The organism is Nonomuraea sp. NPDC000554 (assembly GCF_040300065.1).
Lineage (GTDB): Bacteria > Actinomycetota > Actinomycetes > Streptosporangiales > Streptosporangiaceae > Nonomuraea.
The window spans coordinates 112,613-169,050 of sequence record NZ_JBEPDC010000021.1; the positions used below are offsets into that span (position 1 = coordinate 112,613).

Annotated in this window: 54 protein-coding genes (1 of these 54 cut by a window edge); 32 read left to right on the forward strand and 22 right to left on the reverse strand. The window is 70.9% G+C overall.

The window, feature by feature from the left end:
- Both ABT294_RS33830 and yczE read right to left on the reverse strand, forming a co-directional pair.
- Window positions 1-144: the 5' portion of a glycoside hydrolase family 15 protein gene (locus ABT294_RS33830; protein ID WP_350810378.1), read on the reverse strand. 1,611 nt of this gene lie to the left of the window's left edge; 144 of the gene's 1,755 nt are visible here — the first part of the coding sequence; its start codon is at window positions 142-144; the stop codon falls past the left edge of the window.
- A 78-nt stretch (window positions 145-222) separates the two neighbouring features.
- Window positions 223-825, reverse strand: a complete 603-nt coding sequence (gene yczE / locus ABT294_RS33835) for a membrane protein YczE (RefSeq protein WP_350810379.1) — start codon at window positions 823-825, stop codon at window positions 223-225.
- A 63-nt stretch (window positions 826-888) separates the two neighbouring features.
- On the opposite strand from yczE, the gene yczR reads away from it, so the two are divergent.
- Window positions 889-2,319: a MocR-like transcription factor YczR gene (gene yczR / locus ABT294_RS33840; protein ID WP_350810380.1), complete on the forward strand. Its 1,431-nt coding sequence runs from the start codon at window positions 889-891 to the stop codon at window positions 2,317-2,319.
- Here yczR and ABT294_RS33845 read toward each other — a convergent pair.
- Window positions 2,303-2,917: a trimeric intracellular cation channel family protein gene (locus ABT294_RS33845; protein WP_350810381.1), complete on the reverse strand. Its 615-nt coding sequence runs from the start codon at window positions 2,915-2,917 to the stop codon at window positions 2,303-2,305. The genes yczR and ABT294_RS33845 overlap by 17 nt on opposite strands.
- Before the next feature lie 25 nt (window positions 2,918-2,942).
- Complete coding sequence (locus tag ABT294_RS33850) at window positions 2,943-4,430, reverse strand: peptide MFS transporter (RefSeq protein WP_350810382.1); 1,488 nt, start codon at window positions 4,428-4,430, stop codon at window positions 2,943-2,945.
- 139 nt (window positions 4,431-4,569) lie between these two features.
- On the opposite strand from ABT294_RS33850, the gene ABT294_RS33855 reads away from it, so the two are divergent.
- The 3 genes from ABT294_RS33855 (at window position 4,570) to ABT294_RS33865 (ending at window position 7,961) form a co-directional block, all read left to right on the forward strand.
- Complete coding sequence (locus ABT294_RS33855) at window positions 4,570-6,405, forward strand: AMP-dependent synthetase/ligase (protein ID WP_350810383.1); 1,836 nt, start codon at window positions 4,570-4,572, stop codon at window positions 6,403-6,405.
- 71 nt (window positions 6,406-6,476) lie between these two features.
- Entirely contained in the window at window positions 6,477-7,301 is an 825-nt protein-coding gene (locus ABT294_RS33860; RefSeq protein ID WP_350810384.1) for a hypothetical protein, read from the forward strand.
- Window positions 7,302-7,460: 159 nt separating this feature from the next.
- Window positions 7,461-7,961 (forward strand): hypothetical protein, encoded by a 501-nt coding sequence (locus ABT294_RS33865; protein WP_350810385.1) that lies wholly within the window; start codon window positions 7,461-7,463, stop codon window positions 7,959-7,961.
- A gap of 370 nt (window positions 7,962-8,331) precedes the next feature.
- Here the strand turns inward: ABT294_RS33865 and ABT294_RS33870 are convergent, their stop codons facing one another.
- Window positions 8,332-9,486: an RtcB family protein gene (locus ABT294_RS33870; RefSeq protein ID WP_350810386.1), complete on the reverse strand. Its 1,155-nt coding sequence runs from the start codon at window positions 9,484-9,486 to the stop codon at window positions 8,332-8,334.
- A 190-nt stretch (window positions 9,487-9,676) separates the two neighbouring features.
- Here ABT294_RS33870 and moaA point away from each other — a divergent pair, with 190 nt between their 5' ends.
- The gene (gene moaA, locus ABT294_RS33875; RefSeq protein WP_350810470.1) at window positions 9,677-10,666 is read left to right on the forward strand and encodes a GTP 3',8-cyclase MoaA; all 990 of its coding nucleotides are present in this window, start codon (window positions 9,677-9,679) and stop codon (window positions 10,664-10,666) included.
- 213 nt (window positions 10,667-10,879) lie between these two features.
- Window positions 10,880-11,665, forward strand: coding sequence for an NTP transferase domain-containing protein (locus ABT294_RS33880; protein WP_350810387.1), 786 nt, complete (start codon window positions 10,880-10,882; stop codon window positions 11,663-11,665).
- A 316-nt stretch (window positions 11,666-11,981) separates the two neighbouring features.
- On the opposite strand, the gene ABT294_RS33885 is transcribed toward ABT294_RS33880, so the two are convergent.
- Entirely contained in the window at window positions 11,982-12,296 is a 315-nt protein-coding gene (locus ABT294_RS33885) for a DUF3099 domain-containing protein (protein ID WP_350810388.1), read from the reverse strand.
- Window positions 12,297-12,395: 99 nt separating this feature from the next.
- Between ABT294_RS33885 and ABT294_RS33890 the strand changes: the two genes are divergently transcribed.
- Window positions 12,396-12,608 carry a dodecin gene (locus tag ABT294_RS33890; RefSeq protein WP_350810389.1) on the forward strand — a complete coding sequence of 71 codons (213 nt, stop codon included), beginning with the start codon at window positions 12,396-12,398 and terminating at the stop codon, window positions 12,606-12,608.
- Window positions 12,609-12,753: 145 nt separating this feature from the next.
- On the opposite strand, the gene ABT294_RS33895 is transcribed toward ABT294_RS33890, so the two are convergent.
- Complete coding sequence (locus tag ABT294_RS33895; protein ID WP_350810471.1) at window positions 12,754-14,109, reverse strand: metallopeptidase TldD-related protein; 1,356 nt, start codon at window positions 14,107-14,109, stop codon at window positions 12,754-12,756.
- Between the two features lie 38 nt (window positions 14,110-14,147).
- Window positions 14,148-15,641, reverse strand: a complete 1,494-nt coding sequence (locus tag ABT294_RS33900) for a TldD/PmbA family protein (RefSeq protein WP_350810390.1) — start codon at window positions 15,639-15,641, stop codon at window positions 14,148-14,150.
- 77 nt (window positions 15,642-15,718) lie between these two features.
- Here ABT294_RS33900 and fabG point away from each other — a divergent pair, with 77 nt between their 5' ends.
- Both fabG and fabI read left to right on the forward strand, forming a co-directional pair.
- Entirely contained in the window at window positions 15,719-16,414 is a 696-nt protein-coding gene (gene fabG, locus ABT294_RS33905) for a 3-oxoacyl-ACP reductase FabG (protein WP_350810391.1), read from the forward strand.
- A 1-nt stretch (window position 16,415) separates the two neighbouring features.
- Complete coding sequence (gene fabI / locus ABT294_RS33910; protein WP_350810392.1) at window positions 16,416-17,180, forward strand: enoyl-ACP reductase FabI; 765 nt, start codon at window positions 16,416-16,418, stop codon at window positions 17,178-17,180.
- Here the strand turns inward: fabI and ABT294_RS33915 are convergent, their stop codons facing one another.
- Entirely contained in the window at window positions 17,181-18,023 is an 843-nt protein-coding gene (locus ABT294_RS33915) for a hypothetical protein (protein WP_350810393.1), read from the reverse strand. It lies immediately after the preceding gene.
- Window positions 18,024-18,150: 127 nt separating this feature from the next.
- A complete protein-coding gene (locus tag ABT294_RS33920; protein ID WP_350810394.1) occupies window positions 18,151-19,098 on the reverse strand; it encodes an aldo/keto reductase in 948 nt (315 codons plus the stop codon).
- A gap of 64 nt (window positions 19,099-19,162) precedes the next feature.
- Between ABT294_RS33920 and ABT294_RS33925 the strand changes: the two genes are divergently transcribed.
- Genes ABT294_RS33925 through mshC form a run of 5 tightly spaced genes read left to right on the forward strand, consistent with a single transcriptional unit; the run spans window position 19,163 to window position 23,076 of the window.
- Window positions 19,163-19,849, forward strand: a complete 687-nt coding sequence (locus ABT294_RS33925; RefSeq protein WP_350810395.1) for an MSMEG_4193 family putative phosphomutase — start codon at window positions 19,163-19,165, stop codon at window positions 19,847-19,849.
- A gap of 9 nt (window positions 19,850-19,858) precedes the next feature.
- Complete coding sequence (locus ABT294_RS33930) at window positions 19,859-20,407, forward strand: DUF3090 domain-containing protein (RefSeq protein ID WP_350810396.1); 549 nt, start codon at window positions 19,859-19,861, stop codon at window positions 20,405-20,407.
- Window positions 20,404-21,168, forward strand: a complete 765-nt coding sequence (locus tag ABT294_RS33935; protein ID WP_350810397.1) for an SCO1664 family protein — start codon at window positions 20,404-20,406, stop codon at window positions 21,166-21,168. Before ABT294_RS33930 ends, ABT294_RS33935 begins: the two co-directional genes overlap by 4 nt.
- Before the next feature lie 23 nt (window positions 21,169-21,191).
- Window positions 21,192-21,842, forward strand: a complete 651-nt coding sequence (locus ABT294_RS33940; RefSeq protein ID WP_350810398.1) for an NRDE family protein — start codon at window positions 21,192-21,194, stop codon at window positions 21,840-21,842.
- Window positions 21,843-21,852: 10 nt separating this feature from the next.
- The gene (gene mshC / locus ABT294_RS33945; protein ID WP_350810399.1) at window positions 21,853-23,076 is read left to right on the forward strand and encodes a cysteine--1-D-myo-inosityl 2-amino-2-deoxy-alpha-D-glucopyranoside ligase; all 1,224 of its coding nucleotides are present in this window, start codon (window positions 21,853-21,855) and stop codon (window positions 23,074-23,076) included.
- A 7-nt stretch (window positions 23,077-23,083) separates the two neighbouring features.
- Here mshC and ABT294_RS33950 read toward each other — a convergent pair whose 3' ends face one another.
- Complete coding sequence (locus ABT294_RS33950; protein WP_350810400.1) at window positions 23,084-24,271, reverse strand: glycosyltransferase; 1,188 nt, start codon at window positions 24,269-24,271, stop codon at window positions 23,084-23,086.
- A gap of 496 nt (window positions 24,272-24,767) precedes the next feature.
- Between ABT294_RS33950 and ABT294_RS33955 the strand changes: the two genes are divergently transcribed.
- Both ABT294_RS33955 and ABT294_RS33960 read left to right on the forward strand, forming a co-directional pair.
- On the forward strand, window positions 24,768-25,361 hold the full coding sequence (locus tag ABT294_RS33955; protein ID WP_350810401.1) for a D-glycero-alpha-D-manno-heptose-1,7-bisphosphate 7-phosphatase: 594 nt from the start codon (window positions 24,768-24,770) through the stop codon (window positions 25,359-25,361).
- Between the two features lie 110 nt (window positions 25,362-25,471).
- Window positions 25,472-25,750 (forward strand): WhiB family transcriptional regulator, encoded by a 279-nt coding sequence (locus ABT294_RS33960; protein WP_502912189.1) that lies wholly within the window; start codon window positions 25,472-25,474, stop codon window positions 25,748-25,750.
- Here the strand turns inward: ABT294_RS33960 and def are convergent.
- Window positions 25,686-26,171, reverse strand: a complete 486-nt coding sequence (def, locus tag ABT294_RS33965; protein ID WP_350810403.1) for a peptide deformylase — start codon at window positions 26,169-26,171, stop codon at window positions 25,686-25,688. The genes ABT294_RS33960 and def overlap by 65 nt on opposite strands.
- Window positions 26,172-26,429: 258 nt before the next feature.
- On the opposite strand from def, the gene ABT294_RS33970 reads away from it, so the two are divergent.
- Window positions 26,430-27,620, forward strand: a complete 1,191-nt coding sequence (locus ABT294_RS33970; RefSeq protein ID WP_350810404.1) for a uroporphyrinogen-III synthase — start codon at window positions 26,430-26,432, stop codon at window positions 27,618-27,620.
- Window positions 27,621-27,823: 203 nt separating this feature from the next.
- A complete protein-coding gene (locus tag ABT294_RS33975) occupies window positions 27,824-28,618 on the forward strand; it encodes a sirohydrochlorin chelatase (protein ID WP_350810405.1) in 795 nt (264 codons plus the stop codon).
- A 111-nt stretch (window positions 28,619-28,729) separates the two neighbouring features.
- Here the strand turns inward: ABT294_RS33975 and ABT294_RS33980 are convergent, their stop codons facing one another.
- The 3 genes from ABT294_RS33980 to ABT294_RS33990 form a co-directional block, all read right to left on the reverse strand.
- Entirely contained in the window at window positions 28,730-29,188 is a 459-nt protein-coding gene (locus tag ABT294_RS33980) for a hypothetical protein (RefSeq protein WP_350810406.1), read from the reverse strand.
- A gap of 247 nt (window positions 29,189-29,435) precedes the next feature.
- Window positions 29,436-30,290 carry a PAC2 family protein gene (locus ABT294_RS33985; protein ID WP_350810407.1) on the reverse strand — a complete coding sequence of 285 codons (855 nt, stop codon included), beginning with the start codon at window positions 30,288-30,290 and terminating at the stop codon, window positions 29,436-29,438.
- Between the two features lie 136 nt (window positions 30,291-30,426).
- A complete protein-coding gene (locus tag ABT294_RS33990; RefSeq protein WP_350810408.1) occupies window positions 30,427-30,885 on the reverse strand; it encodes a universal stress protein in 459 nt (152 codons plus the stop codon).
- Window positions 30,886-30,961: 76 nt separating this feature from the next.
- Here ABT294_RS33990 and metH point away from each other — a divergent pair, with 76 nt between their 5' ends.
- The 8 genes from metH (at window position 30,962) to ABT294_RS34030 (ending at window position 42,010) form a co-directional block, all read left to right on the forward strand.
- Entirely contained in the window at window positions 30,962-34,426 is a 3,465-nt protein-coding gene (metH, locus tag ABT294_RS33995) for a methionine synthase (RefSeq protein WP_350810409.1), read from the forward strand.
- Between the two features lie 74 nt (window positions 34,427-34,500).
- Window positions 34,501-35,142: an HAD family hydrolase gene (locus ABT294_RS34000; RefSeq protein ID WP_350810410.1), complete on the forward strand. Its 642-nt coding sequence runs from the start codon at window positions 34,501-34,503 to the stop codon at window positions 35,140-35,142.
- Between the two features lie 93 nt (window positions 35,143-35,235).
- Window positions 35,236-35,733, forward strand: coding sequence for a cellulose synthase (locus tag ABT294_RS34005; protein ID WP_350810411.1), 498 nt, complete (start codon window positions 35,236-35,238; stop codon window positions 35,731-35,733).
- 249 nt (window positions 35,734-35,982) lie between these two features.
- Entirely contained in the window at window positions 35,983-36,981 is a 999-nt protein-coding gene (locus tag ABT294_RS34010; protein ID WP_350810412.1) for an ABC transporter permease, read from the forward strand.
- A 57-nt stretch (window positions 36,982-37,038) separates the two neighbouring features.
- Window positions 37,039-38,799, forward strand: coding sequence for an ABC transporter substrate-binding protein (locus ABT294_RS34015; RefSeq protein WP_350810413.1), 1,761 nt, complete (start codon window positions 37,039-37,041; stop codon window positions 38,797-38,799).
- Between the two features lie 93 nt (window positions 38,800-38,892).
- Window positions 38,893-39,906, forward strand: a complete 1,014-nt coding sequence (locus ABT294_RS34020) for an ABC transporter permease (RefSeq protein WP_350810414.1) — start codon at window positions 38,893-38,895, stop codon at window positions 39,904-39,906.
- Window positions 39,903-40,937, forward strand: a complete 1,035-nt coding sequence (locus ABT294_RS34025; protein ID WP_350810415.1) for an ABC transporter ATP-binding protein — start codon at window positions 39,903-39,905, stop codon at window positions 40,935-40,937. Before ABT294_RS34020 ends, ABT294_RS34025 begins: the two co-directional genes overlap by 4 nt.
- A 44-nt stretch (window positions 40,938-40,981) precedes the next feature.
- Window positions 40,982-42,010, forward strand: a complete 1,029-nt coding sequence (locus ABT294_RS34030; protein ID WP_350810416.1) for an ABC transporter ATP-binding protein — start codon at window positions 40,982-40,984, stop codon at window positions 42,008-42,010.
- Between the two features lie 99 nt (window positions 42,011-42,109).
- On the opposite strand, the gene ABT294_RS34035 is transcribed toward ABT294_RS34030, so the two are convergent.
- From ABT294_RS34035 to ABT294_RS34045, 3 genes are all read right to left on the reverse strand, one after another.
- Entirely contained in the window at window positions 42,110-42,793 is a 684-nt protein-coding gene (locus tag ABT294_RS34035) for a response regulator (RefSeq protein ID WP_350810417.1), read from the reverse strand.
- On the reverse strand, window positions 42,790-43,965 hold the full coding sequence (locus tag ABT294_RS34040; protein WP_350810418.1) for a sensor histidine kinase: 1,176 nt from the start codon (window positions 43,963-43,965) through the stop codon (window positions 42,790-42,792). Before ABT294_RS34040 ends, ABT294_RS34035 begins: the two co-directional genes overlap by 4 nt.
- 82 nt (window positions 43,966-44,047) lie before the next feature.
- Window positions 44,048-44,908, reverse strand: a complete 861-nt coding sequence (locus ABT294_RS34045; RefSeq protein ID WP_350810419.1) for a RecB family exonuclease — start codon at window positions 44,906-44,908, stop codon at window positions 44,048-44,050.
- 157 nt (window positions 44,909-45,065) lie between these two features.
- Between ABT294_RS34045 and ABT294_RS34050 the strand changes: the two genes are divergently transcribed.
- Together ABT294_RS34050 and ABT294_RS34055 are read left to right on the forward strand one after the other, a co-directional pair.
- Entirely contained in the window at window positions 45,066-46,160 is a 1,095-nt protein-coding gene (locus tag ABT294_RS34050; protein ID WP_502912190.1) for a site-2 protease family protein, read from the forward strand.
- 366 nt (window positions 46,161-46,526) lie between these two features.
- Window positions 46,527-48,077, forward strand: coding sequence for an FHA domain-containing protein (locus ABT294_RS34055; RefSeq protein WP_350810421.1), 1,551 nt, complete (start codon window positions 46,527-46,529; stop codon window positions 48,075-48,077).
- Between the two features lie 58 nt (window positions 48,078-48,135).
- Here ABT294_RS34055 and ABT294_RS34060 read toward each other — a convergent pair whose 3' ends face one another.
- Together ABT294_RS34060 and ABT294_RS34065 are read right to left on the reverse strand one after the other, a co-directional pair.
- Window positions 48,136-49,515 carry a GntT/GntP/DsdX family permease gene (locus ABT294_RS34060; protein WP_350810422.1) on the reverse strand — a complete coding sequence of 460 codons (1,380 nt, stop codon included), beginning with the start codon at window positions 49,513-49,515 and terminating at the stop codon, window positions 48,136-48,138.
- The gene (locus ABT294_RS34065) at window positions 49,512-50,063 is read right to left on the reverse strand and encodes a gluconokinase (RefSeq protein WP_350810423.1); all 552 of its coding nucleotides are present in this window, start codon (window positions 50,061-50,063) and stop codon (window positions 49,512-49,514) included. The genes ABT294_RS34060 and ABT294_RS34065 overlap by 4 nt, the downstream gene beginning before the upstream one ends.
- A gap of 138 nt (window positions 50,064-50,201) precedes the next feature.
- On the opposite strand from ABT294_RS34065, the gene ABT294_RS34070 reads away from it, so the two are divergent.
- On the forward strand, window positions 50,202-50,900 hold the full coding sequence (locus tag ABT294_RS34070; RefSeq protein WP_350810424.1) for a FadR/GntR family transcriptional regulator: 699 nt from the start codon (window positions 50,202-50,204) through the stop codon (window positions 50,898-50,900).
- Between the two features lie 104 nt (window positions 50,901-51,004).
- Here the strand turns inward: ABT294_RS34070 and ABT294_RS34075 are convergent, their stop codons facing one another.
- Together ABT294_RS34075 and ABT294_RS34080 are read right to left on the reverse strand one after the other, a co-directional pair.
- Window positions 51,005-51,475 (reverse strand): hypothetical protein, encoded by a 471-nt coding sequence (locus ABT294_RS34075; RefSeq protein WP_350810425.1) that lies wholly within the window; start codon window positions 51,473-51,475, stop codon window positions 51,005-51,007.
- A gap of 130 nt (window positions 51,476-51,605) precedes the next feature.
- Window positions 51,606-52,724, reverse strand: coding sequence for a GNAT family N-acetyltransferase (locus tag ABT294_RS34080; RefSeq protein ID WP_350810426.1), 1,119 nt, complete (start codon window positions 52,722-52,724; stop codon window positions 51,606-51,608).
- A 55-nt stretch (window positions 52,725-52,779) separates the two neighbouring features.
- On the opposite strand from ABT294_RS34080, the gene ABT294_RS34085 reads away from it, so the two are divergent.
- The 3 genes from ABT294_RS34085 to ABT294_RS34095 all read left to right on the forward strand — a co-directional run bounded on the left by ABT294_RS34085 (window position 52,780) and on the right by ABT294_RS34095 (window position 56,245).
- Window positions 52,780-53,628, forward strand: a complete 849-nt coding sequence (locus ABT294_RS34085) for a tRNA (adenine-N1)-methyltransferase (protein ID WP_350810427.1) — start codon at window positions 52,780-52,782, stop codon at window positions 53,626-53,628.
- Window positions 53,629-53,832: 204 nt separating this feature from the next.
- Window positions 53,833-55,596, forward strand: coding sequence for a proteasome ATPase (arc, locus tag ABT294_RS34090; RefSeq protein ID WP_350810428.1), 1,764 nt, complete (start codon window positions 53,833-53,835; stop codon window positions 55,594-55,596).
- 331 nt (window positions 55,597-55,927) lie between these two features.
- Window positions 55,928-56,245 (forward strand): YciI family protein, encoded by a 318-nt coding sequence (locus ABT294_RS34095; protein ID WP_350810429.1) that lies wholly within the window; start codon window positions 55,928-55,930, stop codon window positions 56,243-56,245.
- Window positions 56,246-56,438 lie beyond the last annotated feature (193 nt).

The window sequence follows — 56,438 nt, forward strand, 5'->3', positions numbered from 1 at the left end:
GCCGTTTCGCTCGCTGCCGAGCAGCGCGGCGAAGCAGGCGGGCGAGTCGAACCTGGGGAGGCAGAGCCAGTCGATGGAGCCGTCTCTGGCGACCAGAGCGGCAGACTGCATGTCCCCGATGAGCGCATAGTCCTCGATCCGCATGCCCTCGACGGTACCGCGAGAGGGCGATCACGCGGCCAGGTCCGATCACGTCGCGTCATGTCGGATCCGGCCGCGTGATCACGTCAGGGGGAACCAGCGGGTGAACAGCTGGGTCAGCGGGCCGATGGCCAGCGCGAACACCAGGGTGCCGATGCCGACGGTGCCGCCGAGCAGCCAGCCGACCGCCAGCACGGTGATCTCGATGAGGAAGCGGGCCAGCCGCACCGACAGCCCCATCCGGACCAGCCCCGTCATGACCCCGTCACGCGGTCCCGGTCCCATCCGCGCGCTGATGTACAGCACCGTCGCCAGCGCGACCGACACCACGCCGAGCACCAGGTAGAGCCAGCTCAGTGCCCAGTGTCCCGGGGCGGGCAGCAGGAAGATGGTGGCGTCGGCGAACAGCCCGAGGAAGATCACGTTGCTGATCGTGCCGACGCCCGGCCGCTGACGCAGCGGGATCCACAGCAGCATGACCAGCGCGCCGACCAGGATGATGACCGTGCCGATGGACAGACCGGCCTTGAAGGCCACGCCCTGGTGGAAGACGTCCCAGGGGTCGTTGCCCAGCCCCGACTCGACCTGGAGGCCGATGCCCGCGCCGTACAGCGCCAGGCCGCCGTAGAGGCGGGCCAGGCGGGCAGGCAGGGGGCCGAGGGCGGGGACCGTCGCTTCGCTCATAGTGGTCACAGAATGGCAGGCCAGCTGTTTGCCAAAACAGGGCCAATCGTGAAAAGTGGCCTCATGCGGTATCTGTCGGCGTCCCAGGTGGCGCGGCTGGTCGACGTCGACCCGGGCACGCGACCGTACTACCGGGCGCTGGCGGCCTCGGTGCGCGCGCTCGTCCTGGACGGGCAGCTGCCCGTCCGGGTGCGGATGCCCGCCGAGCGGCACCTGGCGGCCGCGCTGAACGTCAGCCGCACCACCGTCACCTCCGCCTACGACCTGCTGCGCGAGCAGGGCTACCTGGAGAGCAGGCAGGGCTCGGGAAGCTGGACGACGCTGCCCGACCCGGCCTTCGCCGCCGAGAACCCGTGGCTGTCCACCGACGGCGACGGGATGATCCAGCTGCACTGCGCGGCCCCCGCCGCCCCCGCCGCGCTGCGTGAGGCGATGGCCGGGGCGGTCGAGGACCTGCCGAGGTACGGCATGGGCAACGGCTACGACCCGATGGGCCTGCCGCAGCTCAGAGAGCGCATCGCCGCCCGCTACACCGCCCGCGGCCTGGCCACCAGGCCGGAGCAGATCCTCGTCACCACCGGCTCCCAGCACGCCATCCAGCTCGTCGGCAGCCTGCTCGTCGGCCCCGGCGACCCGGTGGTGATCGAGTCGCCCACCTACCCGCACGCCATCGACGTGGCCCGCCACCGGGGCGCCAGGCTGGTGCCCGTCGGCATCTCGCACGAGGGCTGGCAGGTGGACCTGGTCACCTGCGCGCTGCGCCAGTCGGCCGCCCGCGTCGCCTACCTGATGCCCGACTTCCACAACCCGACGGGCGCGCTCATGGACGACGCCACGAGGGCCGCCCTGGTCGGCGCCGCGAGGCGGTTCGACACCACCCTCGTCATCGACGAGACCTGGTCGGAACTGGCCCTGGACGACGTGCCGAGGACGGCGCCGATGGCCGCGTTCGACACCGACAGCCGGGTGATCACCATCGGCTCGGCCTCGAAGCTCTGGTGGGGCGGCCTGCGCATCGGCTGGATCCGCGCCACGGCCGCGCTCACCCGCCGCCTGGCCGTGCACCGGGCGATCGTGGACATCGCCAGCCCGGTGCTGGAGCAGCTCGTGGTGGCCCGGCTGTTCGACCGCCTGGAGGAGACCAGAGCCGAGCGCCGCCGCACGCTGGGCGCCTCCCGCGACGCGCTGGTCACGGGGCTGCGCGAGCGGCTGCCCGAGTGGAGCTTCACCGTCCCGCGCGGCGGCGGCACGCTGTGGGTGCGCCTCGACAGGGGCTGCGCCACCACGCTCGCCGAGGCCGCGGCCTGCCACGGGGTACGGCTCGCGCCCGGCCCCTGGTTCGGGCTCGAAGGCACCCTGGACGGCTACGTGCGGCTGCCGTACACGCTGCCGCCCCAGACGCTCACCGAGGCCGTCGGCAGGCTCGCCGTCGCCCACGAGCGCGGGCCCGTCGGCGCCAGGCCCGTGCCCGACACGCTCATTCCCATGGTGTGACGCCCCTGGCCAGCGGAGCCCGCCAGCCGAAGCGCATCGCCGCGGCCCGCAGCCCGAAGGCCAGCACCGCCGAGGCCAGGGTGGCCGGCCAGCCGTGCAGGTCGGCCAGGTAGAGCCCGGCCATCACCAGCGAGCCGAGCATCGCCGGCACCGCGTACAACTGCCGGTCGTACAGCAGTGCTGGGATCTCGCCGGCCAGCACGTCCCGCAGCATGCCGCCCCCGACGGCCGTGGTGACGCCCAGCAGGGCGGCGTGCAGCGGGCTCAGGCCGTAGTCGAGCGCCTTCTCCGTGCCGACCGCGCAGAACAGGCCCAGGCCCGCGGCGTCCAGCACCAGGATGACGGGCATCCCCTTGGCCACGTGCGGATGCCAGAAGAACACGATCATCGTGGCCGCCAGCGGCACCAGCACGTAGCCCAGGCTCTGGAAGGCGGCCGGGCGGACGTTCAGGATCAGGTCGCGGGCCACGCCGCCGCCCAGCGCGGTGAACTCGGCGAGCACCGCCATCCCGACCACGTCGAGTCGCTTGCGCACGCCCATCAGCGCGCCGGACAGGGCGAAGACGAAGATTCCGACAAGGTCGAGAAGTTCTGACACGTTCGCCATTCTTACCGGATGGCGTTCACGGCACGGGCGGCACGGAACCGGGATGGTGCTCGGACATCAGGTGCCGCAGCCTGCGGGTGAACAGGAACAGGACCAGCCCGGCGAGGATCGCGACCAGGGCCAGGACCAGGTAGTACGCGGGTTCGGAGACGACCGCGCTGAGCCGCCCGGTCTGGCCGCCGACCGCGTCGCCCACCGAGATCGAGATGAACCAGATGCCCAGCATCTGCCCCTTGAACGCCCGCGGCCCGAGCTTCGTGGTGACCGAGAGCCCGACCGGGCTGAGCGACAGCTCGCCGAAGACCTGGATGAGGTAGACCAGCACCAGCCACCACACCGACACCTTGCCGCTCTCGGCCAGTCTCGCCGCCACCGCCATCACCACGAAGCTCAACCCCACCGTGACCAGCGCGAACGCGAACTTCTGCGGGGTGCTCACGCGCGTGCCCAGCTTCGTCCAGAGCGCGGCGAACACCGGCACGAAGATCATGATGAACAGCGGGTTGAACGCCTGCGTGGTGGCCGCCTGGATGTGCACGCCGAACAGCATCAGGTCGGTGTTCTTCTGGGCGAAGAACAGCAGCTTGCTGGGCGCCAGGTCGTAGACCGTCCAGAAGATCGCGGCGGCCGCGAACAGCCAGACGTAGGCCTTCATCCGCGACTTCTCGTCCTCCGACAGGTCGTGGCTGCCGAGCAGGATGTAGCTGAAGTAGACCACCGGCACCGCCAGGATGAGGGCGGTCACCGCCAGCGCGAACCTGTCGAGCGTGAGCGTCCCCGACGCCGCCCAGGCCGCCATCGCCACCACGGCCGCGAACACGGCCAGCGGGATGATCCGCACGGCGTGACGGCGTTCGGAGGGGGTCAGCGGAAGGCCGGGCTGTTCGCCGACGCCCCTGAGCGAGCCCCGGCCCAGGACGTACGCGAGCAGGCCCAGCGCCATGCCCACCGCGGCGGCGCCGAAGGCCAGGTGCCAGCGGTTGCCCGTGGCCAGCCAGCCGACCACGATCGGGGCGAAGAACGCGCCGAGGTTGATCGCGAGGTAGAACACCGAGAAGCCGGCGTCCCTGCGGCCGTCCTCCTCCTCGCTGTAGAGCTTGCCGACCATGACCCCGATGTTCGGCTTGAGCAGCCCGGTGCCGGAGATGATGAGCAGCAGGCCCAGCCAGATCAGGAACGATCCGGTGACGGGTACGGCCATGCTGATGTGGCCGCACATGATGGTGGACCCGCCCAGCAGCACCGACCTGCGCGGGCCGAGGAAGCGGTCCGCGATCCAGCCGCCCGGCAGCGCCGCCAGGTAGATCAGCGCGCCGTAGAGGCCGACCACGGCCGTCGCGGTCTGCTCGCTCAGGCCCAGGCCGTGGTTGGCGGGGGAGGCGGCCATGAACGTGGCGAGGATGGCGCGCAGGCCGTACCAGCTGAAGCGCTCCCACATCTCGGTGCCGAACAGGGTCGCCAGGCCCCACGGATGCCCGAAGAACGTCCTTTCGCCGTTGCTCATCCGCGCCCCCCGACACGTTTCGCAGGTGGTTGACCACTCTAGGTGACAGCGCCCCCGCTTTCCCGGTTGGGGCTTGTCGCTACCCCGGTCGTGTGGTGCGATGCGTGCCACACGTGAATGCCGACTGGAGGCGGGTGCCGTGGCCGATGTCCTCGAAGTCCGTGCCGAGATCTCCGGCCTGATCGCCGGCCGTACCGTGTGCGAGCAGCTCAGGTGGCTCGCCGAACAGCACCCCGGGTCTCCGGCCTACTCCGATCCCGTGCCCGGCGGCTGGACCACGCTGACCTACGGCGAGGCGCGGCAGCGGGTGCTGGAGATCGCGGCCGGATTCGCCGCTCTCGGGCTGAGCCCCGGCGAGCCGGTGGCGCTGATGATGGTCAACAGGAGCGAGCACGTGCTGGCCGACCTCGGGGCCGTGCACGCGGGCGGCGTCGGCTGCACCGTGTACTCCACGTTCGCGCCCGACCAGATCGCCTTCGTCGCCGCCGACGTCGGCGCCAGGTTCGCCGTCCTGGGTGGGCCCGCGGACCTGGCCCGCTGGCAGCCCGTCCTCGACCGGCTGCCCGGCCTGCGGAAGATCATCATGCTCGACGGCGCCCCCGACGGCGAGCCGTTCATGACCTGGCAGGACTTCCTGGAGCTCGGACGCGCCTCGCTGAGCGCCGACGCCGCCGCGGTCGAGGCCCGATGGCGCGCCGTCACCCCCGACGACGTCGTCACCGTGCTGTACACCTCGGGCACCACCGGCCTGCCCAAGGGCGTCCCGCTCACCCACCGCAACGTCCTGTACGAGGTCGAGTCGACCGACCGGATGACCTCCCTGCCCATGGAGGGCGCCCAGATCTCCTACCTGACCTACGCGCACATCGCCGAGCGGGTGCTCAGCCTCTACCTGCCGCTGGTGAAGGTCTCGCACGTGTACTTCTGCACCGACCTGGCCGACCTGGGCGCCACGCTCGGGCAGGTCAGGCCGATGCTGTTCTTCGGCGTGCCGCGCGTGTGGGAGAAGATGGCGGCCCGCCTGCGGGCCGTCCTGGCCGCCCAGCCGCAGGAGCGGCAGGACGCCGTCCGCCAGGCCATGGCGGCCGGCGCCGCCTACGTCGAGGCCGGCCAGTACGGCCGGGCCGTCACCCCCGAGATCGCCGCCGCCTACGAGCGGGCCGACGCCGCGGCGCTGTCGGCGATCCGCGGGCTGATCGGCTTCGACCGCGCCGAGTGGACCGCCACCGGCGCCGCCCCGCTGCCGGACGAGGTGCGGCACTTCTTCGCCGGGCTCGGGCTGAAGGTCGTCGACGTGTACGGCATGACCGAGACGACCGGCGCCTTCACCGGCAACAGCCCGTCCTGCTATCGGCTGGGCAGCGTCGGCAGGGCCGAGCCCGGCGTCGAGGTCCGGCTCGCCGACGACGGCGAGATCCTCACCCGCAGCCCGCTCAACACCACCGGCTACCTGAACAAGCCCGAGGCCACCGCCGAACTGATCGACGCCGACGGCTGGCTGCACACCGGCGACATCGGCTCCGTCGACGCCGACGGCTTCTACCGGGTCGTCGACCGCAAGAAGGAGCTGATCATCACCTCGGGCGGGGAGAACGTCTCGCCCGCCGAGATCGAGAATCACCTCAAGGAGCACGTCCTCATCGGGCAGGCGCTCGCCTACGGCGACAACCGGCCCTACCCGGTCGCGGTCCTCACGCTCGACGGGGAGGTCGCGCCGGGCTGGGCGCGGGCGCGCGGCATCGCGTTCACGTCGCCGGCGGACCTGGCCGCGCATCCGGACGTCCTCAAGGAGGTCCAGGCGGCGGTCGAGGCGGCCAACGCCAAGCTCGCCCGGGTGCAGCAGGTGAAGCGGTGGGCGCTGCTCGGCACCGAGTGGACGGCCGAGACGTCCGAGCTGACGCCCAGCCTGAAGCTGAAGCGGCGGGTCATCCACGCCAGGTACGCCGACCTCATAGCCGGCCTGTACGCGGACTGACCCAACGTTTTGCCCTTCGGGGCGTGTGTCGTGACCCTGGCCATTGCCGCGTGCTTCCTAGCGTCGCGACCATGACCCGAAGTCTTCTTCTCGTCTCGCTCGCGACGGGGGCGCTCATGGTGCCCGTGCCGGCGTCCTCTGCCGCGACCGAGCTGTCCATCCGAGAGATCAACGTGCGGCCCGCCGAACCGGTGGTCACCCCCGACAACTCGATCCGCCTGCTGGTGGACGTGGTGGCCAGGGGAGCGCGGGGCAAGAACGGCGTCACCATCAGCGTGGAGCCGGGCACGCCGCCGGGGCCGGTGATCGGGTCCGAGTGGCAGGATCCGGGGCCGGGCGCCGCGGCCGACGTGATCGGCCCTCCCGCGCCCCAGGCCCCGAGGCCGCAGCCGAGGTCGCCGGAGATGACGTCCGGGCCGGAAGGGCGCCGCGAGGCCCGCGGCGAGGGCTGGGAGACCTGGCGTTTCCTGCCCGACAAGGCCCTGACCCGCTACTACCCGGCCGGAACCTGGACGGTCACCGCGACGGCCAGGGGAGCCGACGGTGAGACGCTGACCCGCTACGCGTCCTTCCAGCTCAGGCGGGAGACGAAACTGTCGGCCGTGCAGGCGGACAGGGCCTCAGGCTCCCGCGCGGTCCGCCTGACGGGCTTGCTGAACAGGGTGAACCCGCGCGGGTACACCGACTACTCGCCGTTCGCCGAGCAGCAGGTCGAGATCCAGTGGCGCAAGGACGAGGCGTCCGCCTGGGAGCGGGCGGGGACGGCGACCACCACCTCGGAAGGCACGTTCGCCAAGACGATCGCCAACAGGACCGGCGGCTCCTGGCGCGTCGAATACCCCGGAACCACCCATTACGCCCCAGACTTCTCGAAAACCCTACAAATAACCTCATAATTCAATAAGTCGCCTATTGGCATCTTTAATGGACTGCCGCATAGTCTGTGTTGCAATATTGTGATCAGCTAAGTGGCAACTTTTCCTTACCCTTACGCGTCATTGGCGTTGACGTGCTCCGTCTTGGAGCGCGTCTCACACGGGGAAGGAAATGGATCCATGATGAGACGTCTCGCCGCCGGGCTGGCGGCGGCTGCCCTGGGCGCGACGGTGGTGGCGACGACCGCGATGCCGGCGACGGCGGCCACGACGGCAACGGTGACGGCCGATCCGGACTTCGACGGCGGTCACACCCGCCTGCAGTTCGAGGCCGACCCCAACCCCGTCTGGCGCGGCAGGCCGCTGACCCTCGAGGGCAAGCTGTCGGTGGAGTGCGAAGAGGACTACATCAACGGCTTCGTCTCCGTCCTCCACGCGGACCACTGCAAGAAGCAGGAGGCCTGGCACCGCCTGGGCTGGAAGCGGGTCGTCATCCTGTTCCAGGAGGACGGCAGCGGCACGTGGGACTACGTGGACACGGTCAGGACCAGCCGTGACGGCTACTTCCGTACCAGGGTCCCGGCCTACACCTCGGGCACCTGGAAGGCCGTCTTCGAAGGCGCCAGGTACCTCGACGGTGCCGAGGCCACGGACTGGGTCAAGGTGGTCGGCCGCCGCTGAGCGGCACAACCCCGGACGCCCGGCTCCCCTCTCAGGGGGGCCGGGCGTCCGCCGTTCCGGCGGCCACGGAGATGAAGGCCGCCCAGAGGACGCGACCCGGGGTCCGCTCAGCGGATGTCGGCGTCCTCGCGGTAGCCGCTCGCCTGGGTCTCGAACAGGTGGGCGTAGCCGCCCGCCCGGGCCGACAAGGTCGTGGTGGGTGCCCTGCTCGGCGATCCGGCCGTCGCTCAGCACGACGATCTGGTCAAGCGGTGTCCGCCTGTGGAGCTGACATGAGACATACCGGACCCTCCCGGATGCGGTCGGCTGCGAAGCAGGAAACCTCACCCGCGAGGGTGGGAACCCCTCCTCCTTTAAGAGGAGGAGGAAGTCAACCCTTGTAGTTGAACACCTGGCGCAGCGTGTGCTGGATCTCCACGAGGTCCCGCTGGTCCGCCATCACACGGTCGATGGACTTGTAGGCGTCCGGGTGCTCGTCCACGAGCGCGGCGGCGCGGTCGGCGTTCCAGGTGCGCCCGCGCATCGCCTCGGTGAGGGACGCGGCCGACAGCTCCCGCTTGGCCTTGGTACGCGACATGCGGCGGCCGGCCCCGTGGGAGCAGGAGTTGTACGACTCCGGGTTCCCGCGCCCGCGCACGATGTACGAGCGGGTGCCCATCGAGCCCGGGATCACGCCCTCGTCGCCCGTGTCGGCCTTGATGGCGCCCTTGCGGGTGATCCACAGGGACCTGTCGTAGTGGGTCTCCTGCTGGGTGAAGTTGTGGTGGCAGTTGATCGTGCGGACCCGCTGCCCCTGCCCGGCGACCCGGAACAGGGCGTTGACGAGGACCTTGTCCATCCGGGCGCGCGAGGCCATGGCGTAGCGCTGCGCCCACAGCATGTCCTCGATGTACGCGGTGAACTCGGGGGTGCTCTGGACCAGGTAGGCCAGGTCGGGGTCCTCCAGGCCGACGGCCTGCTTCCTCATCAGCTTCTTGGCGCCGGCGATGTGCATCGTGGCCAGCTGGTTGCCGATGCCGCGCGAGCCCGAGTGCAGCACCGTCCAGACCCGGTCGCGCTCGTCGAGGCAGACCTCGACGAAGTGGTTGCCGGAGCCGAGCGTGCCGAACTGGTCGGACACCTTCTTCACCTGCTTGGGCGTCAGATCGGTGTGCGGGAGCCCCAGCTCGCCCAGGGCGCGGTCCATGGACGGGTCGTCGTGGCCCCTGCCGACACCGGCGGGTATGCGGCGCTCCACCATCGGCATCAGCGCGGCCAGCGTGTCGGGCAGGTCGGCGGCGGTGAGAGTCGTCTCGGTCGCGACCATGCCGCAGCCGATGTCGACGCCCACGGCGGCGGGGATGATCGCTCCCTCGGTGGGGATCACCGAGCCGACCGTGGCACCGATGCCGACATGCGCGTCAGGCATGAGAGCGACGTGGCCGGAGACGAACGGCAGGCGGGCGGCGCGCGCGGCCTGCGTGATCGCGCCTTCGTCGATCTCGCTGGCCCACGACAGCAGGTTCGGTGCGGGCTGGTTCGGCATCGGATGGATCTCCTCACTGGTCGTTGATCAGTCTTGCTGAACCAGGAGGGGAAAACCCACTCATTTTACCGCTTCTGCGATCGAAGGGCCTGGAACGGAATCAGGGGCGTGGAGAGAATGTTGGCGATTTTGGGGCGCTGCGGACGTACGTCGTAGGCTTGGTCTGGTGATCGGACAGGAGGTGAAGCGGGTGTTGCGAGACTCGTTCGGACGGGTGGCCACCGATCTCAGGGTGTCCCTCACGGACAAGTGCAACCTGCGCTGCACCTACTGCATGCCGCCCGAGGGTCTCGACTGGCTGCCCAACGCCCAGCTCCTGACCGCCGACGAGATCGTCAGGCTCGTCGCCATCGGCGTCGAGCGGCTCGGCATCACCGAGGTCCGCTACACGGGGGGCGAGCCGCTGCTGCGGCGCGAGCTGCCCGACATCGTCGCCCGCACCACGGCGCTCGAACCGAGGCCGCAGGTGTCGCTGACCACCAACGGCATCGGCCTGGCCCGCCTGGCGCCGGCGCTGGCCGACGCCGGGCTCGACCGGGTGAACGTCTCGCTCGACACGCTCGACCGCGACACCTTCCAGAGGCTCAGCCACCGCGACAGGCACGCCGACGTGATCGCCGGGCTCGCCGCCGCCGACGAGGCGGGCCTGCGACCGGTCAAAGTCAACACGGTGCTGATGCGCGGCCTGAACGACCACGAGGCCGTGCCGCTGCTCCGCTTCTGCCTCGACAAGGGGTACGAACTGCGCTTCATCGAGCAGATGCCGCTCGACGCGCAGCACGGCTGGAGCCGCGAGAACATGATCACGGCCGACGAGATCCTCGGCCTGCTGTCCGGCGCCTTCGACCTCACCGCCGACGACCTCGAGGAGCGCGGCAGCGCCCCGGCCGAGCGGTTCCTGGTCGACGGGGGGCCCGCCAGGGTGGGCGTGATCGGCTCGGTGACCCGTCCGTTCTGCGGGGCGTGCGACCGCGTCAGGCTGACCGCCGACGGGCAGGTCCGCAACTGCCTGTTCGCCACCGAGGAGTCGGATCTGAAGACCCCGATGCGCGCCGGCGCGTCCGATGACGAGCTGGCCGAGCGGTGGATCGCCGCCGTGGCGCGCAAGCGGGCCGGGCACGGCATCGACGACCCGTCGTTCCTGCAGCCGGCCCGCCCGATGTCGGCGATCGGCGGCTGACCTCCCCGCCTGTAGAAGGCGCCCTGCGCCCTCACCCCCACCCGGCGCGCCCGAATCCGGCCCCACGCGCGCCGGGATCCTGTCGCGAGCGTGAGGATCCCGCCGCCGCCGGAGTCCCGCCCTGCGCGCCGGCCTGATTCCGCCGCGCGCCCCCGGACCGGGCGGCGGCGGGGCGGCCGCTTCGCGCGGCTGAGCGCTGAGTACCTTGGGGGCGTGGAGTACGACGCGGTGGTCCTGGCCGGGGGAGAGGCGCGGCGGCTCGGCGGCGCGGACAAGCCCGGCCTGACCGTCGGCGGCAGGACGATCGTCGAACGCGTCGTGTCCGCCGTGCCCGACGCGGCCCGGGTGGTCGTGGTCGGCCCGGAGCGCGGACTGCCCGGCGTCGTCTTCACCCGCGAGGACCCGCCCGGCGCAGGCCCCGTGCCCGCACTGCGCGCCGGCCTGGCCGAGGTGAGGTCCCCCCGCCTGGTGCTGCTCGCCGGTGACCTGCCGTTCCTGCGGGCGCGGGACGTGGCCGCCCTCCTGGAGGCGCCAGGCGGCGGCGCCGTCGCGCTCGACGACGGCGGCCGCGAGCAGTGGCTGCTGGGCGCCTGGAGCACCGAGACGCTGCGCGAGGCCCTGCGGCGGTACGCGGGACGCTCGCTGCGCGGCCTCCTGGAACCCCTGGTCACGGCGCGGCTGACGTTGCCCGGACGCCCCTGGTTCGACTGCGACACAATGGACGACCTGGAGGAGGCGCACATGAACGTGCTGAACGAGTGGACCGCGCTGGCCTGCAAGGAGCTGGGCGTCGACCCAGCCAGGGTCGACCGCGACGTGATCCTGGAGCTCACCAAGGAGGTGGCGCACGGCGTGGCCAGACCGGCGGCCCCGCTGACCGCCTACCTGCTCGGGCTGGCCGAGGGGGCGGGCACCGCGCCCGAGGGGGCGGTGGACCGGCTCACCGTCCTGGCCAGGAACTGGGGCACGGCCACGGCCGAGACGCTGACCGACGGCTGACACTCGAACGAACTCGCCGTGTCAAGACCTGGGTGAACCTGAAGATTTCCTGGCAATTCCATGCGCGGCGGCTGGAAACCGCTTTCGGGAAAGCGGTCCTATCCAATGCGGGACCGACGACAGCCGAAATGATCATGAAAGGTGAGGGTTGCTCAGAAAAGGGGCGACGCCGGGTGGTTACGGGGGCAAACCACCCGGCGTCGCTTCATCGGCGTTCCGACGGGGGCCCGGAACGCCGGCACCAGCACTCCGACGGGGGACCGGAGTGCGTGCCTAAAGCGTACACCTACAACCCATGGGATGCGTCAAGACTTAGTCACGACCCGATCTCGCGCCGGTGCATCGGTATCTCGCTTTGGTTAGCCTCAGGGCTGTGAAACACCGGGGGAGGGGCGCCTGCTTCCCTCTCATTGGCCCCGATAACCGCTATGTATGGCAAAAAGACGGCACCGGCGATGAACAACATCCGGTACGGCCACGGCACGGGTACCACCACGGCCAGGATCAGGCAGATCGTGCGGATGCCCATCTTGATGAGGTAGCTGACCTCGCGCCGGCGGATGTCGGCGGTGAGCGACGGCTTCGCGTCGGTGACCTGGTGGATGTCCGGCTTCTTGCGCCACCCCTTCATACCTTCAACGGTAGACCCAGGGCCCCGCGGTCGCGACGGCGCTCCTGGCCGACCGCGGAGGTCATGCGATCATGGCCTTCGAGTAAGGAGGATTCGGAGATGACGGATCGTACGTATCGGGTCACCGAGATAGTCGGAACGTCGGGGGAGAGCGTCGACGACGCCATCCGCAACGGGCTCCGGCGCGCCTCGCAGACGCTGCGTCACCTCGACTGGTTCGAGGTGACGGAGATCCGCGGCCACATCGACGCGGGAGAGGTCGCGCACATCCAGGTGGGCATGAAGGTCGGCTTCCGCCTGGAAGACGCCTGACGGCCCGCTACAGCCGCTCACACGGCGCCGCGCGCCCGGGGTCGGGGCCGGGCGCCTGACGTCGCCCTGGGGCGTCGGCGCGCGGCCGACGCCCCAGGGCGCACCCTTCGCCGGCGCCCCGGCGGCTGTGCCCGAAGGGCCGGGGTCAGCTCGCCTGGCTGACCGTGGACATGTTGAAGTCCGGCACCCGGACCGCGGGCATCACCGTGCGCTGGAAGTAGTCGTTCCACTCGCGCGGCAGGGTCCGCTCGCTCGCGCCGATCTCCGTCAGGCGGCCCAGCAGGTCGACCGGGCTCTCGTTGAAGCGGAAGTTGTTCACCTCGCCCACCACCTCGCCGTTCTCGACGAGGTACACGCCGTCGCGCGTCAGCCCGGTGACCAGCAGCGTCTGCGGATCCACCTCGCGGATGTACCACAGGCAGGTGATCAGCAGGCCGCGCTCGGTGGAGGCGACCATCTCCTCCAGCGACCGCCCGCCCTCGGGCCCCCGCATGATCAGGTTGTCGATCGCCGGGGTCACAGGCAGCCCGCTCAGCTCCGCGGAGTACCGGGTCTGCAGCAGGGCCTGCAGGCGTCCGTCCGCGATCCAGTCGGTCTTCGCCAGCGGCAGGCCGTTGTCGAAGACCGAGCTCTCGCGGCTGGAGGCGTGCGCGACGACGAACGGCGACGCCTCGACGCCGGCCGCGCGGGGATCGCTGGAGATCGTCACGGGCAGCGTGGCGAGCTGCTCGCCGACGCGGGTGCCGCCGCCCTGTCTGGCGAACACCGACCGGCCGTCGAGCGCGTCCCTGGCGCCTGCGGACCACAGCAGGTAGATCATCAGGTCGGCGACCGCGCTCGGCGGCAGCAGGGTCTCGTAGCGGCCCGCCGGAAGGTCCACCCGGGTCTTGGCCCACTCCAGCCGCTGGGCCAGGGAGGAGTCGAGCGCGGCGACGTCCACGTCGGTGAAGTCGCGGGTCGCCACACCCGTCCAGGCCGAACGCTTGAGGTCGGCGGACTTGGCGTTGAGCTCCAGCCGCCCGGACGGCTGGTCGTGACGCAGCCGCAGCCCGGTCGAGGTGCCGAGGAAGGTCGAGGTCAGCGAGTGCTCGGCGAAGCCGTACAGCCTCCTGCCGCCCGCGTCGGCGGCGGCGAACGCCTCGCCGAGCGCGGGCGCGAAGCCCTCGAACACGCCGATGTCGGTGGGCGTGACCGGCTCGGCCCAGCCCGGGGACGCGGGCAGCCCGTCGAGCAGCGGCCTGGCGTCCTCGGCGGGCTGCGCCTCACGCGCCGCCCTGTCGGCCGCGGCCACCACATCGGCGAGCTGGTCGGGCCTGACCGCGGCCCGCGAGACCACACCCACCCCCTGGCCCGCGATCGAGATCACCGTGAGCTGCGCAGAACGGGCCACGCCGTTGGTGGTCAGTGTGTTGCCGGCGAAGCGCAGGTTGGCCGTGGACCCTTCGTCCGCGATCACCACGCAGCCGTCGTTCTTGGAGAGCTCCAGGGCCCGCTCCACCATCTCCTGGGGAGAGGCCTGGGCCCGCAAGCCGCGCTCGTTCACTTCCCGCCCTCCTGCACGGTGTTGAGGATCCGGACGCCCCTGAACAAGGCCGAGGGGCAGCCGTGGCTGACCGGGGCGACCTGCCCCGGCTGGCCCTTGCCGCAGTTGAAGGCGCCGCCCAGCACGTACGTCTGGGGGCCGCCGACGGCCTCCATCGACCGCCAGAAGTCCGTCGTCGTCGCCTGGTAGGCGAAGTCGCGCACCTGCCCTGACAGCCGCCCGTCGACGATCCGGTACGCCCGCTGCCCGGTGAACTGGAAGTTGTACCGCTGCATGTCGATCGACCAGCTCTTGTCGCCGACGATGTAGAGGCCGCGTTCGACCCCGGAGATCAGCTCGTCGGTGGACGGCCCGCCGGGGGCGGGGGCGAGCGACACGTTGGCCATCCGCTGGATCGGCATGTGGCCGGGCGAGTCGGCGAACGCGCACCCGTTGGAGCGCCCGAACCCCTTCATCAGCGCCATCCGCCGGTCGAGCTGGTAGCCGACCAGCACGCCGTCCTTGACGATGTCGAAGCTCTGCCCCAGCACGCCCTCGTCGTCGTAGCCGATCGTCGCCAGCCCGTGCTCCACGGTGCGGTCGCCGGTCACGTTCATCACCGGCGACCCGTAGACCAGCTCGCCGAGCTGGTCGAAGGTGGCGAAGCTGGTGCCCGCGTAGGCCGCCTCGTAGCCGAGCGCCCGGTCCAGCTCGGTGGCGTGGCCGATCGACTCGTGGATCGTCAGCCACAGGTTCGACGGGTCGATCACCAGGTCGTGCTCGCCCGGCTCGACCGACGGCGCGGCCAGCTTCTCCGCCAGCAGCTCGGGCAGCTGGGCGAGCTCGGCCTTCCAGTCCCACCCGGTGCCCGTCAGGTACTCGTAGCCGCGCCCGACCGGCGGCGCCAGGGTCGACATGTCGTCGAACCCGCCCTCGCCCGCCTTCATCGCGTTGAGGCGCGGGAAGACGCGCACCCGCTGCTGCGTGGTGGTCGTGCCGGTCGTGTCGGCGTAGAACTTCTGCTCCTTGACCTGCAGCAGCCGCGCCGAGACGTGGTCGGCGCCCTTGAGCAGGGCGGCCGACCAGTCGGCGAGCAGGCCCACCTTCTCCGCCGACGGCACCTCGAACGGGTCGACGGCGTAGGACGACACCCAGACGGCCTCGGAGTGGACCGGCTCGGGTGCCAGCTCGATGGGTTCACGGTTGATCGGCGCGCTCACCTCGGCCACCCGCACCGCCTGCTCGGCCACCTTCACGGCGGCCTCGGGGGTCAGGCGGATGCCCGCGGCGAAGCCCCACGTGCCGCCCTTGACGACACGCACGGCGTAGCCGAGGTCGTCGGCGTCCATGGAGCCTTCGAGACGGGCGTCGTAGAGGCTGAGGGTCTCGGCTCTGACACGTTCCAGCCGGAAGTCGGCGTGCTCGGCGCCCAGCTCGCGGGCGCGTTGCAGGGCGGCGTCCGCGAGCTGCCCGAGCGGCAGCTCCCGGAAATCGGGGTCGATCTGGCGCATGTCCACGATCCTAACCCCGTGATCTTGTGTCCCCCGGACAAGCGAATACCCGCCGGTAGGGGATAGCGTCAGATGCCATGGCACGCTCTGTACTCGTCACCGGGGGCAATCGCGGCATAGGCCTCGCGATCGCCCGTGAACTCGCCGCCGCGGGCGACTCCGTCGCGGTCACCTACCGATCGGGGGAGCCCCCTGAGGGGCTCTTCGGCGTCCGGTGCGACGTGACCAGCATGGCCGACGTCGAGGCCGCCTTCGACAAGGTCGAGGCCGAGCAGGGCCCGGTCGAGGTGCTGGTCGCCAACGCGGGCATCACCAAGGACACCCTGCTGGCCATGATGAAGGAAGAGACCTTCACCGACGTCATCGACGCCAACCTCACCGGCGCCTACCGGGTCGCCAAGCGGGCGATCAGGCCGATGATGAAGCTCAAGCGCGGCCGGATCATCCTGATCTCCTCGGTCGTCGCCATGCTCGGCTCGGCCGGCCAGACCAACTACGCCGCCTCCAAGGCCGGCCTCATCGGCTTCGGCCGGTCGATGGCGCGCGAATACGGCTCGCGCGGCATCACCGTCAACGTGGTCGCGCCCGGTTTCGTCGCCACCGACATGACGGCCGACCTCAACAACGAGGCCATCATCAAGAACATCCCGCTCGGGCGCCAGGCGTCGCCCGGCGAGGTCGCGCGCGTCGTCCGCTTCCTGGCGAGCGACGACGCCTCCTACATCACCGGGGCCGTGATCCCGGTCGACGGCGGACTGGGAATGGGGCACTGACATGGGAATTCTCGAAGGCAAGCGGATCCTCGTGACGGGCGTGCTCACCGACGCCTCGATCGCCTTCTCCGTGGCCAAGCTGGCCCAGGAGGAGGGCGCCACGGTCGTGCTGACCGGTTTCGGCCGGCTCAGCCTGGTCGAGCGCATCGCCAAGCGGCTCCCGGAGCCGCCGCCGGTCCTCGAGCTGGACGTGCAGAGCACCGAGCACCTCGACACGCTGGCCGCCAGGGTCGGCGAGCACGTCGACGGCCTCGACGGCGTCGTGCACTCCATCGGCTTCGCCCCGCAGAGCGCGTTGGGCGGCAACTTCCTCAACACCGCCTGGGAGGACGTCTCCACGGCGCTGCACGTGTCCACGTACTCGTTCAAGTCGCTGGCCGTGGCCTGCCTGCCGCTGATGAAGGAGGGCGGCTCGATCGTCGGCCTCGACTTCGACGCCTCCAAGGCGTGGCCCGTCTACGACTGGATGGGCGTGGCCAAGGCGGGCCTGGAGTCGGCCAACCGCTACCTGGCGCGCGACCTGGGCAAGCACAACATCCGCGTCAACCTGGTCGCGGCCGGACCGCTGCGCACGATGGCGGCCAAGTCCATCCCGGGCTTCAAGGAGTTCGAGGACAGCTGGCCGGAGAAGGCCCCCCTGGGCTGGGATCTGTCCGACACCGTGCCCGCCGCCAAGGCGTGCGTGGCGCTGATGTCCGACTGGTTCCCCGCCACGACGGGTGAGATCGTCCACGTCGACGGCGGAGTGCACGCGATAGGGGCCTGATCAGGCCAGCCGGTGCCGCCCGTTGCCCGCCCTGCCCGGCTCGAACGGAATCGAGTCGGGCCGCCCGGCGTTCTGGCGCCGCTGCTGCACGATCCGCGTGGCCAGGATCGCCGAGGCCAGCAGCAGGATCGTCAGCGCGGTGCCCACCACGTCGGAGGCGGGCGGGCTGGGCCGCACCACGTGCTGGTCGCGCAGCGGCACGGTCAGCTCGCGGGCCAGGGGGTTGGGCCACAGCAGGTCGAGGTGGGCGTCGTCGGTGTCGACCGTGGGCTCGTCGTCGTCCTTGACCGGCTCCCGCGTGGAGTCCATCTGGTAGGTCTCGGTCTGCGGGTGGGTGGGGGCGTGCGTCGGCTGGACGGCGGTGTCGCGGTTCTTCTTGCGCGCTTTCGCGCTGGGCGTGGCGACCGGCTTCTCGGCCGTGTCGGTCGGCTGCGCGGGAGAATGGGTGTCGACGGTTCCCCGCTCCTCGCACGCCAGCACCGGCAGACAGACCTCGCCTAACGTCTCGGGCAGCAGCTCGGTGGTGCCGGGCGTCGGGCGCGTCTCGGACGAGGACGAGGCGGTGGGCTTGGCGGTGGGCACGGCTTCGCCCACCCTGCCCAGCACGCTGTCGGTGGTGTCGTTCAGCCCCTTCGTCACGGGCTTGCCGACCTTGCCCGTCAGCTTGTCGACCGTGCCCGTGACCGTGCCGACCACGTCGCACAGCCCGTCGGTCACCGGCGAGAGCAGGCCGCCGCCGCGCGGGCAGTCGCGGGCCAGTGCGGGCGCGGGCAGCGCGAGCACCGGGACGGCCGCCAGTGCCACCGCGAGGGCTCCAGCCGAGATCGCGGTCCTGCTCCCCATCAGTCTCCTCCCGCGTGCGCTTCCGGAGGAAATCTTTATGGACATCGCTCCCCGGACGCAGGCGATTCCTGGCAAAGTTGCGATTTGGTATCGACTAGTGATACGCGAGACTGTCTCTCGTTTCCGCTCAGTCGATCGACGACACGTCATCAAGAGCCTCGCGGATCTCTCTCGGCAGCACCACGTCCTCGGCCAGCAGCACGCCTTTGAGCTGCGCGTGCGTACGGGCCCCGACGATAGCCGACGCGACCCCCGGCTGGTCGCGCACCCACGACAGCGCCACAGCCAGGGGCGAGACCCCGAGGCCGTCGGCCGCGGTGGTCACGGACTCCACCACGCGGCGGCTGCGCTCGTCAAGGTAGGGGCGGACGAAGTCGGCGAAGTGGGGGGTGGCGGCGCGCGAGTCGGCCGGGATGCCGGTGCGGTACTTGCCGGTCAGCACCCCTCTGCCCAGCGGCGACCAGGCCAGCACGCCCGCCCCGACGTGGTCGGCGGCGGGCAGCAGCTCGCGTTCCGGCTCGCGGGCCAGCAGCGAGTACTCGGCCTGGGCCGAGATGATCGGGATCCGGCCGGGGGTCGCGCGCTGGGACACCGCGGCGGCGGCGAGCTGCCAGCCCGAGTAGTCGCACACGCCCGCGTAGACGGCGCGGCCCGAGGTGACGATCGCGTCGAGCGCCGCCAGGGTCTCCTCCAGCGGCACCTCCTCGTCGTAGGTGTGCAGCTGCCACAGGTCGACGTAGTCGAGGCCGAGCCGGTTCAGCGATTCGTCGACGGCGGCGATCAGGTGCCGCCTGGAGGCGTCGCGCGGCCTGCGGCCCGCGGGGGTCACCACGGCCTTGGTGGAGATCACCAGCTCCGAGCGCGGCACCGACTCGCGCAGCATCCGGCCGAGCAGGCGCTCGGCGTCGCCCGCCGTGTAGACGTCGGCCGTGTCGACGAGCGTGCCGCCGGCGTCGACGAAGCTGCGGAGCTGGGCCGCCGCCTCCTCGGCGTCGGTGTCACGCCCCCAGGTCATCGTGCCGAGCCCCACCCGGGACACCGACAGGCCGCTACGGCCCACATAGCGCTGCTGCATGGTCCCGCCAGGTTACCGCCCGGGCGTGTGAAACGCCGTGATCCACGCCTGCGACACTTACGGGGTGACGACGCTGCTTCTCGCCCGCCACGGGCTGACCGACCTGACGGGTCCGGTGCTGGCCGGCCGCACTCCCGGCGTCCATCTGAGCGAGGCGGGCAGAGCGCAGGCGGCCGCGCTGGCCGGGCGCCTGGCGGGTGTCCGGCTCGACGCGATCGTCTCCAGCCCGCTGGAGCGCTGCCAGGAGACCGCGCAGGCCGTCGCGGAGGGGCGCGGGGCCGAGGTGCGGACCGACGAGCGGTTGGTCGAGTGCGGGTACGGCGAGTGGACCGGGCGGCCGCTGAAGGAGCTGGCCGAGGAGCCGCTGTGGCGGGTGGTGCAGGCGCATCCGAGCGCGGCGGTCTTCCCCGGGGGCGAGTCGCTCGCCGACGTGCAGCACCGGGCGGTGGCCGCGGTCCGCGACTGGAACCGGCGCGTGGGGGAGAAGGGTGTCTACCTCGCCTGCAGTCACGGCGACGTGATCAAGGCGATCGTCGCCGACGCACTGGGGCTCCACCTCGATCATTTTCAACGGATTACCGCCGATCCGGCGGCCCTCACCGTCATTCGCTATGCCCCCTTGCGTCCCTTTGTTCTCAGGATTAACGATATGGGGGAATTGCGGCTCCCCGAGGATTCGGAGGAGAAAGACGGGGGAGAAAACATCACCGGGAGCGATGCCGCCGTCGGCGGTGGACCCGGAACCACGTAAGGTCAGGCTATGCCGGTCTTCGACTACGACCCACCAGAGAGGTTCGTGGCCGGTGCCCTGGGGCAACCGGGCGCGCGAGCCTTCTTTCTGCAGGCCAGGGCCGAGGGCAGACTGACCACGGTGGCACTGGAGAAACTCCAGGTCGCGGCGCTCGCGGGCAGGCTCGACGAGCTGCTCGACGAGGTGCTGCGCCGCAGCGGGGGCACCGCGCAGGTGCCCGCCGTGGCGCCCGCCGACCTGGCCGACGACGCGCCTCTCGACGTGCCCGTCGCGGAGGACTTCCGGGTGGGCACGATGGCGCTGGCCTGGGACCCCGACACCTCCCAGGTAGTGATCGAAGCGCAAGAGATCATCGACGAAGACGATCTGGACGCACCCGAGCCCGCCATGCTGCGGGTGCGTATCAGCGCGGGGGCCGCTCGGGCGTTCACCCGGCGCGCGCTCCAGATCGTCGCCGCCGGACGGCCGCCGTGCCCCCTGTGCGGGCAGCCGCTCGACCCGGAAGGACACGTCTGCGTGCGCCTCAACGGATACCGCGGGGGTGAGGCGGCCTCATGAGCGCCTCCGAGAGCGAGCCCGCTCTCATGCCGACCCACCCGTCCCCCATCCAAGACGAACGAGCGCTGAAGCTTCTCCGCGACGGGCACCTGGAGGTGGCGGGCCGCCTGGTCGAGGCCACCAACATGACGCTGTACTGCTCGGTCTCGCTCAACGGGAGCACCGCCGCCTGCGTCTACAAGCCGGTACGCGGCGAGCGCCCGCTGTGGGACTTCCCCGACGGCACCCTGGCCGCCCGCGAGGTCGCCGCGTTCGAGGTCTCGCAGGCGACCGGCTGGCAGATCGTGCCGCCGACGGTCTACCGCGACGGCCCGTTCGGCCCCGGCATGTGCCAGCTGTGGATCGACACCGAGCGCGAGGTCGACCTGATGCGGCTGGTGCGCAGCCGCAACCCGCTGGTGCGCCGGATGGCGGTGTTCGACGCCGTGATCAACAACGCCGACCGCAAGGGCGGCCACCTGCTGCCCCTGCCGACGGGGCATGTCTACGGCGTCGACCACGGGGTCTGCTTCGCCGCCGAGGACAAACTGCGCACCGTCCTGTGGCAGTGGCGGGGCAAGCCGCTGGCCCGCGAGGCGGTCGGCGTGCTGGCCAAGCTCGACCGCGACCTGGAGTCGGGCGCGCTCGGCCGCAGGCTGCGCGAACTGCTGACGCTCGCCGAGGTCGAGGCCACCTGGAAGCGGGTCAGGCGGCTGCTCGACACCGGGGTGCACCCGTACCCGTCGGAGGACTGGCCGGCCATCCCCTGGCCGCCCGTCTAACCCCGTTTACTACGCTTTGCGGCATGTGCACGCTGATCGTGAAGACCGGGCAGCCGCTCACGCTCATGGGCGTCCGCGACGAGTACGCCGACCGGCCCTGGGAGGGGCCGGGGGAGCACTGGCCGGAGTACCCCGGCGTGCTCGGCGGGCGCGACCTCAAGGCGGGTGGCACCTGGCTGGCGGTCGCCCCCGGCCCGCGCCGCGCCGCCGCGCTGCTGAACGGGCGCGGCCGGCCCGCCCCCGAGACCACCAGGATCTCCCGCGGGGACCTGGCGCTGCGCGCCGTCTCCGCGGGGGAACTGCCCGAGCTGGACCTGACCCGGTACGACCCCTTCCACCTGGTGCTCGCCGACCTGACCCGGGTGCGCCTGTACAGCTGGGACGGCGAGCGCCTGAGCGTCGGCGAGCTGCCCGACGGCACCAGCATGGTCGTCAACACCGGCCTCGACCCGGCGAACGAGCGGGTGGCCGCCTTCCAGCCCCGCTTCGAGAGCACGGCCGACTGGGGGGAACTCATCACCGACCCGCCGTCGGACGACCCGGCAGCGCTGATCATCCGGCACGAGTTGCCCGACGGGCGCGTCTTCGCGTCCCTGTCGGTCATGCGCGTCACGCTCGCCCCCGAAGGTGTGACGTACGGATTCACCGACTTGACCGCTGATCGGGACAGATAGGCTCAAAGGCATGAGATCGTGGTCCGCCCCGAACGTTCCCAAGCTCCCCGGTGAGAGCGTCCCGCTGCGTCTCTACGACACCGCGTCCAGGCAGGTGAGGCAGACCGACCCGGGCCCCACGGCCCGGATGTACGTCTGCGGCATCACCCCCTACGACGCCACCCACCTCGGCCACGCCAACACCTACCTGGCCTTCGACCTGGTGGGCCGGGTCTGGCGCGACATGGGGCACGAGGTGCACTACACCCAGAACGCCACCGACGTCGACGACCCGCTGCTGGCGCGGGCAGAGCAGACCGGCGTCGCCTGGCAGGACCTCGCCGAGCGGGAGATCCAGCTGTTCCGCACCGACATGGAGGCGCTGCGCGTCCTGCCGCCCCGCGAGTACGTCGGCGTCACCGAGGTCGTCGGCAGGGTCGCCGAGCTGATCGCCGGCCTGGCGGCCAGAGGGGTCACCTACACGCTCGACGGCGACGTGTACTTCAGCGTCGCCGACGCCCCCAAGTTCGGCCAGGTGTCCGGCTACGACGAGCAGCAGATGCTGGACCTGTTCGCCGAGCGCGGCGGCGACCCCGGCAGGCCCGGCAAGCGCGACCCGCTCGACTGGCTGCTGTGGCAGGCCGAGAGGCCGGGTGAGCCGGCGTGGGAATCACCGCTCGGCCGCGGACGTCCCGGCTGGCACGTCGAGTGCACCGCGATCGCGCTCGACAACCTGGGCGCCGGGTTCGACGTGGCGGGCGGCGGCTCGGACCTGATCTTCCCGCACCACGAGTGCGGGGCGTCCGAGGGGCACGCCGCCACCGGCGAGTGGCCGTTCGCCAAGTTCTACACGCACGCCGGCATGGTCGCGCTCGACGGCGAGAAGATGTCGAAGTCCAAGGGCAACCTGGTGTTCGTGTCCAAGATGCGCCTCCAGCACGACCCGATGGCGATCAGGCTGGTGCTGCTGGCCCACCACTACCGCGAGGACTGGCAGTACACGCCCGCCCAGATCACCGAGGCCGAGGCCCGGCTGGCCCGCTGGCGCTCGGCCACCGGGCTCGCGTCCGGGCCGGACGCGGCCGAGCTGCTGGCAGGGGTGCGGGAGCGGCTCGCCGACGACCTCGACACGCCAGGGGCGCTGGCGCTGATCGACGCGTGGGCCGAGCGGGCGTCGGCGGGCGACGGCTCCGACCCGTCGGCTCCGGGCCTGGTCCGCGACCTGGCCGACGCCCTCCTCGGCGTCGCGCTCTGAGCCCCGGCTACCCCCCGAGCGTGGCCAGCGGGCGGGGCCTGTCGTTGATCACTCGCGAGTACACCGCCTCCGTCTGCTCGGCCACGCGCGGCCAGCCGTAGCGTTCCCTGGCTCGGCGCGCTCCGGCCGCGCCGAGCGCCTCGCGCCTGCCCGGGTCGTCCAGGACGGCGCGCAGCGCCCTGGCCAGCGCTCTGGGACGGCGAGGCGGCACCAGCAGCCCGCAGCCCGCGACCGTGTCCAGATGGCCGCCGACCGCCGACGCCACCACCGGCACGCCGCACGCCATCGCCTCGATCGGCACCATGCCGAACGGCTCGTACCAGGGCACGGTGACCACCACGTCGGCCGAGCGCATCAGCGCGGGCACCCGCGCCCGCGGCACGCTGCCGATCAGGCGGACCCGGCCCTCCAGCCCGTACCCGGCGGCCAGCCCGCGCAGCCGCACGGCCTCCTCGTCGTGGCAGTGCCCGCCCGCCACCACCAGGTCCGCCTGGGGGAGCCGGCGTAACGCCCTGATCACGGTGTCGACGCCCTTACGCGGCACCAGGCGGCCGATGCTGAGCACCAGCGCGCGCTCGCCGCGCGGCGCGACGGGCCCCGAGGGGGAGAACGTGCCCAGGTCCACCCCGCACGGCACGACCGCGATGCGCTGCTCGGACACGCCCATCGCGAGCAGCTCGGCCACCTCGTCGGCGCAGGTGGCCAGCACCGCGTCGGCGCGCTGGCCGATCTCCCGCTCGACCGCGAGGCGGTGCGCGGGGCTGGTGTCGGCCCGGCCCTGCCAGCGGCGCTTGACGGTGCCGAGCGCGTGGAACGTCTGCACCACCGGGATGTCACCGGCGGCCAGCAGCGCGGCCTGGCCGCTCATCCAGTAGTGGGCATGCACGATGTCCGGCCGGGTCCTGGCCCAGCGGCGGGCCAGCCGCTCGGCGAACTCCGGCATGTACGGAGCGAGCTCGTCCTTCGGCACGGGCGCGGCGGGGCCGGCCGTGACGTACTCGACGGTGACACCGGGAGCCAGCGGGACGGAGCCCGGCCGGACCGGATCAGAGCGCCGGGTGTGCACGGCGACCGCGTGGCCGCGTGCCGCCAGCGCGATCGCCAGCTGCGCGACGTGGACGTTCTGGCCGCCCGCGTCGACGCCGCCGATCGCCGCCAGCGGGTCCGCGTGTTCGGAGATCAGCTCAACTCTCACTGAATCAGCTCCCTTACTGCGTTGACCACCTGCTCGCTTGCCACCTGGGAGGGGGATGGATGTCCCGGCACCGGATGGGGGCGTGCCGGTCGCCGAGGGGGACGGCCCGCACGTCCACGTCCTGGCCTGCGCGGAGGCTGCCACGGGGACGACGGCGCACGTGCCACGGTCGGCTCTCGCGTGCGACTTCTTCCTGCCTGCTGCTACGTCGGGCTCCTCGTCCACGTCGGCGCCCGGCAACTGCCCCGGATCGCGGCCGTTATCCGGCAACCGCCCGTGAGCAGCGGCTTTCCCGTCATCGCCGGGCGCTGATCCGAGGAATCTCGTCGACCTCCTCCCGTGAGCAGAAGGGGCGCTACGGAGCGAAGCGGCCCTCGATCGAGATCGGTGCGTGAAATGGGTAAATATCCTGAATTGGCCCGCGATTGGTCACGATAAGTAGTTGTTTGTGCGGTAGGGCCACGGGTAGCTGCTGGGCACGTGACGGAGGTGAGAGGTGTTCGAACTACGACGTCCCGGCGCCGTGCTCTTCGATCGGGACGGAACCCTGATCAAGGACGTCCCGTACAACGGCGACCCCGACCGCGTGGAGCCCATGCCCGGAGCCAGGGAGGCGCTCGGCAGGCTGCGCCGGGCCGACGTCCCGGTGGCGGTCGTCACCAACCAGTCGGGCGTGGCCAAGGGCCTGCTCACGGCCGACGAGATGGACCAGGTCAACGCCAAGGTCGAGGAGCTGCTCGGCCCGTTCGACGCCTGGGCGATCTGCGTCCACGACGACGATGACGGCTGCACCTGCCGCAAACCCGCGCCAGGGCTGGTGATCAGGGCGGCGGCCGTGCTCGACGTCAGCCCTCGCGACTGCGTCGTGGTCGGCGACATCGGCAGGGACATGGAGGCCGCCAGGGCCGCCGGCGCCCGCGGCATCCTGGTGCCGACGCCCCAGACGCTGCGGGAGGAGATCCAGCAGGCCGCCGAGGTGGCCGAGGACCTCGCCGACGTGGTGGACCGGGTGCTGAGCGGGGCCGAGGTGGCCCGCCCGGTCGTGGCGGCCGTTCCCGCGCCGTGGTCCCGAGGCTGGAACCGCTGGTGAGGATCGCCGGGGACGTGCCGCGCCCCCGCCGCCCCCTCGCCGGCCCGCCGGAAGCGATATATCCCGATGTATGACCAAATTCGGAGTGGGTAGGGGCCCGAGGCATGATGATGCTCGACTGGTCGCGCAGAGCCGCCTGTCTCGGCATGGACCCGGAGCTGTTCTTTCCGATCTCGCTGGAAGGGCCGGGCCGGTCGCAGGTCGAGCGCGCCAAGAGGATATGCGACGGCTGCCCGGTCCGGCGGCCCTGCCTGGACTACGCCCTCCGGACCCACCAGTTCGACGGCGTCTGGGGCGGCACCGATCCCGATCAGCGCCGGGAACTCATGGTGAAGGCAGCGCCTCGGCGAGAAACAGTTCCCGCTCGTCCGCGTCCAGGTGATCACTGAAGAGCACCCCGTCGAGATGGTCGGCCTCGTGCTGGAGCACGCGGGCCAGCGTGCCGAGCGCCCGCACCGTCACGGGCTTGCCGAACATGTCGCGGCCACGCGCTGTGACCATGTAGGAACGTTCCAGTGGCCACCACACCCCCGGAGCTGACAGACAGGCCTCGTCGGCCGTGACGCGCTGCTCCGACAGCTCCAGCCTGGGATTGATCAGGTGCCCGGACCTGCCGTCGTAGGAGTAGACGAGCACGCGCAGCGACACCCCGATCTGCGGGGCGGCGAGCCCGGCCCTGCCGGTGCCGGATCGCAGCGTCGTGGTGAGGGACTTGACCAGTTGCCGGAGTTCCCGGTCGAAGTCGTGTACCGGCTCCGCCACCGAGCGGAGCACCGGATCGTCGAACACACGGATGGGCCGCACCTTCACGAGCAACTCCCCGATAGGTCACTCCGTCACGCAGAAGGTTCCCGGCTGCGCGGAGATCAACCGCGGGGGCTGTGCCTTGTAGCACAGCGGTAACAGAAGGGACCCAGGGGCGAAACCACCCGAAAGCACTATCGATGGCGTGATCTCACTTGCGGCTCACGTGCCTGTGATGCCTGGCCGGGTGCCCGGGGCCCGATCAGAGGCCCGGTCAGAGGCCCCGGCACGGCCGCCACACGACGGACACGTGGAGGTGTTCAGATGAGCGCGCTCCCCAGCGAGGACGCCCACGACGCTTTCGACGTCCAGCCCGCCGCGCTGGAGACCGCGCCTGACGCGCTGTCCGGCTTCACCATCGGCGTCACCGCCACCCGGCGGCGCGAGGAGTTCGGCGCGCTGCTCGAACGGCGCGGCGCGCGGGTGGTGAGCGCCCCAGCGATCAGGCTGGTGCCGCTCGAGGAGGACGGCGACCTGCTCGCCGCCACCCGGCTCAGCCTCGCCGGTCCGGTCGACGACGTCGTGGTCACCACGGGCGTCGGCTTCCGCGGCTGGATGACGGCCGCGGAAGGCTGGGGGTTGTCCGGCGACCTCGCCGCTCACCTGGCAGGCGCGCGCGTCCTGACCCGCGGGCCCAAGGCCAGGGGAGCGGTGCGCGCCGCCGGCCTCGACGAGCACTGGACGGCCGACTCGGCCTCCTGCGCGGAGATCCAGCAGTACCTGCTGTCGCAGGACCTGTCCGGACGCCGCATCGCGGTCCAGCAGCACGGCGAGCCGATGACCGAGTTCGTCGCCGGCCTGCGCGAGGCGGGGGCCGAGGTGATCGAGATCCCGGTCTACCGGTGGCTGCCGTACCGCGACACCTCGCCGCTGCGCCGCCTCATCAGCCAGACCCTCTCCGGTGCCGTGGACGCCGTCGCCTTCACCAGCGCACCCGCCGTGCACGCCATGCTGGGAGCCGCCCGCGCGGAGAGCCTGGAGGAGCCGCTGCTCGCCGCGTTCAGCGGCCAGGTCGTCGCCGCGTGCGTCGGCCCGGTGACGGCCGAGCCGCTGGCGTCGCGCGGCGTCCCGACGATCCAGCCGGAGCGCCCGCGGCTCGGCGCGCTCGCCAGGGCGCTGGCCAGGCACCTTCCCGAGCACAGCGTCACCAGGCTGACGGCGGGCGGCCATCGCCTGGAGATCCGCGGCCACGCGGTGGTGGTCAACGGCGAGCTGAAACCCCTCCCACCGGCCCCGATGGCCGTGCTCAAGCGCCTGGCGGACAAGCCCGGCCACGTGGTGTCGCGCTCGGACCTGCGCACCGTCCTGCCGGGCAGCCCCTCGCGGGACTCGGCGGAACACGCGGTGGAGATGGCGATCACCCGCCTGCGCCGCGCCCTCGGCCCCAGCGGCATCGTGGAGACGGTGGTCAAACGCGGCTACCGGCTGGCCTGCCTCCACGAGGCGACCCTGTGACCCGCCACCTCCCCCTCAACCAGCCCGAGGGGGCACGCCCGCCCGACCCCGCGGCTGATGCGGCCCGCCCGTTCGGTGGGGCTCGTCTGTCGGGTGCCGCGGCTGATGCGGCTCGTCCATTCGGTGGGACTCGTCTGACCGGCGGCACGGCTGATGCGGCTCGCCTGCCCGCTGGGGCTCGCCTGGCCGGCCCCACGCCCGGTGTGGTCGGGCCGCATGGGGGGACGTCCGACGCCGGGCGTCCGCGTGCGGGTGCCGCCGCGGCGCGTCGGTCCGGCGGCGCGGCAGGAGAGCCTGCGCTCGTCCTGGTCGCGCACGGAACCAGGAGCCGGGCAGGGGAGCGGACCCTGCGGGCACTGGCCGAGTCCGTCAGGCGGCTGCGGCCGGGGTGCCGGGTCGAACTCGGATTCCTGGAGCTGAGCAGCCCCCTTCTGGCGGATCTGCTGCCCTCGATCGCGGGCCCGGTGGTGGTCGTGCCACTGCTGCTGGCAGGCGGCTACCACGCCTACGTCGACCTGCCCCACGTCCTCGCCCGGGTCCGTCCGGACGCGATGCCGGCCGGGCGGCTCGGCCCGCACCGGCTGCTCACCTCCGCCCTCACCCGCGGCCTGGCGAGGGCGGGGCTGCGCTCGACCGACGCGGTCGTGCTGGCGGCGGCGGGCACGTCCGATCCGGCGGGACTGGCCGACGTGCGCCAGGCCGCCCACCTGCTCGCGCTACGGCTGTCGCGGCCGGTCACCGCCGCGTTCGCCTCGGCGGGCACCCCGACGCTCGCCGAGGCCATGGACCGCCTCAGGTCGGGCCCGGCCGCCCGGGTCGCGATCGCGTCCTACCTGCTGGCCCCCGGCTACTTCCACGACCGCCTGGCGGCCGCGGGCGCCGACCTGCTCAGCCCGCCGCTGGGCCCGGACCCGTACCTGGCGGCCCTGGTCTGGTCGCGCTTCGACGAGGCGCTGACAGCCGCGTCCCGCCCCACGGCCAGAGCCGCACACGGCTGACCGCACGGCTCCACCGCCGCGCACGGCTACCCGTGCAGCTCCATCTGCCAGGGTCGGCCGCGCGGCCGACCCTGGTAGGGGTGGGCAGCCGGTCCGCCAGGGCGGGTGCGGTCAGTTGGGGCGGGTCGCGGGTTCCAGGCGGAGTTCGCGGACGATCTGCGCGGCGCTCGCCTCACGGGTCGGCCCGGCGCCCGCGCCGACGAACAGCTCGATGTAGGCGTGGTGGAAGCAGCCCGCCAGCAGCAGGCGGGCGCTCGCCTCCGGGTCGACGTCGGGCGTGATCCGGCCGAGGCGCCGCTCGGCCTCCAGGTACGCCGCCAGCGGCGTGACCTCCGCCGCCGGGCCGAGGCCGCTGTCGCGGACGGCCTGGCGGAAGCGGACCGTGACGTCCGGCGAGGTGAACGCCGGCAGCGCGGCCGACTGCACCTCCAGGTAGTAGTCGATGCCCGCCCGGGTGACCGGCAGCAGGTTGGCGCAGACCCGCCCCTTGCCCGCTTGGTCGGACAGGCCGTGCAGGATGCTCAGCCAGAGCGGGAGCCGGTCCTGTAGCAGGGCGATGTACTGATTCACGGCTCCGCCGCCCCGATCCTCCCTGAGGGCTGGAGCCATCTCCAGGACGCGTCGCCTGGTGTCCTGACTTCTCTGGTACGGGTCGACATGGGAAGTCGCCATGGTTGGCCTTACGTGCGCGGTCACTGAGGGCAGGGTCGACACGGCATCGCGGCGATCCGTCGGTCACGGATTCGTCACGGAAATATGTACGGCTTCCGATTATTACCCAAAATCCCGGAAAAAAGACGTCACTAACTCCTGCGAGTTAGCTGTCAGTATCGCGGTCCCTGCGGCGCAGGTAGCGCTCGAACTCGGCGGCGATCGCGTCTCCGCTCGCCTCCGGCAGCTCGGCGGCGTCCTTGCGCTCCTCCAGCTCCTTGACGTACTCGGCCACCTCGGTGTCCTGGGAGGCCAGCTCGTCGACGCCGTGCTCCCAGGCGCGGGCCTCCTCGTCGAGGTCGCCCAGCGGCATCGGGATCTCGAGGACGTCCTCCAGCCGGCGCAGCAGCGCCAGCGTGGCCTTCGGGTTGGGCGGCTGCGCCACGTAGTGCGGCACCGACGCCCACAGCGAGATCGCCTTCAGGCCCGCCTCGCCGAACTCGTGCTGCAGCACCCCCACGATGCCCGTCGGGCCCTCGTAGCGGCTCAGCTCCAGCCCGGTCGAGCCGGCCAGCTCCTCGTCGGTGGCGCCGCCCAGGATCGGCACCGGACGGGTGTGCGGCGAGTCGTTGAGCAGCGCGCCCAGCATCACCGCCAGATCGACGCCCACCGCCCGGCAGACCTTGATGATGTCGGCGCAGAACGAGCGCCAGCGCATGTTCGGCTCGATGCCGCGCAGCAGCACCACGTCGCGCTCGCTGCCCGGCGGGCGCGCGTGGAGCAGCCGCGTGGTCGGCCACGAGATGGACCGGGTCAGCCCGTCGCCCATCTCCACGATGGGACGGGTGACCTGGAAGTCGTAGTAGTCGTCGGGGTCGAGCGCGGCCAGAGGCTCGGCCTTCCAGGCGGATTCGAGATGCGCGATCACACCGCTGGACGCCTCGCCCGCGTCGTTCCACCCTTCGAACGCGGCTATGAGAACCGGGTCGACGAGCTCGGGGAGCCCTTCGAGTTCGATCACGTGTCGCCTCCTCTCTCCGCCATCGCGCTAAGCCTATGCGGTGTGACGGCTTTCGCGTCACCGATCTCGCCGTGAGCGGATCCGGGCGCTTCGCGGGCAGGTCCCGTCGCCCGCGAAGCCCGGCGGGAGCGGGCTTTCAGCGCCCGCCGGGGGTCGTGTGGACGATCAGCACGTCGCAGCCCGCCCGGTGCGCGACGTTGGACGGGACCGAGCCGAGCAGCCGGCCCGCCAGGCTGTTGAGCCCCCGGTTGCCGACCACCAGGAGGTCGGCGCGGTGCCGCCCGGCGAGCGAGATCAGCACGTCGACCGCGTCTCCCTGCTCGGCGGCCAGCACGACGTCGCGCGCGCCCGCCGCGACGGCGTGCTGGCGGGCGGCGCGCAGCGCGTCGTCGGCGGGCGTGGACCCGCTCACCTTGTAGGCGAGCTCGCCCAGCTGCTCGGCGGCCGCGGCCCGCCGGCTCTCCCGCATGGGAAGGTACGCGCAGGCCAGGACGAGCCTCGCGCCGGTCGCGGCGGCCAGGCCCGCCGCCCTGGAGACGGCGCGGAAGGAGGAGGCGGAGCCGTCGGTGCCGACCAGGACGGTGCGATAGGCCATCGGAACTCCTGTTGGACGTGACACACAATAGGTGTCGCACCTTAGCGTCCCGGCCGCAGCCGATAAGCTCTACGCCATGAGCAGCTCGCCGTCCTTCCGCGAAGTGTTGTCCCAGCGAGTGATCGTCGCCGACGGGGCCATGGGGACGATGTTGCAGGCGCAGGATCCGACCCTCGACGACTTCGAGGGCCACGAGGGCTGCAACGAGGTGCTGAACGTCACCCGGCCCGACATCGTGCGCGGCGTCCACGACGCCTACTTCGCAGTGGGTGTCGACTGCGTCGAGACCAACACCTTCGGCGCGAACATGGCCGCCCTGGGCGAGTACGACATCGCCGACCGCGTCTTCGAGTACTCCGAGGCGGGCGCCCGCATCGCCCGCGAACGGGCCGACCACTGGTCCACCCCCGAGCAGCCGCGCTTCGTGCTCGGCTCGATGGGCCCCGGCACCAAGCTGCCCACGCTCGGGCACATGCCGTACGAGAGCCTGCGTGACGCCTACCGCGACAACGCGGCGGGGCTGGTCGCCGGCGGCGCCGACGCGCTGATCATCGAGACCTGCCAGGACCTCCTCCAGGTCAAGGCCGCCGTCATCGGCGCCAAGCGGGCCGTCGGCGACTCCGGCCGCGACGTGCCGATCATCGCCCAGGTGACCATCGAGACCAACGGCGCGATGCTGCTCGGCTCCGAGATCGGCGCCGCGCTCACCGCGATCGAGCCCCTCGGCGTCGACCTGATCGGCCTCAACTGCGCCACCGGGCCCGCCGAGATGAGCGAGCACCTGCGCTACCTGGCCCGCCACTCCAGGCTCCGGCTGTCGTGCATGCCGAACGCGGGCCTGCCCGTCCTGACGTCCGACGGGGCCTACTACCCGCTGAGCGCGGGCGAGCTGGCCGACGCCCACGACACCTTCACCCGCGACTACGGCCTGTCGCTCGTGGGCGGCTGCTGCGGCACCACCCCCGAGCACCTGCGCCAGGTGGTCGAGCGGGTGCGCGGCAGGGAGACGGCCGCGCGCCGCCCCCACCCGGAGCCCGGCGCGTCCTCGCTGTACCAGACCGTCCCGTTCCGGCAGGACACCGCGTACCTGGCGATCGGCGAGCGCTGCAACACCAACGGCTCCAAGGCCTTCCGCGAGGCGATGCTGGAAGGCCGCTGGGACGACTGCGTCGAGACGGCCCGCGACCAGGCCCGCGACGGCGCCCACATGCTCGACCTGTGCGTCGACTACGTGGGCCGCGACGGCGTGGCCGACATGAAGGAGCTGGCCTTCCGCCTGGCCACCGCCTCCACCCTGCCGATCATGCTCGACTCGACCGAGTCCGAGGTGCTGCGGGCCGGCCTGGAGATGCTGGGCGGCCGCGCGGTGGTCAACTCGGTCAACTACGAGGACGGCCGGGGCCCCGGCTCCCGTTTCCACAAGACGATGACCGCCGTCCGCGAGCACGGCGCCGCCGTCGTGGTCATGTGCATCGACGAGAACGGCCAGGCCCGCACCGCCGCCGAGAAGGCCCGGATCGCCGGCGAGACCATCGACGACCTGGTGGCCAACTGGGGGATGCGGGTCTCCGACATCATCGTCGACTGCCTGACCTTCACCATCGCCACCGGCATGGAGGAGAGCCGCCGCGACGGCCTGGAGACCATCGAGGGCATCCGCGAGCTCAAGCGCCGCTACCCCGAGGTGCAGACCACGCTGGGCCTGTCGAACATCTCCTTCGGCATCAACCCGGCCGCCCGCATGGTGCTGAACTCGGTCTTCCTCAACGAGTGCGTCAACGCCGGGCTCGACTCGGCGATCGTGCACGCCTCGAAGATCCTGCCGATGTCGCGCATCCCCGACGAGCAGCGCCAGGTCGCCCTCGACATGGTCTACGACAGGCGCCGCGACGGCTACGACCCGCTTCAGCGCTTCATCGAGCTGTTCCAGGGCGTCGACGCGGCGGCGCTGCGCGCCGGCAAGGCCGAGGAGCTGGCGGCGCTGCCGCTGTGGGAGCGGCTCAAGCGGCGCGTCATCGACGGCGAGCGCAAGGGCCTGGAGGCCGACCTGGACGACGCGCTCGCCCAGCGGCCCGCCCTCGAGATCATCAACGACGTGCTGCTCGACGGCATGAAGACGGTCGGCGAGCTGTTCGGCTCCGGCCAGATGCAGCTCCCGTTCGTGCTGCAGTCGGCCGAGGTGATGAAGACCGCCGTCGCCTACCTCGAACCGCACATGGACCGCGTCGAGGGCGACTCCAAGGGCCGCATCGTGCTGGCCACCGTCAAGGGCGACGTGCACGACATCGGCAAGAACCTGGTCGACATCATCCTGTCCAACAACGGCTACCAGGTGGTCAACCTCGGCATCAAGCAGCCGGTCTCGGCCATCCTGGAGGCGGCCGACGAGCAGCGGGCCGACGTCATCGGCATGTCGGGGCTGCTGGTGAAGTCCACCGTGGTGATGAAGGAGAACCTGGAGGAGATGAACTCCAGGGGCCTGTCGCAGCGCTATCCGGTGCTGCTCGGCGGCGCCGCGCTGACCCGCGCCTACGTCGAGCAGGATCTCGCCGAGCTGTTCGAGGGCGAGGTCCGCTACGCCCGCGACGCGTTCGAGGGCCTGCGGCTGATGGACTCCTTCATGGCCGTCAAGCGCGGCGTGGTGGGGGCGACCCTGCCGCCGCTGCGCGAGCGGCGCGTCAAGTCCGGCGCGGTGCTGCAGCGCACCCCGGTCGAGGAGCTGCCGTCCCGTTCCGACGTGTCCGCGACCAACCCGGTGCCCGCGGCGCCCTTCCACGGCGACCGCATCGTCAAGGGCATCCCGCTGGCCGACTACGCCGCCTTCCTCGACGAGCGCGCGCTCTTCCTCGGCCAGTGGGGGCTCAAGCCCACCAGGGGCGGCGACGGCCCCGGCTACGACGAGCTGGTCGAGACCGAGGGCCGCCCGAGGCTGCGCATGTGGCTCGACCGGATCCAGACCGAGGGCCTGCTGGAGGCGGCCGTCGTCTACGGCTACTTCCCGTGTGTCAGCAAGGGCGACTCGTTGATCATCCTCGACGAGAGCGGCGGCGAGCGCACCCGCTTCACCTTCCCGCGTCAGCGCCGCGACCGTCATCTGTGCCTGTCCGACTTCTTCCGGGCGATGGACTCCGGCGAGGTGGACGTGGTCGGCTTCCAGGTGGCGACCATGGGCGGCAAGATCGCCGAGGCGACGGCCGAGCTGTTCGCCAAGGACGCCTACCGCGACTACCTGGAGCTGCACGGCTTGTCGGTGCAGCTCACCGAGGCGCTGGCCGAGTACTGGCACGCCAGGGTCCGCTCCGAGTGGGGCATCGGCGGCGGCGAGTCGCTCGACGACATGCTGAAGGTCAACATCCAGGGCTGCCGTTACTCCTTCGGCTACCCGGCCTGCCCCAACCTGGAGGACCAGGTGCAGCTGTTCGAGCTGCTCGACCCGGGGCGCATCGGCGTCACGCTGTCGGAGGAGTTCCAGCTCCACCCGGAGCAGGCCACCTCCGCGCTGGTCGCGCACCATCCCGAAGCCAAGTACTTCAACGTCTGACGCACCCCCGTCGCGCGCCGTTCGTCCGGTTATGGGGAGAATGTACGTCCACGGACGAACCGATCGGGGGATGCATGCACGCGGTCTTCTTCGACATGGACGGCCTGCTCGTCGACAGCGAGAAGGTCTGGCTCGAGGTCGAGACGGAGGTCATGGCCCGGCTGGGCGGCACCTGGTCGCCCGCCCACCAGGCCAACCTGGTGGGCGGCTCCATGGACAGCACGGTCGCGTACATGCTCGCCGCCTCCGGCTCCACGGTCCCGGCGCAGGCGGTCAGCGACTGGATGGCCGAGGGCATGGTGGCCCGCCTGTCCGACGGCGTCCGCGTGATGCCCGGCGCCTCGGAACTGCTCGACGCCCTGCGCGCCGTGGGAGTCCCGGTCGGGCTGGTGACCTCGTCGTTCAGGGAGATCGCCGAGGCCGTGCTGAAGGGCTTCGGCGGTGACCGCTTCGACATCGTCGTCACGGGCGACGACGTGCGGCGTCCCAAGCCCGACCCCGAGCCGTACCTGACGGCCTCCGACCTGCTGGGAGTGGAGCCGGTCCGCTGCGTCGTCCTGGAGGACTCACCCAACGGCGTCGCGGCGGCGACGGCGGCGGGCTGCGCCGTGGTGGCCGTCCCGAGCCTCCTGCCCGTCGAGCCGGGCCCGCGCCGCCTGGTGGTCGGATCGCTGACCGAGGTGGGCGTGCCCGACCTGCGCGCCCTGGCGGCGTGAGGATCCCCTAGGGGGAAAGCCGTCCTCGCGGAGGAGGGAAGCCGCCGCGCGCGTGCCAGGATGGAGACGTAACCAAGAGGAGGGGCGGCCGGAATGGGTTTCAACGACATCGCGTGGTTGCCGCTGTGCATCGGCGTGACCGCTGTGGGGCTGGTGTTCAGCTTCCTGGCGTTCCGCCGCAGGGGAGTGACGGCCGGGATGCGCATGACGGCGTGGGCGTTGCTGCCCGCCGCCGCCTACCTCACGGGCGCGTTGCAGGCGCTGTGGACGATCGGGTCCACCGCCGTGGGGTTCGTGACCAGCCTGATCCTCAGCCCCGCCGTCTGGGCCGGCGTCGCGCTGGCCGGGCTGTCGGCGGTGCTGTTCGTCGTGTCCGGGGTCATCCGCGGCAGGAAGCTGGCCAAGGCCGGCGAAGGCGGCAAGGCGGGCGGTAAGAAGAAGGCCGAACCGGAGGCCGCGCCCGGCGCCCAGCAGGCCCCAGCGGCCGCGCAGGCGCCAGGAAGAGCCGCGGTCTCGGCGGGCAAGGAGCGGAAGAGTGACGACGACTTCTCCGACATCGAGGACATCCTCAAGCGCCGCGGTATCAGTTGAGCCGACGTGTGTCACAGTTCCGAGACTGAACCGGAACTGGTCGTAGACATTCATCTGAAGATCGATACGAATAAGTTTCTGGTCAATCACAGTTAAGCCACATCGGGCCCTGAGGGACTGGTCATAGCAGCTCAAGGCATAGATTCTGCCTCCTGAGGCCGCGAGTCGCGGTCATACGCACGGGCGCATTACCCTGACCGGGATATCGCCTGACAGACGATGTCGTCTGGAATCCAGGGGGCTACTGGCATGACCGCACCGCTCGATGTTCCGGGCTCGGCCGTCGAGGCCGGTCCTGAGACCGTTCTGGAGGGCGCGGGCGCCACAGCCATCCGGGGCCGCTCGCTCGGCCAGATCGCGTGGATGCGCCTCAGGCGCGACCGCGTCGCCATGATCGGCGGGATCGTGATCCTGCTGCTGATCCTGGCCGCGATCTTCGCCCCGCTGCTGGTGTCGTGGTTCGGCCACCCACCGGCCGAGTGGCACCGCGACAAGGTCGACCCGAGCATCGGCTCGCCGATCGGCACGTTCGGCGGCATGAGCTGGGACTACCTGTTCGGAGTCGAACCCACCACAGGCCGCGACCTGTTCAGCCGCATCCTGTACGGCGCCCGCGTCTCCCTGCTGATCGCCTTCCTCGCGACGCTGCTGTGCGTCGTGCTCGGCACCGTGCTCGGCATGATCGCGGGCTTCTTCGGCGGCTGGATCGACACGGTCATCAGCCGGCTGATGGACATCTTCCTGGCCTTCCCGCTGCTGGTGTTCGCGCTGGCGCTGGGCGGGGTGATCCCCGACAAGGCGTTCGGCCTGTCGGGCGACACACTCAGGATCAGCCTGCTCGTGTTCATCATCGGCTTCTTCAACTGGCCCTACATCGGGCGGATCATCCGCGGCCAGACCCTCTCCCTGCGTGAACGGGAGTTCGTCGACGCCGCCAGGAGCCTGGGCGCGCGCAACCACGTGGTCCTGTTCAAGGAGATCCTGCCCAACCTGCTGGCGCCGATCCTGGTCTACTCGACGCTGCTCATCCCGTCGAACATCCTGTTCGAGGCCGCGCTGTCGTTCCTCGGCGTGGGTGTGCGGCCGCCGACCCCGACGTGGGGAGGCATGCTGGCGGAGGCGGTCCACAACTACGACGTGGCGCCCAACTTCATGCTCTTCCCCGGTCTCGCGATCTTCATCACCGTGCTGGCCTTCAACCTGCTCGGTGACGGTCTCAGGGACGCCTTCGACCCCAAGGCCCGATGACCTCGTGAGTTTTCCGCAAAGTTCTGGACTCCTACCTACAAGGGGTGTGCAAGGCCGATGAAGATAAGATCAACGGCGTCGGCGGTCGCCATGACCGCCGCTCTCGCCCTGGTCGTCTCCGCGTGTGGCGGTGGCGGCGGCGGCAAGAAGAGCGCTGGCAACGCCGAGGCGCCCGCCAGCCAGTTCAACGCCGGCGTGACGCAGATCGTCAACCCGTCCGACAAGGTCGGCGGCACGCTGCACATGGGCATGCCCGGTGACTTCGACTCGGTCGACCCCGGCGACATGTACTACGGCTACGCGTGGAACTTCGCCCGCCTGTACACGCGCGCGCTGACCATGTTCAAGCCGGTGCCGGGCGAGGAGGGCCTCAAGCTCGTCGGCGACCTGGCCGAAGACCTGGGCAAGTCCAGCGACGGCGGCAAGACCTGGACGTACAAGCTGCGCAAGGGCGTCAAGTTCGAGGACGGCACCCCGGTGACGTCCAAGGACGTGAAGTACGGCGTGGCCCGCTCGCTGGACAAGGAAGTCCTGCCCAGCGGCCCGACCTACTTCAACGACTGGCTCGACGTCGGCAGCTACACCGGCCCGTACAAGATGAAGGGCAAGCTCGACGACCTCAAGGCCATCGAGACGCCCGACGACCAGACGATCGTCTTCCACCTGAAGAAGGCGTACGGCGGTTTCGACTACTTCGCCATGCTCCCGCAGACGGCCCCGGTGCCCGAGGCCAAGGACACCGGCTCGAAGTACAAGGAGCACCCGGTCGCCACCGGCCCGTACATGTTCAAGTCGCACGAGCTCGGTAAGCGCATCGAGCTGGTCAAGAACCCGCAGTGGGACCCGGCCACCGACCCGAACCGCAAGCAGCTCAACGACTCGGTCGAGGTGCTGCTCGGCCAGAACGAGGACGACCTCGACCAGCGCCTGCTGTCCGGCAAGATCGACGTCAAGGTCAACAGCACCGGTGTCGCGGCCAACGCCCGCAAGACGGTCCTGACCGAGGACAAGCGCAAGCAGTACTCCGACTCGGCGCCGATCGACCGCACCTGGTTCACCAACCTCAACTCCGACGTGCCGCCGCTCGACAACATCCACTGCCGCAAGGCCGTGCTGTACGCGGCCGACCGCTCCGCCATCCAGGGCGTCTACGGCGGCCCCGAGGCCGGTGGCGACATCGCCCTCAGCCTCATGCCCGCCAAGATGACCGGCTACCAGAAGATCGACCCCTACGGCGTCGAGGCCAGCCCGACCGGCAACGTCGACAAGGCCAAGGAGGAGCTGAAGGCCTGCGGCCAGCCCAACGGCTTCAGCACCACGATCTCCTTCCGCAACGAGCGCGCCGCCGAGAAGCAGACCGCCGAGGCGCTGCAGCAGTCGCTCGCCCGCGCCGGCATCAAGCTCGAGGTCAAGGGCTTCCCGCAGGGGGACTACTTCAGGCTGTACGCCGGTAAGCCGGACTTCGCCAAGAAGAACGGCCTGGGCCTGATGGTCTACGGCTGGGGCGCCGACTACCCCGAGGGCTTCGGCTTCTTCCAGCAGATCGTCGACAGCCGCGTCATCCGCAGCGCCGGTAACACCAACCTCGGCGTCAAGGACCCGGAGATCGACAAGCTGATCGACCAGGCGGCGGCCGAGCAGGACGCCACCAAGCGCAACGCGATCTGGGCCCAGGTCGACGCGAAGGTGATGGACGACGCGTTCATCCTGCCCTACGTCTGGGCGCACGGCCTGTTCTACCGGCCGCCTACGCTGAAGAACGTCTTCGTCAGCCAGAACTGGGGCATGTACGAGTTCCTCACGCTGAGCACCCAGTAACCCGGTCCGGAAATCCCTCCGGAACGCTTGTCGAAAGCAGGTGAAGGCTTCGGCGGCCGGGCTCACAAGGCCCGGCCGCCATGGCCGAGATCAGTGGTCACATACATCATCAGACGGTTGATAGCGGCCGTCATGCTGCTCTTCGTGGTGAGCATCGCGACGTTCGCCATCTTCTTTCTCGTTCCTCGGTTCGCCGGGATGTCCGCTGACGACCTCGCTTCCCGGTACGTGGGCAAAGCGGCCAACGCCCAGATCATCCACGATACGGCGATCAAGCTGGGGTTCAACGACCCCGTCATCGTCCAGTACGGCCGGTTCGTCAAGGGCATCTTCGTAGGCGTCGACAGGAACTACGGCCCGGGCGTGGAGCACTGCCCGGCGCCCTGCTTCGGCTACTCCTACGTCACCCAGAACCCGGTGCTGCCGGACCTGCTCGACCGTCTGCCCATCACACTCTCGCTCGCGCTCGGCGCGGCCGTGGTGTGGGTGGTGTTCGGCGTGTCGACCGGCGTGATCTCCGCGCTCCGGCGCGGCAGCTTCTTCGACCGCTTCTCCATGGGCATCGCCCTCGCGGGCGTGTCGCTGCCCATCTTCTTCACCGGCATCGTGTCACTGGCGATCTTCCGCGACCAGCTCGGCTGGGTCGGTGACGTCGCCGACTGGGTGCCGTTCTCCGAAGACCCGCTCACCTGGGCCAACAACCTCATCCTCCCGTGGGTGACACTGGCGTTCCTGTACGCCGCCGGGTACGCACGGCTCACCCGGGCAGGCATGCTGGAAACCATGTCCGACGACTACATCCGCACGGCCCGCGCCAAGGGCCTGTCGGAGAGCGTGGTGGTGCTGAAACACGGCCTGCGGGCCACGCTCACCCCCGTGCTCACCATGTTCGGCCTGGACCTGGGTCTGCTGCTCGGCGGCGCGGTGCTGACCGAGAGCACGTTCTCGCTGCCCGGCATCGGCAAGTACGCCGTCGACGCCATCGGCAACAACGACCTTCCCCAGGTGATGGGCGTCACGCTGGTCGCGGCGACCTTCATCATCCTGGCCAACCTGATCGTCGACCTGCTCTACGCGGTCGTGGACCCGAGGGTGAGGCTGGCGTGAGCGAGAACGTCTTCCTGGACGTCAAGGACCTGAAAATCCACTTCCCGACCGACGACGGCCTGGTCAAGTCCGTCGACGGGCTGACGTTCAGCCTGGAGCGCGGCAAGACGCTCGGCATCGTCGGCGAGTCGGGCTCCGGAAAGTCCGTCACCAGCCTCGGCATCCTCGGCCTGCACAAGGGCAGGGGCGCCAACATCTCCGGCGAGATCTGGCTCGACGGCGAGGAGCTCGTCGGCGCTTCGCAGGAGCACGTGCGCGGGCTGCGCGGCAAGAAGATGGCGATGATCTTCCAGGACCCGCTGTCGTCCATGCACCCCTTCTACACGGTGGGCGACCAGATCATCGAGGCCTACCGCATCCACCACAAGGTCTCCAAGGCCGTCGCCAAGAAGCACGCCATCGACATGCTCGGCCGCGTCGGCATCCCCGAGCCCCAGCGCCGCGTCGACTCCTACCCGCACGAGTTCTCCGGCGGCATGCGCCAGCGCGCGATGATCGCCATGGCGCTGTCGTGCGACCCCGAACTGCTCATCGCCGACGAGCCGACCACCGCGCTCGACGTCACCGTGCAGGCCCAGATCCTCGACCTGATGCGCGACCTGCAGCGCGAGTTCAACTCCGCGCTGATCATCATCACCCACGACCTGGGCGTGGTCGCCGAACTGTCCGACGACATCCTCGTCATGTACGCGGGCAAGTGCATCGAGTACGGCTCCACCGACGACATCTTCTACCGTCCCGAGCACCCCTACACGTGGGGTCTCCTGGGATCGATGCCCCGCCTCGACCGGGAGCCCACCGAACGGCTGCTGCCGATCAAGGGCACCCCGCCGTCCCTGATCAACGTGCCGCCGGGCTGCGCCTTCCACCCCCGCTGCCCGTACGCCGAGCTGAGCGGCGACCAGGCCAAGACCGAGGTGCCCGCGCTGGCCGACACCGGCGGCGGCCACCTGGTGCGCTGCCACCTGAACAGGACAGAACGGCGGAAGCTGTGGGAGAACGAGATCAAGCCAGTGCTGGAGACACAGTGACCGACCCAGCGACCGAATCAGTGACCGAAACGGTGACCGGCAAAGTGACCGACACTGAGCCGCTGCTGTCCGTGCAGCACCTGGAGAAGCACTTCCCGGTGACCAAGGGCCTGCTCAAGAGGCAGGTCGGCGCCGTCAAGGCGGTCGACGGGATCAGCTTCGACGTGTTCAAGGGCGAGACCCTCGGCCTGGTGGGAGAGTCGGGCTGCGGCAAGTCCACCACCGGACGCCTGGTCACCCGGCTGCTGGAGCCGACCGCAGGCAAGATCCTCTTCGAGGGCGCCGACATCACCCACATGAGCCAGGGCAGGCTCAGGCCGCTCCGCCGCGACATGCAGATGATCTTCCAGGACCCGTACTCGTCGCTCAACCCCCGCCACACGGTCGGCACCATCGTCGGCGCGCCGTTCCGCATCCAGGGCGTGCAGACCGAGCGCGGCGTGAAGAAGGCCGTCCAGGAGATCCTCGAACTGGTCGGGCTCAACCCCGAGCACTACAACCGCTACCCGCACGAGTTCTCCGGCGGCCAGCGCCAGCGCATCGGCATCGCCCGCACGCTCGCGCTCAAGCCCAAGCTGATCATCGCCGACGAGCCGGTCTCCGCACTGGACGTGTCCATCCAGGCCCAGGTCGTCAACCTGCTGGAAGACCTGCAGAACGAGCTGGACCTCACCTACGTGGTGATCGCCCACGACCTGTCGGTCGTGCGGCACATCAGCGACCGGGTCGCCGTCATGTACCTCGGCAAGATCGTGGAGATCGCCGACCAAAAGAGCCTCTACAGCTCGCCCATGCACCCCTACACCAACGCCCTGCTGTCGGCCGTGCCCGTGCCCGACCCCAGGGCGCGCGCCGGGCGCGAACGCATCCGCCTGACAGGGGACGTGCCGAGCCCGCTCAACCCGCCACCCGCCTGCCGCTTCCACACCCGCTGCTGGAAGGCCCAGGAGATCTGCAAGACGGTCGAGCCGCCGCTGGAGCAGCTCGCCAGCGGCCACAGCGTCGCCTGCCACTTCCCGGAGAACGCCCCGGACGTGCCGGCCGCCGCCGGCGAGCAGCCGGTCTCGGCCTGACACCGCCGCAGGCGGGGCGCGCCGGCGCGCCCCGCCGGAACCCGGGGGACGCGCGCCCTCAGGACAGCGCGCCCCACCGGAACTTTGGGGACGGGCCCCTCAGGACAGCGCGCCCGGCGTGATCAGCCCCGTCTCGTAGGCCAGCACCACCGCCTGGACGCGGTCGCGCAACCCCAGCTTGGTGAGCACGTTGCCCACGTGCGTCTTCACGGTCGTCTCGCTCACCACCAGCTTGGCCGCGATCTCCGCGTTGGACATGCCCTTGGCGATCAGCCGCAGCACTTCCAGCTCACGCTCGGTCAGCCGGTCGAGCCGCGCCGGAGTCGCCTCCTCGTACGACGAGGGCAGCCGCTTGGCGAACCGGTCGAGCAGCCGCCTGGTCACGCTCGGCGCCACGATCGCGTCGCCTCCGGCCACCACCCGGATCGCCTGCACCAGCTCGTCGGGCGGCACGTCCTTCAGCAGGAACCCGGACGCCCCGGACCGCAGCGCCTCCACGATGTACTCGTCCAGGTCGAACGTCGTCAGCACCAGCACCTTCGGCACGTGCGCCGCGGGCGCGGCCTCGCGCACGATCCGCCGGGTCGCCTCGATGCCGTCGACGCCGGGCATCCGGATGTCCATCAGCACCACGTCGGGCAGCAGCGCCCGCGTCTGCTCCTGGGCGTCCTTGCCGTCGCCCGCCTGGCCCACCACCGTGATGTCGGGCTCAGCCTCGAGAATCAGCCGGAATCCGGTACGCAGCAGCGGCTGGTCGTCCACCAGCAGCACCCTGATCGTCATTGTCCGTCCTTCAACGGGAACCTCGCCCGCACCTCGAAACCGCCCTCCGCCTTCGGGCCGATGTTCAGGATTCCACCATAGAGGGCCACACGCTCCCGAATGCCCACCAAACCGTGCCCTGGCTGCTCGGACAGGGCCGTCGCGCCCAGCCCGTCGTCCTCGACCCTGACGTCCAGCTCACGCGGCTCGTGCCGGACGGTCACCACCGCCTTGGCCCCCGCGCCCGCGTGGCGCAGGGTGTTCGTCAGCCCCTCCTGCACCAGCCGGTACGCGGCCAGATCGACGCCCGCCGGCACCGGCCGCGGCTCGCCCTCGACCGCCAGCCGGGTGGCCAGCCCAGCCTCCCGCATCTGCTCCACCAGCGTGGGCAGATCCTGCATGCCCGGCTGCGGCCCCAGCTCGGCGCGGGCGTCGGTGCGCAGCACGCCGACGATGTTGCGCATCTCGCTCATCGCCATCCGGCCCGTGTGCTCGACCGCTGACAGCGCCTCCCGCGCCAGCTCCGGATCGGACGCGAGCACCTTGCGCGCCGCCGCCGCCTGCACCGTCATCACGCTGACGTGGTGAGCGACCACGTCGTGCAGCTCGCGGGCGATCCTGGACCGCTCCTCAGCCCGCGCCGCCCGCGTGTCGGCCGCGTGCGCCCGCTCCGCCCTGGCCGCGCGGTCCTTCAGCTCGTCGAGGTAGGCGCGGCGCAGCCGCAGGCTCCGCCCGGCCCCCCAGACCGCCACCAGCACCACCGCCACCACCACGTGGTCGCTCCAGCCGACCGCCGGCAGCGCGAACGCCACCGCCTGCGACGTGTAGACGGCCAGCGACAGCAGCAGCGCCCCCAGCGCCACCGCCAGCCCCCGATAGGACGCCACCGAGTACAACAGCACCATCCCCGCCACGCCGGCCACGCCCGCGCCGTACCCGAAGGCCGACAGCAGCCCCTCGGGCAGCATCCCGGCGCACAGCCCCGCCAGCGGCCAGCGCCTGCGCACCGCCACCGGCGCGCACGTCAGCACGACGAGCACGGCGCCGAACGGGTCGAGTTCGCGCAGCATGTCGCCGGGCAGCCCCTGCGCCTGAAACGTCGCGGGATCGTAGACGCGCAGCAGCGCGAGCGAGGCCGCGGCCAGCACCACGGCGAGAACCGTGTCGTGGAGCAAGGCTCGGTCGGTGCGCACGGCAACACTGTAGGCCCAGGTGAAAGCCCGAAACCTCCTACTACGGGAGGAAACCGCCCCCGCCGTCCGGCCGGAGCCGGCCTCACAGCTCGTCGGTGGCCGCCCGCCGGTTGCTGCGCACCGTGTCGCCGGGCTGCCGGTCGGGCACCGGCGGCGGCGTGCCCCCGAACTCCGGGCAGAGCGCCTGGTGATCGCACCAGTCGCACAGCCGGCTCGGCCGCGCCCGCCACTCGCCCGTCTCCAGCGACCGCTCGATCGCCGCCCACAGCGCCCGCACCTTGCGCTCGGTGGCCAGCAGATCGGCCTCGTCGGGCGCGTAGCGCAGCACCTCGCCGGCGCCGCCCAGATAGACCAGCTGCAGCAGCCTCGGCACCTGGCCGCGCAGCCGCCACAGCACCAGCGCGTAGAACTTCATCTGGAACAGCGCCTTGGCCTCGAAGTCGCGGCCCGGCGCGCTGCCCGTCTTGTAGTCGACCACCCGCACCTCGCCGGTCGCCGCCACGTCGATCCGGTCGACATAGCCGCGCAGCATCAGCCCGCCGTCGAGCACCGCCTCCACGTACAACTCGCGCTCGGCCGGCTCCAGCCGGGTCGGATCCTCCAGCGTGAAGTAACGCCGCAGCATCTGCCGCGCCTGCTCCAGCCACTCCGCCTGCTCGGCGTCGTCGGCGAACATCTCCGCGTAGTTCGGATCGTCGGCCAGCAGCCGCTGCCACTGCGGATCGAGCAGGTCGAGGGCCGCCTCCACCGAGCGCCGCGGCGCGGGCAGGTCGTACAGCCGCTCCAGCACCGCGTGCACCACCGTGCCCCGCACCGCCGCCTGCGACGGCTTCTCCGGCAACTGGTCGACCACGCGGAAGCGGTACAGCAGGGGGCAGGTCATGAAGTCGCCCGCCCGGGAGGGGGAGAGGGCTCCGATGATCACCGGATCGGTCAACGTCATGCACCGCACTCTAGGTCAAGTCCCCGACAGAATAAGGCTCGCGAAAGCGGTATCACGTGATCTGGCGCGTAGCATCAAGGGCAGGAACGGCACGTAGCGGACGTCGAGGAGTGCGGTGAGCGAGCAGAGCCCGCGGCAGGAGTTCTCCGGGATTCGGATGGGCAGGCCGTTCGGCATCCCCGTCTACGTGTCGTGGACGTGGTTCATCGTCGCGGCCTTCATCACCTGGTCGTTCGGCCCCCAGGTGCTCGACCGGCTGCCCGGCCTCGACACCGTCGCCGCCTACGCCGTCGCGTTCGTCTTCGCCGTGCTGCTCTACGTCTCGGTGCTGCTGCACGAACTGGCCCACAGCGTCCTGGCCAAGTGGTTCGGCCTGCCGGTCCGCCGGATCACGCTCTACCTGCTCGGCGGCGTGTCCGAGATCGAGCAGGAGCCGCCGACGCCGGGCAAGGAGTTCCTGGTCGCCGCCGCCGGCCCGGTGCTGTCGCTCGGCCTGGCCGGGGTGGGCCTGCTGGCCGACATCTTCGTCGTCAACGGCGGCGGCATCGCCGAGGTGCTGGTGTGGCAGCTGTGGGTGGCCAACCTCATCGTCGGCGTCTTCAACCTGCTGCCCGGCCTGCCGCTCGACGGCGGGCGGATGCTGCGCGCCGGAGTGTGGAAGCTCACCAGCAACCCCGGCTCCGGCACGGTCGCCGCGGCGTGGGGCGGCAGGGGGCTGGCCGTGCTCCTGATCGCCCTCCCGATCACCATGTCCCTGATGAGCGGGCAGGAGGTCGACTTCGGCAACCTGGTCTGGCCGCTGGTGCTAGCGTCCTTCATCTGGCTCGGCGCCACCCAGTCGCTCCGGATGGCCCGCATCCGCGCCAGGATCCCGCAGGTCAACGCCCGCGCCCTGGCCCGCAGGGCGATCCCCGTCACCGCCGAGACGCCGCTGTCCGAGGCGCTGCGCCGAGCCGGCGAGAGCAGGGCGGGCGCCATCGTGGTGGTCGACCACGAGGGACGTCCCGTCGCCATCGTCCACGAGGCCGCCGTGCAGGCCACCCCCGAGCACCGCCGCCCCTGGGTGGACGTCGGCTCGATGGCCAAGGCGCTCGAACCCTCTCTCGTGCTGGCCGCCGACCTGGAGGGCGAGCCGCTGATCGACGCCATGCGCGAGGCCCCGGCGGGGGAGTACCTGCTGGTGGAGCGCGGCGGCGAGATCTACGGCGTGCTGGCCACGGCCGACGTCAACCGGGTGTTCAGCGGGGTCTGAGGTGTCCTGCCCGACGTCGTCCCACTCGAATAACCGGCGAGCCCCGGCTAGGGTCATGGCCAGTGAACGGGCCGCCTGCCCGGTGGCGCGATCACACCCCGGCGATTCGAGCATCCGACTGCTGACCGATAGTGTGCGGTTGGGTCAAACTTGCACAGTTGACGGGTTGATCGTGGTCCACCGGTTCACCGAATCGAGACGAGCGGGCCGCGACACCGGCGCGTCGCCTGGGTATGCGTATGGCTGGTGGCCAAGCACGGCAGTGCGGGTGCCGTAATATCGCCGGGCTTCCGGGGAGGAGAGTTGAGTGACCGAGCGCAGCGAGGGCACCAATGAGCGCAGCACGGTCGTTCTGAGGGAGGACTCATGACCGACCGGGGCTTCGAAGTGGTCCGCCCGCTTCCTGGTGACGGGCTGCTCGCCTACCAGGGCGGGCTGCTGCTGGTGTGCGACGCGGCCGAGACCGCCGCCACCGACCTGCTCGAGGCGCTGCGCGAGACGGCCGCCTCCGGCGGCGACGGCAGAGCACTGGCCAGGCGCGCCGCCCAGGTGCTCGCCGCGAACATGGCGGGCGACCCCGCCACCTGCGCGGTCGCGGGCCCGGTCGGCGCCGGCGTGGCCGTGCTCGTCAGCGGCTCGGCCGCCGCGACGATCAGCACCGCGTCCGGCGACACCCACCTCGCCGGCAGCGACTCACTGACCTGGGCCGACCGGCTCGTCACCGGGCCCGTCGAGCGGGTGGAGCTGAGCCTGCCCGGCGCCGGGCAGCCGCACCCGGCCGTCCACCTCGACGGCGGCGTGGTGCACGGCGGCGGCCTCGTGGGCGACCTCAGCGAGGACGCCGCGTCCAGGCCGTTCGTGGGCGAGGCCAGGCCGCTGGGCGGCGAGCTGGCCGCCTCCAGGCCGTTCACCAGTGAGATGCCCAGCACGGGCGTCTACGCCGACCCCGAGCTGGTGCCGCAGAGCCCGCCGCCCGCCGAGCGGCCGCAGGTGCAGATGGCGCCGTACCCCCTGTCCGGGCCCGACCAGTCCGCCGTGCAGGGGCCTCCGTCGTCCAGCACGTCGGGGCCGCAGCCGCCGGTGCAGGGCCCGCCCTCCGGGCCGCAGCCGCCGGTGGTGGAGCCGTCGCCCTATCTGACGGCCCCCGAGCCTCCGCCGCTGCCCGTCGAGCCGCAGCCCGGCCCGTTCCCGTCCTTCGACGAACCGGCGCCCGCGGGCAACGGCGCCGGGCCCGAGACGTTCGACCAGCCGTCCCCGCACTTCGACCCGGTCACGCCGTTCGACCAGGGCCCGCCCCGCGAGCAGCAGTTCGACCAGCCCGGCCCGCCGCCGTTCGATCAGCCGGGGCCGCAGCCGCAGTTCGACCAGCCGCAGCCGCAGTTCGAGCAGGCGCAGCCGCCGTTCGAGCAGCCGGGGCCGCAGGAGCAGGCCGACCACGGCGACCGCCCGCTGGTCTACGGCGTCGACTGCAAGAACGACCACTTCAACGACCCCCGGGTGCCGTACTGCGCGGTGTGCGGCATCGCGCTCGTGCAGCGCACGCTCGTCCCCTACAAGGGCCCGCGTCCCTCGCTCGGCGTGCTCGTCCTCGACGACGGCACCACGCTGACGCTGGAGAGCGACTACCTGCTCGGCCGCGACCCCGAGCGGGCGCCCGAGGTGGCGGGCGGCTCCGCCCGCCCCGCCAAGGTCACCAGCCCCGACGGCTCGGTCTCCCGCCGCCACCTGCGCGTGGCGCTCGACGGCTGGGACGTCAACCTGGTCGACCTGGGCTCGGTCAACGGCACCCAGATCCAGCCGCCCGGCGACCCCAACTTCTACGACATCCCGCCGAACGAGCCGGTCACCATCGCGCCCGGCACCACGGTCCGCGTCGGCGTCTCCCGCACGCTGCGCTTCGAGGCGCACCGGAGCTGACCCGCCACATACCACGACGCCCGCGCCCCCGGGGAAGGGGGCGCGGGCGTCGCCGTCGTTACGCCACCAGCGGGCTGACGAGCAGGACCAGCGCCAGGCCGACGACCGAGATCACCGTCTCCATCAGCGACCACGACTTGATCGTCTGCCCGACCGACATCCCGAAGTACTCCTTGACCAGCCAGAAGCCCGCGTCGTTGACGTGCGAGAAGAACAGCGACCCGGCGCCGATCGCCAGCACCAGCAGCGACGTCTCGCCCGTGCTGAGATGCGTCACCAGCGGCGCCAGGATGCCGGAGGCCGTCACCGTCGCCACGGTCGCCGACCCCGTCGCCAGCCGGATCAGCACCGCCACCAGCCAGGCGAGCAGCAGCACCGACAGGCCGCTGTTCTGCACCCAGTCGGCCACCAGCTTGCCGATGCCGGTGTCGACGAGCGTCTGCTTGAAGCCGCCGCCCGCCGCCACGATGAGGATGATGCCCGCGATCGGCGGCAGCGACTGCTCGACGGTTCTGGAGATCGCCTGACGGTCCATGCCGGAGCCGGCCCCGAACGTGAACATCGCCACCAGCACCGCGATGAGCAGCGCGATCAGCGGGGTGCCGAGGAAGTCGAGCACGGTGCGGACGGCGTTGCCCTCAGGGGTGAAGATGTCGGCCAGCGCCTTGCCCAGCATGAGCGCGACCGGAAGCAGCACCGTGGCTAGCGTGACGCCGAAGGACGGCCGCTTGGCGCCCTCCGTCGCGGGCCGGCCCTCGAACAGCTTGGGCGCGGGCACGTCCACCCACCGGGCGGCGAGCCTGGCGAACAGCGGACCGGCCACGATCACGGTCGGGATCGCGATGAGCACGCCCAGCCCCAGGGTGAGGCCCAGGTCGGCGTTGAGCGCGTCGATGGCGACCAGCGGGCCGGGGTGCGGCGGGACGAGCCCGTGCATGACCGACAGGCCGGCCAGCGCCGGGATGCCGACTCTGATCAGCGACAGCCCCGAACGCCGGGAGACCAGGAAGATCACCGGCATGAGCAGGACCAGGCCGATCTCGAAGAACATCGGCAGGCCGATCAGCGCGCCCACCGCGGCCATCGCCCACGGCAGCGTCCGGGTGCTGGAGCGGCCGACGATCGTGTCGACGATCTCGTCCGCGCCGCCGGAGTCGGCCAGCAGCCTGCCGAACATCGCGCCCAGCGCGATCAGGATGCCGACCCCGGCGGCCGTGCTGCCGAAGCCCTTGGTGAAGCTGTCGATCGCGTCGCCCATCGGCATCCCGGCGACGGCGGCGACGGCCAGCGAGCCCAGCGTCAGCGACAGCGCCGGATGCACCTTCAGCTGCGTGATCAGGACGACGATGACGGCGATGCCGACGAGCGCCGCCGGGACGAGCCGTCCGCTGGAGACGGCCGCCTCCCCGGCGGCCGCGAGGAGGGGGGGAGGGGTCATGACGCTTCTCCTGGTGTGCGAGGGGCCGGTTCCGGCGGGCAGGCGGCGAGATAGGCGTCGACGAGCCCGTCGACGGGCAGCGACAGGTCCAGGGCGACCCCGCGCTCCCCGGGGTCGAGCGGTTCGAGCGTCGCCAGCTGGGAGGCCACCAGCGATTCGGGCATGAAGTGCCCGGGCCGGTCCGCCACCCGCTGCCTGATCACCTCGGCGTCGCCGTCGAGGTGCAGGAAACTCAGCCACGGGACGGACTCCCGCAGCAGGTCGCGGTAGGAGCGCTTGAGCGCCGAGCAGCCCATCACCGCGCCGGTCCCGGTGTGACCGGCGAGCCACGCGCCCACCGCCCGCAGCCACGGCAGCCGGTCGGCGTCGTCCAGGGGGATCCCGGCCGACATCTTGGCCACGTTCCGCGGGCTGTGGAAGTCGTCGGCGTCGGCGAACGGCACCCCCAGGCGCGCGGCGAGCGCGGCGCCGACGGTGGTCTTGCCCGACCCCGTGACGCCCATCACGACCACGAGCGGGTGGCGACCAGGGGGCTGGCGTACGTCCATGCGAACTACCTCTTCGACCTCGAGTGTCGGCCAGACTGGCACGTTGCGTCATATTAATCAAGAGGAAACATTTAATAAATCATACCTTTGACCCTCTCGATGTGGTGATCAGCGCGATTCATGTGAGGATTGGCCCCTGTGGGAGACGACAACCAGCCAGGGCTGCACGGCAGCGTCCTCGACCAGCTGGGCACGCTGGTGGTCTCGGGCGAGTACGCGCCGGGGCAGGTGCTCAGGATCGAGCAGCTCGAAGCCCGGTTCGGGGTGTCCCGCACCGTCGTGCGCGAGGCCATCCGGGTCCTGGAATCCATGGGCATGGTCAGCAGCCGCCGTCGCGTCGGCGTCACCGTCTCCGTCCCCGCCGCCTGGAACCTGTTCGACCCGCGCATCATCCGCTGGCGGCTCGACAGCGGCGAGCGCGAAGCCCTGCTGCGCTCGCTCGGCGAACTGCGCCGCGGCGTCGAACCCGTGGCCGCCGCCCTGGCCGCCACCCACGCCACCCCCGAGCAGTGCGGCGAGCTGACCGGCGCCGTCATGCGGATGGCCGTCCACGGCAAGTCCGGCGACCTGGAGGCGTACCTCGCCGCCGACATCGACTTCCACCGCACCCTTCTCGAAGCCTCGGGCAACGAGATGCTCGGCGCGCTCACCACGGTCGTCGCCGAAGTCCTGGCGGGACGCACCCACCACCACCTGATGCCCGCCTTCCCGGAGCCGGTCGCGATCCGGTGGCACGCGGAGGTCGCGCAGGCGGTGCAGGCAGGCGACCCCGTCGAGGCCGAACGCGCCATGCGCGACATCGTCGAGGAGGCCACCCGCGCGATGCTGGGCGACTAGCTAGCGCCCACGAGGCCCCTCGCCTGGACGAGGCTCTACCCCTGAGCCGTGTCCGATCACGCGACCGAGGCGCCGCGAGCCGGGGCCGCGCCTGTCAGAGCGCGTCAGACGCCGGAGAAGTCGTGCACCCCGCGCAGCATCCTGACGGCCGCCTCCAGCCCGCTGGCCGCCTCCAGGGCGCGGCCCGCGGCGGTGGCGAGCCTGCTCAGCAGGTGCTCGTCGGCGTCCGAGAAGGAACGGCCCGCCGCCCACAGGAACGCGTGGTCACGGGTGGCCAGCGGCACCGTCGTCGCCATGAAACCCGGCTCGCCCACCTCCGCGTCGCGCGGCAGCAGCACCGGAGCCGGCGCGCCCGCCAGCTCCTTGAGCACTCCCGACTGCCGCAGCCACCGCCGCACCCGCAGCGGATCGCCGGGCGGCCCGTGCATGTGCTGCGTGTGCGCCTCCTCACGCAGCGGATCGACCTGGACGAGCCCCGCGTACGACGTTCCGGCGACCGCGGCGGCCGAGCGCACGAGACGCTCGACCAGCCTGCCGGAGTCGAGGCAGGAGAACGACGCGATGAGTTCGCGCATGGCGATATCCACCTGGCAGGATCTCATGGAAGTCCCTCGTCGAGGGCGGCGAGGCCGCGCACCCCGATCGCGCGTGCCCCGGGAACGGAGACCCTGAGTATCACCCCCAGGCAGCACCTTGACCAGTCCCTCAACCGGAAATCGGGATTTTTCGTGACGTTGACGGACGGAGCCTCACCCACTCGATGTCGTCGGCCCGCGTCCCGTCCGGTTGGGGGAACAGCTCCCTGCGCACCGATTCGCGGACGAACCCGGCCCGCTCCAGCACCGCGTGCGACGCCGCGTTGGTCACGACGGTGCCCGCCACGATCCGGTGCAGCGCCGTGTGCGCGAACGCCCAGTCGACCAGCAGCCGGACCGCCCGCGTCATGAAACCCCGGCCGCGGAAGTCCGGCAGCAGCGAGTACCCGACCATGCCCTGCGCGGTCACCGGCGCGATCTGGACGAGCTGTATGTGCCCCGCGAACGCCCCGGTGGCGGCGTCCCTGATCGCCAGCTCGATGCGCTGCCCCGACGCCCACCAGTAACCGGTGTACCGGCAGCGACGCTCGTTGTCCTCCAGCGTGCCGGTCGGGCCGACGTTGTAGGCGGCCACGCTCGGCTCGGCCAGCATCCGGCGGAAGTCGGCGGCGTCGCCGACCTCCATCGGCGTCAGCGACACGACCCCGTCGCTCAGCTCGCCGCCGTCGAAGAACGGCAGGTACGGCTCGACCGCCTCCCCGGAGTCGTGGGCGAGCCTGGCGAAGGTGATGTGGTCGGTGCGCCGCCCGTCACGCAGCCTCTTGGCGTCGCGTCTGCGGCCCTCCTCGGTGAAGCCCGCCTTGCGTGCCACCTTCAGGCTCGCCACGTTCTCCACCTCCGCCATCAGCTCCACGCGGTGCACGCCGCGGTCGACGGCCCACTCCGTCACGGCCCGCGCCGCCGCGCTCGCCACGCCCTTGCCCCGCGCCCACGGCGCCACCAGATAGCCGATCTCCACCGACCCCCAACGGTCGGGGGCCGTGAGGCCCACCGCGCCGAGGTACTGGCCGTTCTCCGTGATCGTGAACTCCGCGCCGCCGCCGTCCCACTTGGCGGCCGCCTGCCGCAGATACTCGTGCGCGTCGCTCAGCTCGTACGGGTCGGGCAGCAACGGCAGGAACCTGGCCGTCACCGGGTCGGTGCAGGCCTTCACCACCGCCTCGGCATCGTCGGAGACGGGCGCTCGCAGCACCAGCGAGCCAGTGGAGATCACTTCGCGCGGAAACATCCCCCATAGATATCGCGCGTCAGCGGTCGCTCGAAAGCCCTATAACCTTGCCGCCATGGGTTTCCGCAGGCATGGGCCTTTCCAGGTGGGGGATCAGGTGCAGCTCACCGACCCCAAGAACAAGCGCCACACGATCACGCTCAAGCAGGACGGCGTCTTCCACACGCACAAGGGCGCCATCCCGCACAGCGACCTGATCGGGCAGCCTGAAGGCTCCGTGGTGCGCTCCTCCGGCGGCACCCTCTACCTCGCCTTCCGCCACCTGCTGCAGGACTACACGCTCGCCATGCCGCGCGGCGCGGCCGTCATCTACCCCAAGGACGCCTCGATGATCGTCGGCATGGCCGACATCTTCCCCGGCGCCCGCGTCGTCGAGGCGGGGGTGGGCTCCGGCGCGCTGACCTGCTTCCTGCTGCGGGCCGTCGGCCCCGAGGGGCACGTCACGTCCTACGAGCGGCGCGAGGAGTTCGCCGACGTCGCGCGCAAGAACGTGGAGAAGTTCTACGGCGGCCCCGTCGACTCCTGGCGGCTCGTCGTGGGCGACCTGGCCTCCTCGATCGACGAGACCGACGTCGACCGGGTGATCCTCGACATGCTCGCCCCCTGGGAGTGCGTCGACGCGGCCGCCAAGGCCCTCACGCCCGGCGGGGTCATCTGCTGCTACGTGGCCACGACCACGCAGCTGTCCAAGACGGTCGAGGTCATTCGGGATCACGGGAGTTTCACCGAGCCCCATGCGTGGGAGACCCTGGTTCGCGACTGGCATGTCGAAGGTCTCGCCGTACGGCCCGATCACCGGATGATCGGCCACACGGGGTTCCTTGTCACCGCCCGCCGCATGGCGGACGGCGTCACACCGCCGCCACGTCGCCGACGACCGAAGGGAACCACCGAAGAACTATGACAATTTGGCCACGAGGGTGCGTTGGTGCGTGACACGGGAACAGATCGCTGTGTTCCTGTGCTGGGAGTATTAAACGCACTTTTAGGGATTAGTCACCGAATACAGAATGTCACTCTACGAACACTGCCCGGCCAGGTTACGGAGGGGCCCGAGATAGGTAAGGTCCTAAGTAGTCGCCCTCGACTGGGAAGGAGGTGACGGGGCGTGGCAGCTCGCGATGATGCTGAGGCTCGAGCCGCGCAGCGCGAACGGGAGGTCGCTGATCTTTCAACACAGGTCTCCTTCCTCCAAGAGGAGATCACCGCGCTGAGGCGGAAGCTGGCCGAGTCACCCCGTCAGGCCAGAGTCCTCGAAGAGCGTCTCCATGAGGCGCAGGCGAACCTCGCGGCCGTTACCGGCCAGAACGAGCGCCTGGTGTCAACACTCAAGGAGGCCAGAGACCAGATCGTCGCCCTCAAGGAGGAGGTCGACCGGCTGGCGCAGCCGCCATCCGGCTTCGGCACCTTCCTCGAGGCCAGAGAAGACGGCACGATCGAGGTGTTCACCGGGGGCCGCAAGCTGCGGGTGAACGTCAGCCCCGCCGTCGACGTCGACTCGCTCAAGCGTGGCCAGGAGGTCATGCTGAACGAGGCGCTCAACGTGGTCGAAGCCCTCGGCTACGAAGAGGTCGGCGAGATCGTGATGCTCAAGGAACTGCTCGACGAGGGCAAGCGCGCCCTGGTCATCTCACACGCCGACGAGGAGCGCGTCGTACGACTGGCCGAGTCGCTGGTCGGACAGCCCATCAGGGCAGGCGACTCGCTGCTGCTCGAACCCAGGTCGGGCTACGTCTACGAGCGCATCCCCAAGTCCGAAGTCGAAGAGCTCGTGCTCGAAGAGGTCCCCGACATCTCCTACGAGGAGATCGGCGGCCTGATGCGGCAGATCGAGCAGATCAGGGACGCCATCGAGCTGCCCTACCTGCACGCCGACCTGTTCCGCGAGCACAAGCTCCGCCCGCCCAAGGGCGTGCTGCTGTACGGGCCGCCCGGCTGCGGCAAGACGCTCATCGCCAAGGCCGTCGCCAACTCCCTGGCCAAGCAGGTCGCGGAGAAGACCGGCCAGTCCGGCAAGAGCTTCTTCCTCAACATCAAGGGCCCGGAACTCCTCAACAAGTACGTCGGCGAGACCGAGCGGCACATCCGCCTGGTCTTCCAGCGGGCCCGGGAGAAGGCCTCAGAGGGCACCCCGGTGATCGTGTTCTTCGACGAGATGGACTCGATCTTCCGCACCCGAGGCTCGGGCGTGTCGTCCGACGTCGAGAACACCATCGTCCCTCAGCTGCTGTCGGAGATCGACGGTGTCGAGGGCCTGGAGAACGTCATCGTCATCGGCGCCTCCAACCGCGAGGACATGATCGACCCGGCGATCCTGCGGCCCGGCCGCCTGGACGTCAAGATCAAGATCGAGCGGCCCGACGCCGAGGCGGCGAAGGACATCTTCTCCAAGTACCTCATCGCCGAACTCCCGCTACACCCGGACGACCTCGCCGAGCACGGCGGCTCCTCCGAAGCCACCATTCACGGCATGATCCAGAGTGTCGTGGAGCGGATGTACACCGAGAGCGAGGAGAACCGCTTCCTCGAGGTGACCTACGCCAACGGCGACAAGGAAGTCCTGTACTTCAAGGACTTCAACTCCGGTGCGATGATCCAGAACATCGTCGACCGGGGCAAGAAGATGGCGATCAAGCAGTTCCTCGAAAGCGGCCAGAAGGGGCTGCGGGTGCAGCACCTGCTCACGGCCTGCGTCGACGAGTTCTCCGAGAACGAGGATCTGCCCAACACCACCAACCCCGACGACTGGGCCCGCATCTCCGGCAAGAAGGGCGAACGGATCGTCTACATCCGTACGCTCGTCTCCGGCAAGCAGGGCACGGAAGCCGGGCGCTCCATCGACACCGTGGCCAACACCGGCCAGTACCTGTAACGAGCCGGTCGGAGGGGCCGCGCGGCCAGCCGCGCGGCCCCTCCGGGCTGTCTCTGGGGCTCGTCAGCCGACCAGAGCGCCCGCGCGCCGTAGCGCGAGCACCAGGCCGGCGTCGGAGCCCGCGGGAAGCGCGCCAGCGGCTCGAGTCCCGTATCGGTCGCCAAGTCTGGCGTCTTCGCGGCTGCCGAACCCCGGTTGCGCCTGGGCGGACCGCCACGGCCAGGGTGCCAGGACAGGTTCGAGCGTCAGGCCCCGTCCGAGCCGCCATGGAGGACAGGCTCGGCGGCACCAGGGCCCGTCTCCTGGATCATGAAATGGGTCGCAGCAGCCCTTGGCGTTCCACTACGGTCCGGACATGTTCGTTGTCACAGTGACCTACACGGCACCACTGGATGAAGTGGACCGGTGGCGACCAGCCCACGGCGACTGGCTGAACCACCTCATTTCACAACGGTTGCTTCTGCTGGCCGGGCGCCAGGTGCCTCTGGTCGGCGGTGTCTATCTCGCCCCTCGGATGCCCGCCGAAGAGCTCGACCGCCTTCTCGCCACCGATCCGTACGTCCTCAACGGCGTCGCCGCGCATACCGTCGTGGAGTTCACGCCGATGCTGGTCGCGACCGGTTTGGAGGACCTCAAGCCCCAGGAGTGAGCCGTCCTTGCGGAAGCCCAGGGGCCGGCCGCCGCGTGAACCCCTGCGCGGGCGGGCGGCCTCATGGTCCTTCTTCTCCGGGATCACACGCCGGACGCCGCGGGTCTTGACGGAGCCCCTTTCGCGGAACTCGGGTGCCGGGTCCTTGGACGCCCGGCCGCGTGCTGGCGAGCACGCGCGATGGTGGAGCGGG

Coding starts and splice junctions, on each gene's coding strand:
- ABT294_RS34015 (WP_350810413.1), top strand. CDS start 37,039: ATGAAGATAAGATCAACGGCGTCGGCGGTCGCCATGACCGCCGCTCTC.
- yczE (WP_350810379.1), bottom strand. CDS start 825: ATGAGCGAAGCGACGGTCCCCGCCCTCGGCCCCCTGCCTGCCCGCCTG.
- ABT294_RS34010 (WP_350810412.1), top strand. CDS start 35,983: ATGACCGCACCGCTCGATGTTCCGGGCTCGGCCGTCGAGGCCGGTCCT.
- ABT294_RS34055 (WP_350810421.1), top strand. CDS start 46,527: ATGACCGACCGGGGCTTCGAAGTGGTCCGCCCGCTTCCTGGTGACGGG.
- ABT294_RS33930 (WP_350810396.1), top strand. CDS start 19,859: ATGCCGGTCTTCGACTACGACCCACCAGAGAGGTTCGTGGCCGGTGCC.
- fabG (WP_350810391.1), top strand. CDS start 15,719: ATGGCACGCTCTGTACTCGTCACCGGGGGCAATCGCGGCATAGGCCTC.
- ABT294_RS33865 (WP_350810385.1), top strand. CDS start 7,461: ATGATGAGACGTCTCGCCGCCGGGCTGGCGGCGGCTGCCCTGGGCGCG.
- ABT294_RS34080 (WP_350810426.1), bottom strand. CDS start 52,724: ATGTTTCCGCGCGAAGTGATCTCCACTGGCTCGCTGGTGCTGCGAGCG.
- ABT294_RS33960 (WP_502912189.1), top strand. CDS start 25,472: ATGCTCGACTGGTCGCGCAGAGCCGCCTGTCTCGGCATGGACCCGGAG.
- ABT294_RS33895 (WP_350810471.1), bottom strand. CDS start 14,109: ATGGTGGAGCGGGCCCTGGAGCTCTCCAAGAACGACGGCTGCGTGGTG.
- fabI (WP_350810392.1), top strand. CDS start 16,416: ATGGGAATTCTCGAAGGCAAGCGGATCCTCGTGACGGGCGTGCTCACC.
- ABT294_RS34060 (WP_350810422.1), bottom strand. CDS start 49,515: ATGACCCCTCCCCCCCTCCTCGCGGCCGCCGGGGAGGCGGCCGTCTCC.
- mshC (WP_350810399.1), top strand. CDS start 21,853: ATGAGATCGTGGTCCGCCCCGAACGTTCCCAAGCTCCCCGGTGAGAGC.
- ABT294_RS33935 (WP_350810397.1), top strand. CDS start 20,404: ATGAGCGCCTCCGAGAGCGAGCCCGCTCTCATGCCGACCCACCCGTCC.
- ABT294_RS33870 (WP_350810386.1), bottom strand. CDS start 9,486: ATGCCGAACCAGCCCGCACCGAACCTGCTGTCGTGGGCCAGCGAGATC.
- ABT294_RS34000 (WP_350810410.1), top strand. CDS start 34,501: ATGCACGCGGTCTTCTTCGACATGGACGGCCTGCTCGTCGACAGCGAG.
- ABT294_RS34035 (WP_350810417.1), bottom strand. CDS start 42,793: ATGACGATCAGGGTGCTGCTGGTGGACGACCAGCCGCTGCTGCGTACC.
- ABT294_RS34045 (WP_350810419.1), bottom strand. CDS start 44,908: ATGACGTTGACCGATCCGGTGATCATCGGAGCCCTCTCCCCCTCCCGG.
- ABT294_RS34050 (WP_502912190.1), top strand. CDS start 45,066: ATGGGCAGGCCGTTCGGCATCCCCGTCTACGTGTCGTGGACGTGGTTC.
- yczR (WP_350810380.1), top strand. CDS start 889: ATGCGGTATCTGTCGGCGTCCCAGGTGGCGCGGCTGGTCGACGTCGAC.
- ABT294_RS34065 (WP_350810423.1), bottom strand. CDS start 50,063: ATGGACGTACGCCAGCCCCCTGGTCGCCACCCGCTCGTGGTCGTGATG.
- ABT294_RS33915 (WP_350810393.1), bottom strand. CDS start 18,023: ATGGGGAGCAGGACCGCGATCTCGGCTGGAGCCCTCGCGGTGGCACTG.
- ABT294_RS33900 (WP_350810390.1), bottom strand. CDS start 15,641: ATGCGCCAGATCGACCCCGATTTCCGGGAGCTGCCGCTCGGGCAGCTC.
- ABT294_RS33940 (WP_350810398.1), top strand. CDS start 21,192: ATGTGCACGCTGATCGTGAAGACCGGGCAGCCGCTCACGCTCATGGGC.
- ABT294_RS33970 (WP_350810404.1), top strand. CDS start 26,430: ATGAGCGCGCTCCCCAGCGAGGACGCCCACGACGCTTTCGACGTCCAG.
- ABT294_RS34005 (WP_350810411.1), top strand. CDS start 35,236: ATGGGTTTCAACGACATCGCGTGGTTGCCGCTGTGCATCGGCGTGACC.
- ABT294_RS34085 (WP_350810427.1), top strand. CDS start 52,780: ATGGGTTTCCGCAGGCATGGGCCTTTCCAGGTGGGGGATCAGGTGCAG.
- metH (WP_350810409.1), top strand. CDS start 30,962: ATGAGCAGCTCGCCGTCCTTCCGCGAAGTGTTGTCCCAGCGAGTGATC.
- ABT294_RS33885 (WP_350810388.1), bottom strand. CDS start 12,296: ATGAAGGGGTGGCGCAAGAAGCCGGACATCCACCAGGTCACCGACGCG.
- ABT294_RS33890 (WP_350810389.1), top strand. CDS start 12,396: ATGACGGATCGTACGTATCGGGTCACCGAGATAGTCGGAACGTCGGGG.
- ABT294_RS33850 (WP_350810382.1), bottom strand. CDS start 4,430: ATGAGCAACGGCGAAAGGACGTTCTTCGGGCATCCGTGGGGCCTGGCG.
- ABT294_RS33920 (WP_350810394.1), bottom strand. CDS start 19,098: ATGCAGCAGCGCTATGTGGGCCGTAGCGGCCTGTCGGTGTCCCGGGTG.
- ABT294_RS33860 (WP_350810384.1), top strand. CDS start 6,477: ATGACCCGAAGTCTTCTTCTCGTCTCGCTCGCGACGGGGGCGCTCATG.
- ABT294_RS34075 (WP_350810425.1), bottom strand. CDS start 51,475: ATGCGCGAACTCATCGCGTCGTTCTCCTGCCTCGACTCCGGCAGGCTG.
- ABT294_RS33990 (WP_350810408.1), bottom strand. CDS start 30,885: ATGGCCTATCGCACCGTCCTGGTCGGCACCGACGGCTCCGCCTCCTCC.